This is a genomic window from Roseobacter sp. HKCCA0882 (assembly GCF_037805225.1).
GTDB lineage: Bacteria > Pseudomonadota > Alphaproteobacteria > Rhodobacterales > Rhodobacteraceae > M30B80.
In genome coordinates this window covers 228,171-283,874 of the sequence record NZ_JBBLYI010000002.1, presented here as the reverse complement: position 1 = coordinate 283,874, position 55,704 = coordinate 228,171, and the positions used below count along the sequence as shown (strand labels likewise).

The following is a 55,704-nucleotide window of genomic DNA, read 5'->3' as shown; positions in this document are numbered from 1 at the left end:
AAACCATTGGATTTGGCCCTGTTGGCGCGCGGCTGCCGATTGTCCAAGGAACGAGCTTTGCCTTTATTCCGATCATGATCCCCTTGGTCGCCGGCAAGGGCGTTGACGCGATTGCCGTTTTGATGGGCGGCATTTTGGTCGGCGGTTTGTTCCATGCCTTCTTAGGCCTGTTCATTGGCCGCTTGCGCTTTGCCTTGCCGCCCTTGGTGACGGGCCTTGTTGTCACGATGATTGGTTTGGCACTTGTTAAGGTTGGCATCCAATATGCTGCGGGCGGTGTGCCTGCAATTGGAACCGAGGAATACGGCTCTAGTCTGAACTGGCTCATGGCGGGCACAGTGATCCTTGTGACCTTGGGGCTGAAATTCTTTGCGCGTGGGATGCTGTCTGTCTCGGCCGTTTTGGTTGGCCTTTTGGCGGGCTACGCGGTGGCCTTGGCCTTGGGGCAAGTGAATTTGGGCAATGTTGGCCGTGCAGCAAGCTTTGCGATGCCAAACCCGCTCCACTTTGGGTTAGAGTTTTCGGTCGCCGCAATCATCGGCTTTTGTGCCATGTCCTTTGTTTCCGCCGTGGAAACAGTGGGCGATGTGTCAGGGATCACCAAAGGTGGTGCGAACCGCGAAGCGACCGATAAGGAAATCCAAGGCGCGACTTTTGCCGATGGTCTGGGCACGGCTGTGTCTGGCTTGTTCGGGGCATTGCCGAACACATCCTTCTCACAGAATGTGGGCCTGATTGCGATGACGGGCGTGATGAGCCGCGCGGTTGTCACGATCGGCGCAATATTCCTTATTCTTTGTGGCTTGGTGCCAAAGGTGGGCGCGGTGATTTCCTCTGTGCCGATTGAGGTTTTGGGCGGTGGTGTGATCGTCATGTTCGGCATGGTTGTGGCTGCAGGCATCTCGATGCTGTCTGATGTGAATTGGAACCGCCGCAATATGGTGATTTTTGCGATTGCCTTGTCCTTGGGGCTTGGTTTGCAGCTTGAACCTGACGCACTGCAATATCTGCCAAGCACGATGAAAATCTTGGCCACCTCGGGCATTTTGCCTGCGGCCCTCATCGCGATTATCTTAAACCTCGTGCTGCCCGCAGAACTCAGTGCGGAATCCACGGAAGAGGTTTCTGGCGGCATGTCGGGAAAGAGCTCAAAATAAGCTCACAGGTGAGCATGACTTAAAACCCGAAGCGGCAGGGGAAACCTTGCCGCTTTTGCTTTATCTGGCTTGTGCCTTTGCGGGGCTGGTGTAAATTTTCCTCGATGGCGCGACAGTCAGTCTCAAGCGAGGTGCGATCGGGTGGCAGGCACAGGAAAATACCTTTGGATCATGGTTGTGCTGCAGGCGGCGATTTCTGCATCCAGCCTTGTGGTGGAAATTGTCGCAGGCCGCATGATTGCGCCTTATGTCGGGATGAGCCTTTATACATGGACAGCCATTATTGCGGTTGTTCTTGCGGGCTTTTCCGTGGGTCATTGGTGGGGCGGTCGCATCGCTGCGCATGACAGTCAAAATGCATTGCGCCAAACCGCATGGACAATGGTTGCCGCCGCTTTGACCACCGCTGCGGCAAGTCTGATGTTGCGCGGATTTGCAGGGCCGCTGATTGAGGCCTTCAGCCATCCCCTCGCCGCCATCACCGCCCTAAGCATGGTCGCGTTTTTCTTGCCGTCGATATTTGCGGGCATCCCTGCGCCTGTTTTGACAGTTGTTGCAATGCGCGGTCACAGCCAGTCTGAACGCGTCTTGGGGGTTATGTTTGCAACTGGGGCCATTGGGGCGATTTTCGGCACTTTGCTTGCGGGGTTTTTCTTTGTTCCGCGCTTAGGTTCGATGACCACCTTGATGGTCATTGCTGTGATTTATGCGCTTGGGGCGGTTGTCTGCTTTGCGTTGGCAAGGGTTGCAGGGCGGGATCTGGGTATAGGCATCGCTGCATGTCTTGCGCTTGTGGGGCTCGGCTATCAGACCCTCAGCCTGCCAGCGATTTGTGACGAGGAAAGCAAGTATTTCTGTATTCGCACAGTCACTCTATCTGATGCCGAGGGCGCACGCATTCATCTGATGGTTTTGGATCACCTTGCCCATGGCATCAGCGGCGAGGCGGAACCGCGCTTGATGCAAACCGATCATACTGCGATGTTGGACGCGCTGCCCCGTATGCGGATGGGGGCAAAGGATTTCTCATCCTTCCATATCGGCGGCGGATCATTTTCTGTCCCGCGAGGATGGGCCGCGCATGGTTTAGGGCAAATCACAGTTGCTGAGATAGACCCCGCGGTCACGCAGGTGGCGATTGATGATTTCTGGCTTCCTGCAGATCAGGTCACAGTGCTGCACGAGGACGCGCGTATGGCGCTGCGCAACACCCCCACGCGCTTTGATGTGATCATTGGGGATGCCTTTACCGATATTGCTGTGCCAGAACATTTGATCACAAAGGAATTTTTTGAATTGGTTGCAAGCCGCCTTACAGATGGCGGGGTTTTCGCGATGAACCTAATCGACAGTGTTGACCGCATGGATGCCTTGGCGGCGATGATCGTGACCTTGCAGGCTGTGTTTCCAAAAGTCGAAGTCTGGACAGAGGCGCGCGGGCCAAGCCAAGGTGAGCGGCGGGTTTTTGTTCTTCTGTGTGGAGAAAGAACAAGCCCTGTCTCTCACTTCGCGGCCTGGGGGCCTGATCCAATGATCTTTCAACCCTTAGCTGATGCCTTTGTGGCGCAGATTGTGGCTGATAAGCAGCCGCGCGTCCTGACAGATGACTATGCGCCTATTAGCGCGCTGATCGGGTTTGAGCCAATCTTGAATTAGGCTTGCAACAGCGCTGTGCGCAACGCGGCTTCATCCACGCTGCCGCCAGAAAAATGCGCCCATGCGTGCACGCCTTGATAAAAGAACAGTTCCCACCCAGAAATGATTTCCAGACCAAGAGCCGCTGCATCTTTGAGGAATGGGGTTTCAAGTGGGGTATAAACCGCATCAAACACCCATTTTGCCTCTCGCATAAGCGCTTCAGGCATCGGGGTGCCGCCATAGCCAACCATGCCAATGGGCGTTGCATTTGCAAGGCCTGTGACCTCATGCGGCAGCTTGGATATCTCGCGCATCGTTGTGACCCGTAATGCGGGAAATCCACGCGCCAGATCACGCTTTAGGCCATCGGCCTTGGCCAAATCTGTATCAACCAGATGCAACGCACTCGCTCCTAGATCGGCAAGGCCAAAAGCAATCGCACGCCCCACCCCACCTGATCCGATAATCAGAACCTCGCTTGGTGCGTCAGCGCCCCGGGTGGCCTGATAGGCGGCCTTAAAGCCCGTGTAATCCGTGTTATAGCCAACGGGCCCATGGGCAGTGAAAAGAACGGTGTTCACTGCTCCGACAGCTTCCAACACGGGATCGGCCAGTTTCAAAAGCGGAACCACTTTTTCCTTGTAGGGATATGTGATGTTCAGGCCCGAATAGCCTCCGATTTGCGCGGCATCGAAGACCTCAAGAAAGGTTTCCTCGCGTTCAGGGGGAATCAAGAGATCATAGCTGACCGCGCGGGCGTTCAGTCGGCCTGCAATTTTGTGCAAACGTGGGGCACTGGATTGTTTGATATTGTCACCGATCAGCCCCAATTTTAGTGGGGCTTGGCTCTGGGTGGGGCTTAAAGACATATCGCTTGGTCTTTCTGTTCGCGCTTAATTTTTGCCATCTCGCCACGAATGACGGGCAGATGCAACTTTTGTTGGCGCTATTTTTGGAATGGCGATAGCGTGAGATTTGCTCGAATTGAACAGGTCTGATCCATGCAAAGCACTATTCATGACGGCGCCTATTCTTGGGGTAGGCTTGCCATCACTTTAGCGATTGCGATGATTGCCAATGTGGGCATGTGGGCCATCATCGTGATCATGCCCGCTGTTGAGGCAGAATTTGGGTCGCTGCGTGCGGCCTCGTCATTGCCCTATACGATGACGATGGTGGGATTTGGCGCGGGCAATCTTTTGGTGGGGCGCTTGGTGGATCGTTTTGGTGTGACGATTGCCCTCTCTTTGGCAGCCGTCATGATCGCGGCAGGGTTTGCTTTCTCCACTCTTGCAAGCAGCATTTACACGCTGTCCCTGATCCATCTGATTTTGGGCCTCGGAACGGCTGCGGGCTTTGGCCCTTTATTGGCGGATATATCACATTGGTTTTTACGCCGCCGCGGGATTGCCGTGGCCTTGGTGGCCAGTGGCAATTACCTCTCTGGCGCGATTTGGCCGATGGTTCTTTCCGGGATCTTGGCCGAGGATGGATGGCGGGCTGTCTACCTCACCCTTGCAGTGATTGCGCTTGTTGGGATCATACCGCTTTCATTTGCGTTGCGGCGTAAACTGCCGGAAACTGCCCATGCCCAGTCCGAGGCAATGTCTCGCGCCAAGGCAAATTCAGTTGGACTGTCCTCGCTCCAGTTGCAATATCTGCTGGGCTTTGCAGGCGTGGCCTGCTGTGTCGCCATGTCGATGCCACAAGTGCATATCGTATCTTATTGTGTGGGCCTTGGGTACGGCCCTGCGGTGGGAGCCGAGATGCTGTCGCTGATGCTTCTGGGTGGCGTAGTCAGCCGGATCATTTCGGGCTTGGTCGCCGATCGTTTGGGTGGTGTGCGCACCCTATTGATCGGGTCGGTTCTGCAAATGACGGCGCTGTTTTTTTACCTGCCTTATAATGGGATTGTGTCGCTTTATCTTGTCAGCTTGATTTTTGGTTTGGCACAGGGCGGGATTGTTCCGTCCTACGCCTTGATTGTGCGCGAATACATGCCCGCCCGCGAAGCAGGTCAGCGGGTTGGATTTGTGATCATGATGACGATTGTGGGCATGGCGCTTGGCGGTTGGATGTCAGGGTGGATTTTCGATGTGACAGGCAGTTATCAGATGGCGTTCATCAATGGTATTTTGTGGAACGGGTTTAATGTTGCTATTGTTGCGTGGCTTTTGATGCGCAGTCGCCGCCCGCAAGCCCCCGTTTTAGCTGCAGGCTAGTGGAGCAGGAGAAGTCATGTTCAATGATGATGTTGCCGCCATTTGTCCTGAATGTGGGGCAAGTGATGTCGCGATGGACGCGACAAAGATCACCTGCCAATCTTGTGGTCATTTCGATGCTTTGGGCCTAGAGGCCGAGGGATCAAGTGCAGCACTCACAAACCTCTCTCATGCCTATGCGATTTCTGTTTTGCGAAGGTGGAGTTTTGCAGGCTAGCGCTATTGTTGCACAATCGCGTTTTCCCATTCGGCCAAGAAATTGCGCCGATTGAGCGGGTCAAGATAGACCATTAGGGCGGGCCCGATCCTAATAGGCCCAAATCCAGCACTAGACGCAGCAGGCGATGTGTCGTTGAGCGGCGGCAGGGGCCAACCATCGGCTCCATCGCGCAGGGCGATACTGAGCAGCGAGTCAATAAACGCACCTGCATCGTTTAGGTTTTGCGCCATGCTTGGGATCAAGGCGGTGCGCAAAATCACGTTGGAAAAATCGGTCATCCGCAGAATTTGGACACGACCTTCGGATTGATCGGCCAATCGTTCGGCTACGTAACTGCCTAAAACATTATAGGCGAGAGCCAGTTTACCGCTCATTACATCCTCAATCATTTGGCTTGAACAGCAATAGAGCGTGGGGTTGAGGCGACCCATCACCTCGGAGAGCCGCCAATAGGCATCGGTGGCACGCGCTTCCTGCGTGGCAAACAGATAGCCAAGCCCGCTGTCCCGCACATCATAGGTGCCGATAGCCCCTGCGAAACGTGTAGGGTTGTCGCGTAAAACTTCGATCAAATCCTGCCGCGACTGCGGAATGGACAGCCCTTCAAAATATTCAGTCGAAACCAATACCACTGCGGGCTCGGTCGTAAATGCGAAAATGACATCACGCCATGTGGCCCAGTCTGGCAGGCTTTGTGTCATGGGCGAGCGATAGCGTTGCGTCAGCCCATCATTGGCCAGTTGGAATTGCAAATCCATCGCCGATGAAATGGCCACATCATAGACCGCGCCTGAACCGATCTCGCGATGCAAATCCGTGGAGGAGGCAACCGTATATTCCAAATCTAGGCTTGGATTGGTGCGATGAAATGCTTCGAGATACGGTGTGAAGACGTCCAAATCAGCGGTAGAGATTATCCGCAAAACCGTGTCGCCTGTGCCTTCGATGCGCAGGAAATCCTCTGGCTCAAAGGCGGCTGCAGGACTAATCCACAGACTTAAAGCAAGGGTAAGACAAGCGAGGCGCATGTGCCCTCTCCTTCCTTATTATTTGATAATTCTAAGCGCCCCCCATGGGCGGCTAAAACATCAGCGGCAATGGTAAGGCCCAATCCTGATCCCACAATGTTTTCGGTGTTGCGTCCCCGTTTGAAACGCTGCGTGAGAACCTCAGCAGGATCATCGCCAAGCCCTGTGCCCTCATCGCGCACAGTGATATAGCCATACCCCCCTTTGGTCTCCACGCAGATTGATATGGTGGTGTCTTCTGGAGAATATTTAATGGCGTTGTCGAGAATATTGCGCAGCGCGCTGTCTAGAAGCACTGCGTCACCAGCCACGATGATGTCCTCGGCTTTTAGGTCAATGTCGATATCCTTCATGCTTGCCGTGGGCGTCATCGCGGTCGCCGTTTGGGCAGCCAAATTTTTTAGCGAGAGATGATCGCGTAGCAAATCATCCGCGCGGAAGGCCACAGTCGCGTGATCCAAAAGTTGTCCCGCCGAACGGGAGCTTTCGTCAATTGCGCGGATCATCTGGCGCAGGCGGTTGCGTTCGGCCTCGCCTGAGGCGTTGCGCAAGGCAAGATCCGCTTGCACCCGAACAGTTGCCAAAGGCGTGCGAACGCGATGGGCGGCCTCCAGAATAAACTCTTCCGAGCGGCGAATGGAATGCCCCAATCGATCCATGAAACGATTGAGCGCGGCAATCAATGGCGCCAACTCATCAGGGGCGGGGCGGCGCAAGGGGCGCAAATCAGATGGCCCGCGCCGCGAGACGGCCCCTGCAATCTCGTTCAAAGGACGCAGAGAAGTGCGAGCTGCAAAAAAGGACAGCAGCACCGCGACCAAGAAAAAGGCAATCGACACGAGCCCTGCTTGACGCGACAAGTCGAGGGCAATGGCGGCAATACCTTCGCGGGTTTGTCCAACTGTGACGATCACCAATGTCGGTTGATTTCCCGCCAAAATGCGGCGCGAGAGCGTGGCCAGCCGCAAATCTTCGCCGCGATAAGATTGCGTTGCAAAACTGACCTCGCCTGCGCGGGTGTTAGGGTCAGTGGCAACGGGAAGATCTGCATAGCCTGTGAGCAATGCGCCATTCGCGGTGACACGATAAAAAACCCGATCCTCGCTAATCGCGCCGAGCATGGAGAAAGCAGAATAGGGCAGTTCAAGGCGCAATTCGCCTTGCTCGCTGCGCAGAGTTTCGGCAATTGCAGTCACGGCGGCGGCCAAGACGTTGTCTTGGGTTTCTTCGGCGGCTTGGCGGGCAAATCCCGCAACCATCCCCCAAGACAGCAATGACAACAGCGCCGCCACAACCGCCAGATAGAGCGTTAATCGCCGACCAATGGAACCTGTGCCCTGTTGTGCCTCGCTCACGGGGTTTTCACCTCTATCCGATACCCAATGCCGCGCACAGTCTCGATGTGAATATCCGTTCCCTCAAGACGGCGGCGCAAGCGGCCCACATAGACCTCAATCGCGTTTTCTGTGATCTCTGCATCATAGGAAAACAGCCTGTCCATCAATTGCGCCTTTGATAAAATCTGTCCTTGATGGCGCACGAACACTTCCAAAAGACGCAATTCGCGGCTGCGCAATTCGATGGTATGCGCGTCATGGCGTAGCGTGCCTGCAAGCGGGTCAAAGATGGTTTGGCCAAGCGCGATATCATTGCGCGCGGCCCCGCCGCGGCGGCGCAAAACGGCGCGGCACCGCGCTTCTAATTCGGAAAAATCGAAGGGTTTCGTGATGTAGTCATCGGCCCCTTGGTCAAGGGCGCCGACCCGATCCGACACTTGGCTGCGGGCGGTTAACATGATCACGGGCGTTTCGATGTGGATGCGGCTTTGCGCCAAAAATGCGCGACCATCGCCATCGGGAAGCATCACATCAAGCAAGATCAGATCGTAGCTGGCATCTGCAAGGCAAGCGCGCGCATGGGCCAAATCTGGGGCGTGATCGACCGCATGGCCGTCCAAGACCAGACGTTTGACCACCGCTTCGGCCAATTCCTCGTTATCCTCTACAAGCAGATAGCGCATTAGGCGCGTGGCCTTTCCTTGACTATTCCCCCAACAGGTGGGCTGATGTTTTAGTCCTGCGTGTCAGGCTCGTGTCAGCTTTCTGTGGTCGGGTGAGACTATGGCGGTGGAGGATCGCCTGTCAAATGGGAGGAATACACTATGAACACCTTTGGGTGGACACGCCGCGCTATGATCGCGGCTGCAACTGCTACGCTTGCATTCTCGGGCATGTCCAATGCGGGCGGGCATAAAATGATGGATCAGGTTCACTTCCTCATCCCCGGCGGTGCTGGCGGTGGTTGGGATGGCACAGCGCGCGGCACAGGCGAGGCGTTGGTCAATTCTGGTCTTGTGGGCAATGCCACATTTGAAAACATGTCAGGCGGTGGCGGCGGCGTCGCCATTGCGCATTTGATCGAAAATGCAGCCTCAAGCGATGGCACATTGATGGTAAACTCAACCCCCATCGTCATCCGCGCTTTGACAGGCGAGATTTCTCAAAGCTTCCGTGACCTGACCTTGATCGCAGGCACAGTGGGTGACTACGCGGCATTGGTTGTAACTGCAGATAGCCCGCTGAAATCGATGGAAGATGCATTGGCTTCATACCGCGAAGCGCCGATGGATTTTGCCATTGGTGGGGGTTCGGTTCCTGGCGGTATGGATCACTTGGTCGCAGCGATTGTAATGCAGGCTGCGGACGAAGATCCCACTGCGTTTAACTATATCGGTTATGACGCCGGTGGTGAGGCGATGGCGGGCTTGCTGTCGGGCGAGATTGATGCGCTGTCCACAGGCTTTTCCGAAGCGGTTGCTTTGGCCGAGCAGGGTGAGGTCCGCATCTTGGGCGTGACCGCCCCTGACCGCGTTCCTGCCTATGCAGACGCGCCAACCTTCGCGGAGCAGGGTATTGACGCGCAATTCGTGAACTGGCGCGGGTTCTTCGCCGCACCTGGCATGGCGCAAGAAAAAGTTGAAGCTTACCAAGCGATGTTGGCGGCGATGATGGAAACCCCTGAGTGGGAAGAAGTGCGCGGCCGTATGGGTCTGGTGAATATTTATCGTCCCGGCACTGAGTTCCAAAGCTTCCTCGAAGCACAAGAGCAGCAGATCGGTGATCTGATGCGCGAGTTGGGCTTCCTCTAAGAGGATAAGCGCGTTTTGCGCGATTGATCTATGGATGGGCTGCCTCATTTCGCGGCGGCCCTCCCGTGCAACAGACCCACAAATTTGGCCAAGAAAAAGGGGGCGTTTATGGCCTTAGAACGTTGGATTGCATTGGCCTTTGTGGCGCTATGCTGCATCTATGGCTATGCTGCGTTTTTCACGATGGATCATCTCTTGCCTGCAATTTTGCAGCGTAATCCGATTTGGCCATCAACATTTCCAAAAATCCTGAGCGTGCTTGGGGTGATTGTGGGCTTGGTTGTGCTGTTTTTTGGCAAGCCCGAAAAGACAGCCGAAGCAGATATAACAAAAGAGCAAAGTGCCGAAGATATCGATCACCGCCGTCTTGGGGATTACAATATCGGCCAAGCCCTGTCGCTTTTGGCGCTGATGGTAGCTTATGCCCTCCTTCTGCGCCCAGCGGGATTTGTGGGCGCGACTATTCTTTTCCTTGCGATTGGTGGGTTCATCTTAGGCGAACGGAAATTTTACATTCTTATACCCGTAGCCGCGATTGCCGCAGGCACGATCTGGTATCTTGTGCAGGAGGTGCTTGGTATTTTCCTGCGCCCTTGGCCTGCGTTTTTGGTGTGAGGGGGACGCTTCATGCTTGAAGGTTTGCTTCTTGGCCTTGCGGCTGCAATAACGCCCTTTCACCTTGCGATGGTCGTGTTTGGTTGCGTGATTGGCACCGTTATTGGTATGTTGCCTGGTCTCGGGCCAATGTCGATAATTGCGATTATGATCCCTGTCGCGATTGGATTGGGCGATCCAACAGGCGCGTTGATCTTGTTATCTGGCGTCTACTATGGCGCGATTTTTGGCGGGTCGACCTCATCAATTTTGCTCAATGCGCCGGGGGTCGCAGGGACAGTTGCCACCGCCTTTGATGGCTACCCGATGGCGCAAAAGGGTCAAGCGGGTAAGGCGCTGACGATTGCAGCGATTGCGTCCTTTGCAGGGGGCACAATCGGCGCGATCTTGTTGATGATCTTTGCACCTGCGCTATCCTCGGTCGCGCTTTTGTTTCATTCGGCGGAATATTTCGCGCTTATGGTGGTCGGGCTTTCGGCCATTGCCGCCTTTGCGGGCACGGGGCAAGTCGCCAAGGCGCTGATGATGACCATTCTTGGCCTGATCATGGGCACTGTCGGTGAAGGGGCCTTGTCCAATATGCCGCGCTTCACTTTTGGTATCATGGAACTGCAATCGGGGTTTTCTTTCATCACCCTCGCGATGGCCATGTTCGCCCTGCCTGAGGCGCTGTTCTTAGTCTTGAACCCTGCGCGTGGTGCGCAGAGTGGTTCGGGCAGCGAGATCAAAGATTTGCGCATCACCAAAGACGAGGCGCGTAAAATTGCGCCCGTCATCGGGCGGCAATCGGTGCAAGGGTTCTTCATTGGTGTTCTGCCGGGTGCAGGCGCCACGATTGCATCCTTTTTGGGATATGCGGTTGAGCGCAACATCGCTAAAGGTGAAGAGCAGGCAGAATTTGGCAAAGGCTCAATCAAGGGTTTGGCCGCGCCCGAGACGGCGAATAACGCGGCTTGCACTGGCTCTTTCGTGCCACTGCTGACTTTGGGTATTCCTGGCTCTGGGACAACGGCGATTTTGCTTGGTGCGTTGATCGCACTCAATGTCACCCCTGGCCCAAGATTGATGACCGACGAACCTGATGTGTTCTGGGCGGTGATCATCTCGATGTATATCGGAAATCTGGTTCTTTTGGTTCTGAACCTGCCGCTGATCCCCTATATCGCCAAACTCTTGACCATCCCGCGGGCCTATCTGATCCCGTTTATTTTGTTTTTCACGTTGATGGGCAGTTATATCGGCCAAAACAATGCGACTGAATTGTTGATCTTGGTGGGTTTTGGGGTGGTCGCCACGATCTTGCGTTTTGCGGATTATCCCCTTGCCCCGCTTCTGATTGGGTTCATCCTTGGCACGATGATGGAGGATAATTTTGCCCGCGCCATGCAGCTTTACCGTGGGTTTGGCTTTATCCTTGAGCGTCCAATGACCTTGGGGTTGTTGATCCTTGCGGTGGGTCTGGTTTTTGTGCCTGCCTATCGCGCCCGCCGTGCGCGCTTGCGTCAGGCGGGTGTTGCAGATGGCGATTGATCAGCGCAAAATATAAATAATTGGGCGCGGAGATTATTCCGCCCTCGTTGGTTAAAAATTGCAAAGGCCCATCGGGTGCGTCCGACCGTTCAGCGCATTATAAATGAAACCCTTCCCACGCTCGCGCTCGGCGCGGCAGGGGCAGGGCTGTTTTGGCTGATTGGGTTCCCTGCCTATATGTTGACTGGGCCTGCTGCGGCCGTCTCGGTTGCCACAATGTTGGGGCTGAAAAGTTTAATTCCCGTGCCAATGCGCGATGTAGTGTTCGTGCTGATTGGCGTCTCGATTGGTAGCACGGTCACACCTGAGGTGATCGATACAGCGCTGAAATGGCCAATATCCTTGGCCATTTTGGCGGTCACGTTGATTGTGCTGATTTTTGCGCTGCGGGCCATATTGATGCGCGGTTTTGACTATGATGTGGTGACGGCGACCCTAGCCGCTACGCCGGGGCACTTAAGTTATGTTCTTGGGTTGTCGACCTCAACTGGCGTGGATGTGGCGCGGGTGGCTTTGGTGCAGACCACGCGGGTTTTGTTGCTGACCTTATGTGTGCCCTTGCTCATCTCCTTTTGGGGTATGACAGGTACGGCTTATGTCATCGACCACGGGGCCATCAGTCTTTTTGCAGCTGCGGTTGTTTTCACAGCGGCCTTAGCACTCGGTCTCATCTTCAAGCGGATCTCCATACCTGCGCCGCTTTTGTTGGGCGCGATGGCCGCATCGGCCATTGGCCATGGGGCCAACCTAACCCCAGGCAATCTGCCGATCTGGCTCAACTCACTAGCCTTTATGGTGATGGGCTGCTTGATTGGAACGAGATTTCGGGGGCTGAATCGCAAAGGCCTGTTGGGGGCCTTGGCGGCGGGGGCGGTGGGAACACTCGTATCTTGCTTGGTGGCGGCAATTGGCGCCGTCATTGCGGCCAGACTGATCGGGTTACCCCCTTCGGTGCTGCTTCTGGCATTCGCACCGGGGGGCGTGGAAATCATGGCGGCTTTGGCAGTCAGCACAGGCCTTGAGCCTGCTTTGGTTGCAGCGCATCACGTGGTACGCCTGCTGATTTTGAGCGTGGCTGTGCCACTGCTGATTGTTCGTATTAAGGCCTAAGCTTACGCAAACTACTAAGCCCCCGCTGCGATGGTCGCAGCAACCGCCCTTTGCCAGCGCGCATAATCTGAATTGCGCGTATCCGCATTCATCTTGGGCGCGAATTGACGATCTATGGCCCAAGTTTTTCTGAAGCCTGCTTGGTCTGGGTAAAGGCCTGCCTTGTAGCCTGCCAACCACGCAACGCCGCGGGCGGTCGTCTCGAGGTGCGTGGGTCGATCGACTGGCGCATTCAGAATATCGGCCACATATTGCAGGGTATAGTCTGACGCGCTCATGCCGCCATCCACCCGCAGAACCGTTTGGCCCGTTTGCAAAGCCGCCATATCGGCGGCCATAGCCTCCATCAGATCACGGGTTTGCAAGCCCACGGATTGAAGTGCGGCGCGCGCCAATTCATTCGGCCCTGTGTTGCGCGACAGACCAAACACGGCCCCACGGCATTCAGAATTCCAATAGGGTGCGCCCAAACCCGTAAAGGCGGGCACAAGCGTGATGGCTTGGCCTTGATCGGCGGCTTTGGCCATTTCTTGTGTCTCTGTTGCCGAGGCGATGATGCCCAGCCCATCGCGCAACCACTGCACCACCGCGCCCGCAATATAGATGGAGCCCTCTAGCGCATAAGCCGTTTGTCCATCCATGCGATAAGCGATGGTGGTCAAAAGTTTATTCTTCGAGGGGATGGCAGTTGCGCCTGTGTTCATCAGCGCAAAGCACCCAGTGCCATAAGTGACTTTGGCCATGCCTTTGTCAAAACAAGCTTGCCCAATTGTTGCGGCCTGTTGGTCACCTGCAACGGCGCGGATTGGGATTTCTGCACCGATGACATCCTTTGCGGTTGTCCCGAAATGTGCGTCACAATCGAGAACATTGGGCAGAACCGCACTGGGGATGTTAAAGAGCGAAAGGATATCTTCGCACCACTCAAGGCTGTGGATGTCGAACAGCATTGTGCGCGCGGCATTGGTCATATCGGTCACATGGGCCGCGCCTCCCGTCAGATGCCAAATCAGCCAAGTGTCCACTGTGCCAAAGGCCAATTCGCCCGCCCCGGCGCGTTTGCGGGCATCTGGGATTTCATCTAACATCCATGCCAATTTGCTGGCTGAGAAATATGGATCAAGCACAAGCCCTGTTTTGGCGGTGATCATCTCTTCATGCCCTGCCGCACGCAAAGTTGCGCAGCGATCCGCTGTGCGGCGGTCTTGCCAAACGATGGCATTGTGCAAGGGCGCGCCCGTTTTGCGATCCCACAGAAGCACGGTTTCACGTTGATTGGTGATGCCGATGGCCGCAATCGCCGTTGCGGGTGTCGCGGCATCGCGCAAGGCGGATGTGATGCACTTTTGCGTAGTCTGCCACAAATCCATGGGGTCATGCTCGACCCAGCCCGAGCGTGGATAGTGTTGGGTAAACTCCTGTTGCGCCTGTGCAAGGGCATCAAGCCCTGCATCGTAAACAATCGCGCGGGTCGAGGTGGTGCCTTGGTCAATTGCAAGAATATGGGTCATGGTTTAGGCCCCTGTCGAACTGTGTGGGATTATATGTGTTGCAAGCCCCCAATCACGGCAACGTGCGGCCAATGGGGCGTCAAGCGGATGATCTGTAAACAGCGCATCAATTTGCGAAAGTGTAGCGATTTTTGCAGGCGCGCTGCGCGTAAATTTTGAGCGGTCGGCCACCAAAAACACGCGCCGCGATTGTGAGATGATTGTCTGGCTGACCCCCACCTCTTGGATGTCGAAATCCAACATATCCCCTTCCGCATCAATGGCTGAGCACCCTATGACCGCAAGGTCAAATTTGAACTGCGCCACCGCATCCGAGGTCAGCTTGCCGATCAGTCCCCCATCGGAGCGGCGCAATTGCCCGCCCGCAAGGATGATGTCGCAATTGGGATTGGCGGCAAGGATAGTCGCGACATTGATGTTATTTGTGACCACCAATAGGTTCTTGTGATGCAGCAAATTTTGCGCAACGGCCTCCGTCGTGGTGCCGATATTGAGAAAGAGCGAAATGTCATCGGGTATTTGGGCCGCACAGGCTGCGGCTATGCGTGCCTTTTCTTCAGCGTATAACCCGCGCCGCATTTCATAGCCGATATTTGATACGCTCGATGGCAGGATCGCGCCGCCATGGACGCGCTCTAATTTTCCCGCATCGGCAAGATCGCTGAGGTCGCGGCGGATCGTTTGGGTGGTCACGCCAAAATGCGCGGCCAGCCCTTCGACACTCACTTTCCCCTCGCGCCGCGCGATGTCGAGAATCTCTGGCCAGCGAAAGCTTTGCGACATGCGCGTTCCTTTTCCTTTTCGCGCATTTGCGCGGTTAACAGACCTTAGATGGCTTAAAATCGGGGGTCAATTCTTCGAATGAGGTCAAAAATGAATAATTTTGAAGATTATTATTTTCGTTTGTATTCATTTATGCCATAGCGGCGGCAGGTTTCGGTGGAATGAGCCCCGCAACAAAGGCGCAATGGATATGACGAGCGAGATTGACGATCTTTTCATCATCGGCGGCGGCATCAATGGCTGCGGCATTGCCCGCGATGCGGCGGGACGCGGCTTGACGGTGCGTTTGGCGGAAATGAACGATTTGGCCTCAGCTACGTCTTCGGCATCGACTAAGCTGTTTCATGGTGGGTTGCGCTACCTAGAATATTTTGAGTTTCGCTTGGTGCGCGAGGCGCTGATTGAGCGTGAAATTTTGCTCAAAGCTATGCCTCATATTTCTTGGCCGATGCGGTTTGTGCTGCCCTATCACAAACATATGCGCTTTGAGAGCCAAACCCCGACATCGCGACTTTTGGCGCGGCTTATGCCGTGGATGGCGGGGCGGCGTCCGCAATGGTTGATCCGATTGGGCCTGTTTCTTTATGACCACTTGGGTGGGCGGGACATATTGCCTGGAACCTCGGTAGTGGATTTGCGCAAAGGCCCTGAGGGGGTGGCGCTGCACCGTAAATTTTCCAAGGCCTATGAATATTCAGATTGTTGGGTGGAAGACAGCCGTCTTGTGGCGCTGAATGCCCGCGATGCGGCCGAGCGTGGCGCGGTGATCTTGCCGCGTCACAAGGTGGTGACCGCCAAGCGGGAGAATGGCATTTGGAAGATCAGCACCCAGACCCGCGATGGTCAAACCCATCACCATCAGGCACGGATTTTGATCAATGCCGCAGGGCCATGGGTCAGCGATGTGATCGGCCAGAAGATCGGCCATAACAGCAAAGGCGGCGTGCGTCTCGTGCGGGGCAGCCATATTGTGACCAAGCGTCTTTATGACCATGAGAAATGCTACTTCTTTCAGGGTGAGGACGGGCGCATATGTTTTGCCATTCCTTATGAGCAGGATTTCACCTTAATCGGGACGACCGACAAAGATCACCGCGACCCCGATACACGTCCCGAATGCAGCACCGAGGAGCGGGATTATATGCTGTCCTTTGTGAATAACTATTTCAGCACGGCTGTTACTGCCGAAGATATCGTGTGGTCTTATTCTGGTTTGCGGCCGCTCTATGATGACGGGGCGCAATCGGCATCTGCCGCCACGCGGGATTACACGCTGATCCTTGAAGGGGATGGGGAGGCGCCCTTGCTGAATATTTTTGGCGGCAAGATCACCACCTATCGCCGCTTGGCGGAATCCGCGCTTGAGAAAATCGCAGAGTTCACGAAATCCGCGCGCGGGCCGTGGACGGCGGGGGTGGCCTTGCCAGGTGGCGATTTCGAGGTGGGGGATGTGGATCGGTTGATTGAGAGCCTTGCGGCGGATTATCCGTTTCTTACGCCCAAATGGGCCACGCGTCTCATTCGCGCCTATGGGTGGGATGCTTGGGCGATACTGGCGGGGGCTCAAACATCAGAGGATCTCGGTCACGATTTTGGCGCGACTTTGACTGAGCCAGAGGTGTGTTGGCTTATGAAACACGAATTCGCGCAAACAGCCGAAGATGTGGTTTGGCGGCGCAGCAAGTTGGGGCTGCGGCTAGACCCATCACAAATAGCGGCCCTTGATGCATGGATGCAAAGCGCCGCAACGCAGATGGCGGCAGAATAGGCTAATCAAACAGGGACAATTGTGCCGTGGGGTGTTTGGCGGCACGTTTTGTCTTGCGGGGGGATTTGCGGCTGCCATGGCGGGTGAGAACTGCAACCGCGCCCGCCTTGTGATCGGGCGCACGGCGCTTGGCCCAAATCTGATCTTTGGCCCATTTGGCGCGCGCCGCAGGATCAAAGATGGGGTTGGGGTAGGTTCGTCCCAAAATGCCATGCGCGTCAGGATGCAACCACGGGCGGTGCAGGGCATCCCCCGAAAGCTGTGCAAGTTCAGGCACCCAACGGCGGATGAACACCCCATCGGGGTCTTGATCCAACCCTTGCTTTATGGGGTTGTAGACGCGGATCGAGTTGATGCCCGTTGTGCCAGATTGCATTTGCACCTGTGACCAATGAATTCCGGGCTCATAATCGGTGAACATCCGCGCCAGATGCAGGCCCGTTTCGCGCCAATGGAACCACATGTGATAACTGGCAACGGCCATCACCATCGCGCGCATGCGAAAATTCAGCCATCCCGTGTGGTGCAGGGATCGCATACAGGCGTCCAGAAAGGGCAGCCCCGTTTGCCCCGCTTTCCACGCTTCGAACCATGGATGCCCCTGTGGATCATCGCGCAGACCATCATAGGCGGGGTGCATATTCTCCCATTCGATCCGTGGTTCGTCTTCAAGTTTTTGGATGAAATGGCAGTGCCAATAAAGGCGGGATTGAAAGGCGCGCAGGGATCCGCGCCAGTCTTTGTGGCTCGGCCCTTTGGGTAGGGTGCCTGCGCGCTGTGCGGCGGCTTGTGCCACCTCGCGGAGCGAAATTGTGCCGAATGTCAGATGCGGCGATAGGCGCGAGCAGGCATCAGCACCCAAAAGCGGGCTAGACATTGCCGCGCGATAGGGCGCGCCGCGTTCAGTAAGAAAACTATGCAGCAGCGCGCGTGCTGCCATTGATCCGCCGTCTTGCAGATCATCCCCGCCATCAGGCGCAAGGCCGAGATCCGCGGGCTTTGGTAAATCCAAACTGGGGGCCTCGTAAATTTGTTCAAGATGCGGGGTTGCATGGCAGGGATGCGACATCTGCCTGTCCCATTCCCCCGCCCATCCGTTGCGCGAGGGTAAATTTCGGATGACACCGAATTGACGCGGTTCATGCCATGGGATGGATTTCGATTTGCACCATGCTGCCACCCTTTTGTCACGCGCATATGTCCAATCATTGCCCGTTTCTTGATGCGACCACAGCGCGGCAATTGTGTGCGCAGTTGCGATTTCTTCTAGCACCGCAACGGCATCCCCGCGAAGGATCACAAGCGGCTGACCCAAGCGCGCCAATGCCTCCCGCAACTCTCCCAAGGATTGCCGCAGAAACGTCCAATGTCGTGCGCTTGCATCAGGCTCAGCCCAGAAATCAGGTTCAATAATATACACAGGCAAGACGGGCCCTCGGGCTGCAGCTGAGGCAAGGCATGCTTGGTCTGTGACACGTAAATCACGTTTGAACCAGACAAGGTGTACGGGCCATTGTTTCATGTTGAGTTAAAGTAGTCTTAGTTTCGGCCGTGTCAGTAATTTGAATGGTCGACAGTATTAAATTTACAGCCTAACAGTAACTGATAACGCAAAATTGGATTGACGATGCCAACTGTTCCAGACCTCCCGCAGAACATTGTAGTCGCTAAAAATTTGCCTAGAGCTCCCGATAATATTAAGGGCCTGATGTTGATGGGCTTAGGCTTTTTTGTATTCGCCGCTGTTGACACAATGGCAAAGTTTTTGACAGACGGATTCCATCCAATCCAGATTGTTTGGACCCGCCAGCTAGGTCTTGTTTTTGGTGTAATTGTAATATTGCTCTGGCGCGGAACTAAAATCTTAAAAACTGCGAAGCCCAAATTACAATTTTTGCGGGGTGCACTGGCTGTAGGTTCGGCAACCTGCTTTATAACAGGAGTTAGCTTTGTCCCTTTGGCCGATGCAATCTCGGTGACCTTTATAGCTCCACTGATTGTCACCGTACTTGGCGCATTGCTTCTACGTGAAAAGGTGGGCCTACACCGATGGTCAGCTATTTTTGTTGGATTTTTAGGAACACTGATTGTAATTAGGCCAGGCTTAGGGATCGTCCATCCGGCAGTATTTTTGATAGTATTGGCTGCGAGTATGTTTGCGGTTCGCCAAGTCCTGTCCCGTATGATTGCACCCTATGACAATACATACACAACTGTTGCTTACACTGCTCTTGTTGGGGTGGCGGTTATCAGCATACCTCTTCCATTTTTCTGGGCATGGCCAAGCGATAAGAATTCCTTAATCATAATGTTCTTCATGGCAGCGTTTGCGGGCTTGGGCGAGCTTTTGGTGATCCGTGCGCTTGAGATTGCGGAAGCTGTAGTTTTGGCCCCCGTGCATTACTCAATGATATTATGGTCAGTGATGTATGGGTATTTGGTTTTCGCGCAATTACCAGATGGATGGACCCTAATTGGAACCACTTTGATCGTTGCAACTGGTCTTTATACTATGCATCGTGAACGCCTTGCAGCGCGCTCACGCCGTGCTGCGGTTTAGGCGATTTGCGGCGACAGCCGATAAGGCCAAAAATCCGCTTGCTACCATCAAGCAGGCCTCAACCCCGCCCCATTGATAGGCAAGGCCCGATAGGCCCGTGCCCAACAATCGGCCTGCCGCATTCGCCATGTAGTAGAAACCAACATCTTGGCTGACCCGCTCGGACTTCGAAAACGCGAGAATGAGGTAAGAGTGCAGGGCTGAGTTCACGGCAAATATCGCGCCAAAGACCAACAGACCCAAGACCAGCGTCACAGTCAGCCAAGGGGCGGGCGCGCCTGCGGTTGAGGCAGTAATTGCCAAAAGCGCAGGGATTGGCACAAGCGCCAAGGCCCAATGGCGCGCACTTGCAGACAGTTGCCCCAAATCATTGGCCCCTTTGCGCAGGATACGCGGGGCCATGGCCTGAACAGTGCCATAAAGGATGATCCAGACTGCCATGAAGGTGCCAATCGTGAAAAAGGCTGCGCGCCTGCTTTCATCGCTGCCATCGGAAAGAACGGCGTAGAAATAAACGGGGATGCCCACCACAAACCACACATCCCGCGCGCCGAATAAAAAGACGCGGGCCGCAGATAGAAGATTGATATTTTTGTCCCGCGAGATGACGGTGGAAAACTTGGTCGCTTTGTTGCCTTTGGGCAGGCCGTCAGGCATGAAGAAAAGCAGCACCACAAGGATCAGTGCCAAAATAGCTGCCATACCCAACAATGCGGTGTTGTAGCCGTAAAGCGCCAAAAGGCCTGCGCCCAAAAGGAACCCCAATCCCTTTACCGCGTTTTTTGATCCTGTGAGCCAAGATACCCATTTCAGCAATCCAGCCCCTTCGGGTGCCAAAAGTTTGACAGCCGATTTTGAGGACATTTTCGCCAGATCCTTGGCCACGCCTGAGGCCCCTTGCACGGCCATCACATAGGCCACAGATGCGCTGATCGACCACGCAGGATCCAGTGCGGTAAGGGCCAAAAGCGCACCAACCTGTAGGATCAGCCCCGCATATAAGGTGCGGGTCAGGCCAAACCGCGCGGCCAGCCAGCCCGCAGAAAGATTGGTTATGACGCCTGCAATCTCATAGAGCAAAAACAGATAGGCCAGTTGAACGGGACTAAAGCCGCGCTCGTGAAAGGCCAAGAGAACCAACATCCGAAGCGCGCCATCCGACAGCATAAACGCCCAATAAGCCGCTGTTACGGCGATATAGGCGGGCAGGGCGGATGGCTTTGGCGCGGTCATAGACTTGCGCCAACCATGCGCGCGACATCAATCAGGCGATGGGCATAGCCCATTTCATTGTCATACCACGCATAAATCTTGGCCTGCGTGCCATTAATGACCATCGTGGATGGCCCATCCACAATCGAGGATCGCGTGTCATTAGTGTAATCCGCACTCACCAAAGGGCGCGCTTCAAAGCCGAGGATGCCGTTCAGCGCCCCTTCTGCCGCACGCGCGAAGGCTGCGTTGATTTCCGCCGCCGTGGCCTCGCGGTCTAGCTCAAAGACACAATCGGTCAGGGACGCGTTCAACAGAGGAACGCGCACAGCGTGCCCATTCAGCTTGCCCTTCAATTCGGGATAGATCAGCGTGATCGCCGTGGCACTGCCCGTTGTGGTCGGAATCAGTGAGTTCAGCGCAGACCGCGCGCGGCGTAAATCTTTGGCTGGCCGATCTACGATGGTTTGGGTGTTTGTGACATCATGGATTGTGGTGATTGAGCCGTGCTTGATGCCAAATTCTTCCATCATCACTTTGACCACAGGGGCAAGACAATTTGTGGTGCAGCTTGCCGCTGTCACGATGTCATGTGCGGAAGGGTCATAAATCTCGTGGTTCACGCCATAGACGATATTCGCGGTGGGGCCATCTTTGACGGGGGCGGAGACAATGACCTTTTTCACGCCTGCGGCGCAATAGGGCGCAAGGGCCGCAGCTGTTTTAAATTTCCCCGTGCAGTCAATGACCACATCCACCCCCTTAAGGGGCAGGTCATCGATGTCTTTGGTGCCAATAAAAGGAATGCTTTGGTCATTGATGATGACAGCATTCTCTGTTGCTGAGAAAGACGCGGGCCAGCGACCATGCACTGTGTCAAACTCCAACAGATGGGCGTGCATGGCGGCATCACCGACCGCATCATTGATCCAAGCGATCTCTGCGCCCGCCTCAAGCAAGGGTCGCAGCGCAAGCTTGCCGATGCGGCCCAATCCGTTCAGCGCGTAGACAGTCATATTTCAATCCTCTTTAGAAGTCTCTGCGATGTGATCCACCGCATTTTGCAGCGCCGCGCGTTCTAGGCTTTCAAGGGGCAGGGCGGTGAAGGCGGCAATACGATTGCGCAACGCGCCATAGGTTGCCTGAAAAGCCAGCCCCCGCTCAGCAACGCTGCCTTGGGCCTTTACAGGGTCAGGCAGGCCCCAGTGCCCGCTGACAGGCTGTCCCGCCCAAGCGGGGCGATCCTCATTGGCGGCCACATCGCAGACTGTAAAAACAAAATCCATCTGCGGGGCTTCGGGCGCTTGGAAAACGCTAAGATGCTTAGAACTGAGAGCAGAGGTATCATGCCCTTTTTGGCGCAGCACCTTGAGCGCGAGCGGGTTGAGCGTGCTTCGCGGTTGGACACCGGCGGAGTATACGCGAAACCGATCCCCGCCTATATCGCGTAGCAAAGTTTCAGCCATGATGGAGCGTGCCGAGTTTCCCACACAGAGGAACAGCACATTAAATGGCCTGCTGTCATTCTGCGGGTCAGGCGCACAGTCAAACTGAAGGTTTACCCGTCCACGGCAGCACTCTGAAAATAGAGCAGCCATCATATCATGGGTGGTGTCCATCGCTACGCGATAGCGCAGCGAAGTGCCTTCGCGTTCTTGCACGATCAACCCCGCCTGATGGAGTGCGCCAAGATAGGCCGACAAGGTCGAGGGTTTAACCCCCAAAGCAGCACCAATTTCCCCCGCCGCGACCGCATCAGGATAACGGCGCATTAGCAGGCGAAAAATATCAAGGCGCGGGCCATGGCCCAAAGTTGACAGCTGTGTGACGAGTATATTTTCCATATTTCGTGAATAATCGAAATAATGAATCAAGCAAAGCCTCCAATGGCGCTGTCATTAAAAATTCACGGAGAGCCTAAACTAGCCTGCCAAATGGCTTTCACCGCGGGCTTTGGCCAAGGCAATCTGGTGCTGACGTTCGCGGAAACGCGCGCGATCTTCATCGCTGTGCTCGCCCATACATTGATGACAGGAGACGCCTTCTTCGAAATGAGGATGTCTGCGATCTTCGTCAGAAATCGGGCGGCGACAGGCACGGCACAGACCATAAGGCCCCTGTTTAAGGCCGTGACCGACAGAGACGCGTTCGTCAAAGACGAAACATTCGCCCTCCCAAAGGCTGCTTTCTTGTGGCATTTCTTCAAGATATTTTAGGATGCCGCCTTTGAGGTGATACACCTCCTCCACGCCTTGATCCTTGAGGAACGCGGTGGATTTCTCGCAACGGATGCCACCGGTGCAGAACATTGCAATCCGCTTGTTGTGAAAGCGATGTTTGTTTTCCTCCCACCATTGTGGGAATTGGCGGAAACTTTCGGTCTGTGGATCAACCGCGCCTCTGAAAGTGCCAATGGCCACTTCGTAATCATTGCGCGTGTCGATCACAGCGACATCAGGGGCCGAGATCAATTCGTTCCATTCTTCAGGCGCAACATAAGTGCCCACGATTTTGCGCGGATCAGTTTCTGGCACACCCATCGTGACGATCTCGCGCTTCAGGCGCACCTTGAGGCGGCCAAAGGGCATTTCGGTGGCTGTGCTTTCTTTCCATACAAACGCCGCACAACCAGGCAGGTTGCGGATATGGGATAGCACCGCGTCAATACCCGTGCGGCTGCCTGCGATAGTGCCGTTGATCCCTTCGCGCGCCAAAAGAAGCGATCCCTTGATCTCCTGCGCCTCGCAAAGCCCAAGCAGGGGCGCGCGCAACTCTTCGGGCGCGTCAAATCGGGTAAAGTGATAGAGAGCGGCGACAATATACATAGCTGCGCATTTACGCCCTTGCATTGTGCAACTCAACCCTTAGGTGATGCGGCACGCTGCCCTATACGGAGACCATGGTATGAAACCCGCTACTCACGCGCTTTTGGTGATTGATGTGCAAAATGACTTTTGCGAAGGCGGTGCCTTGGCTGTGCCTGAGGGCAGCGCGATTGTGGCGGGGATCAACGCCTTGATGGATGACTATGCCGCCGTGATCCTGACCCAAGATTGGCATCCCGCGGATCATTCCAGTTTTGCAAGTCAGCATGAGGGGCGCGCGCCCCTAGAGATGATTGAGATGCCCTATGGCCCACAGGTTTTATGGCCTGATCATTGCGTGCAAGGCAGCGCAGGGGCGGAATTTCATCCAGAACTTCGCACAAACCGTGCGGATCTGATTATTCGCAAAGGGTTTCGCCCTGCCATCGACAGCTATTCTGCGTTTTTCGAAAATGATCACCAGACCCCCACGGGGCTTAAGGGATATTTGCGCAATCGTGGGATCACGCATCTGACCATGGTCGGATTGGCGACAGATTTCTGTGTCAATTATTCCGCGCAAGATGCCGCAAAACTAGGGTTTGCAGTCGACCTGCGCCGCGATTTGTGTCGCGCGATTGATCTGGGCGGATCATTGGCGACAGCTTTGGATGACATGGCCGCTTTGGGTGTGATGATGTCAAAGTGCTGATTGATAGAGTTTGACCGTTAACCCACCGAAGGCCACGGGGCGGCTCACCTCTGACCATGTCAAACCTGTGGCCTTGGCTAACCCTTCGTCCGATGTGACCATGCCAAATTGCCATCCTGTGAACCGTTCGCGCATGACCGCACCAATGGCGCCGTAAAGCCCAAACAACAATTTGCGATTGCCAATCCGCGCGCCATAGGGCGGGTTCAGAATGACCAACCCTTTTTGCTTTTTCGGTGGTTCAAGCGCGCTGAGGGGCTGACAGGCAAAGCTGGTCCATTCCGCAACACCTGCACGCTCGGCATTGGCGCGCGCGCCTGTGATGGCCCCTTGGTCGCGGTCGAACCCGTAAAATTGCACGGCCTCAGCCTCGCGTGAGGAAAAATTGCGGCGCATTGCAGACCAATCAGCAATCTCAAATCCGGCAAGATCTTCAAACGCAAAGCGGCGCGCACGCCCTGCGGGCAACCGCGCGGCAATCTCGGCGGCCTCAAGCAAAAACGTGCCAGAGCCACACATCGGATCAACCACAGGCATCCCGCCATGATAGCCGCAGGCCCGCAAAAACGCGGCTGCAAGGGTTTCTTTCATGGGCGCTTTGCCGATGAATTCCTTGGCGCCCCGTTTGTGCAAGCTCTCACCGGATGTATCGAGGCTGAGTGTGCAAAGATCATCTTCGATGCGCAGTTTGACAACAATCAGCGCCTCAGGATTCGGTGTGTTGCCAAGCGCCGCGCTGATTGCCCCCTCAATTCGTTCCGCAGCTGCGCGTTGGTGGTAAATCTTTGATTTGCGGCAGGTGGCCTCAACGCGCCAAGCTCGATCAGGACGCAAAATGCTGGCCCAATCCAATTTGCGTGCGCGCTTGTCCAATTGTGCCAGATGCATCGCGCGGAATTCCGCGATACGGATCAATACGCGTCCCGCGCAGCGCAGCCAGAGATTGGCACGCATTGCCTCAGCGAGATCACCCTGACAGATCACACCCCCTGCCACAGATTGCACGCCCGAGAAGGATAAGCTGCGCGCCTCCTCGGCGAGGATATCCTCCAATCCTGGGGTGCCTTGCAGGAAAATTTCCATCGCTCTTGCCTTTATGGCCTATGATTTGCTCTAAACGGCGCGAAACACGCCTGCTTGGAGCCTAGCCATGGTCGATATCGCCACCCGTGTCCATAACCATCGCTGGAGGATTGACCCGATCGTGCGCTCGCTGATCGACACGGATTTCTATAAATTGCTGATGTGTCAGTCGGTCTTTCGCAATAGGCCCAAAACCCAAGTCGCATTTTCACTGATCAATCGCACAACGCGCATCCCGCTTGCGCATCTGATTGATGAGGGTGAATTGCGTGAGCAATTGGATCATATCCGCACCCTGCGCCTGACGCGGGGCGAAAGCACGTGGCTGCGCGGGAATACATTTTATGGCAAGCGCCAGATGTTCCGCCCCGATTTCATGGAATGGTTCGAGGCGCTGCAACTGCCCCCCTACCATCTGGAACGGGTGGGGGATCAATATGAGCTGACCTTTGAAGGCGCATGGCCCGAGGTGATGCTTTGGGAAATCCCCGCGCTAGCAGTTTTGATGGAACTGCGCGGGCGCGCTGTCTTGAAAGACATGGGTAAGTTCGAGTTGCAGGTGCTGTATGCCCGCGCGATGACGAAGCTTTGGGAAAAAATCGAAAGAGTGCGCGCGATTGAGGGCCTGCGCATTGCCGATTTCGGCACCCGCCGTCGCCATTCCTATCTGTGGCAGGATTGGTGTGTGCAGGCGATGATTGAAGGTTTGGGGGGTAAATTCGCGGGGACCTCAAATTGCCATATCGCGATGAAGCGCGACATTGAGGCAATTGGGACGAATGCGCATGAATTGCCGATGGTCTATGCCGCCTTGGCCCGCGATGATACGGAACTGGCCCGCGCGCCCTATGATGTTCTTGCGGACTGGCATGAGGAACATGATGGCAATCTGCGCATCATCCTGCCTGACACCTATGGCACGGTGGGGTTCCTCAGGAACGCGCCCGATTGGTTGGCGGGTTGGACGGGTATTCGTATCGACTCAGGCCAACCCGAGGCGGGGGCCGAGGCCGCGATTGACTGGTGGAAATCGCGCGGCGAAGACCCTAAGCAGAAATTGGTGATCTTTTCAGACGGGTTGGATGTCGACCGCATCGCCGAGCTGCACGCCAAATTTTCAGGCCGCGTGCGCGTATCCTTTGGTTGGGGCACGCTGTTGACGAATGATTTCCGCGGGCTGGTCGAGGGCGATGCGCTTGCCCCCTTCTCGCTGGTCTGCAAAGCCATCCGCGCTGACGGCCGCCCCACAGTTAAACTGTCTGACAACCCCGAGAAAGCGATGGGGCCAAAGGATGAAATCGCACGCTATAAGCGCGTGTTCGGGGTGGGGGAACAGGAACGGGTTGAGGTGGTGGTTTAGGGGATTATCAGTCTGAGATACTTAAATCTCGTTTGTTCCTTAAGATGGTCAATATCGCTTGTGTCCATTTGCTTGTGGATCATACGATGGCAGGTCGGACAAAGCACAAGGAAATCATCTGGAACTATATACCTTTTTGTCTGTCCTTCAGATAGGGTTTGCAAAGGGGCGCAGTGGTGAACATCCAATGGTATGTTGATAGCTGGCCCCCGATAATTCCAGTCGATGCGCGGATCCAAGCCACAACATTCACAGACCGCTTTTCGAACTGAGAGGACTTCGCGGCGTACCTTACCCGAACGCTCAATTTTGCGAGACAATGCGTAGCGCCTAGTTTCATCAATGTTGCTCGAGTTTGCTTCAGCATACATCATGTCACTTGGGGTCGATCCGCCTCTCTCGATAAGTGTTTGGTAGGCGGCCAGCATCTTTTCGAGATCGTCGCACACCACCTTTTCATTCAAATCCGAAAGGCTATATGTCCGACCAAAGGAATGTCCGGCAATATAGCCCGATGGCAAGTCTTCGTCGGAACCCAAATCGATCGTTCCGGTATCAAATAGTCCTGCATACTCGGGCACTCTCTGCGCCATATCCAGAGCCCGGCGCTGCAGCACTTGTCGTCCGTTAAGCCTGCCAAATTCTTTGTACACTGCGGTAGTGCCTTGGTTCATTGACAGAGTAACAGTACGTGTTTGTGGGTTGATTAAGTAGACAACATAAAACCCCTTAGTCGCGGATTCTGTTTCCAGAGGATCAAAAAAGGCTAACCATGGAACAGCGGCCCAATTACCTGCACCGAAACTAGCCTTCAATTTAAGTTCATAAGGCTTTCCAAATAGTTGCTTCTTCGCTTCTGCTGCGACGTCACGGCGAACGAAATTCCCAAAGTCGCTATTGGAAAAGGGCTTCATGCGCTCATGGGCGTAGTCTCTTGCAATCTTGCCGAGCATTTCAGCGAGCATATGTCCTTCATTTTTGTGTTTAATTTATCACATAATGTTGCTTAGGAATAATGCATTTTTAAAAATGGGGGGATCACCTCTCATCCCTCCACCTTCCCCCGTCCTGCCTTCACCTCGGCGCGCAGTTTTTTGCCCTTGATCCGCCGTTCCACCGATCCCTTCGTGGGGCGGGTGGGGCGGCGGGGTTTGGGCGCGACCAAGGCCGCGCGGATCATCTCGGCCAGTCTTTCGCGTGCGATCTCGCGGTTGCGGGCTTGGCTTCTGGTGTCTTGCACAAAGATCACCACCGCGCCGTCTTTTGTCCATTTCTGGCCCGCGATGCGTTCCAAACGGCGTTTGACGGACGCGGTCAGATGGGGGGAGCGGGCAGCCTCAAACCGCAGCTCGACCGCCGTTGAGACCTTGTTCACATTCTGACCGCCTGGCCCTTGGGCGCGGGTGAAGCTTTCGGTCAATTCCCAATCGGCAATGGTGATCTGGTCGATGATGGTCAGCATCTGGGTCCGCCTTGCGGGTTTGTGCGAGCATCATAGCGGGCAAAGGCGGATAATCCCAGTCGCGATCCGTTGCCCCAAGCCCGTAAGATTTCGCAGATGACGCCCCTTGTTTGAAGGGGGGGGCATCGTTACATGGGGGGCTATGATGAAAAGACCACTCCGCCCTCATCTTGCACAAGCCCCTTGGCCCCCTGTTTTTGGGCGGATTGATTTGTGATGCTAAAGATCATCAGCCTTTTTCTAATTTTTATGGCCGTGCTTGCCATGTTTGGAAAGCTGCGCCTGCCCAAGTTCAAATCGCGCAAGCCGCGCTTTCCCCCAGATCCCCTAAAGCGTGATCCGCTAAAACGTGATCCGAGAGACGAGGACAAACCTCAATGACCGCGCATATTGCCTTGGCTGTTTTGGGCTTGGTGATCCTTGTTCTTGCGGGGGATGCGTTGGTGCGGGGGGCTGTCAACCTTGCGTTGCGGTTGGGCATTTCGGCCCTGGTCGTCAGCCTGACCGTGGTGGCTTTTGGGACATCTGCGCCAGAATTGTTGGTGTCGATCCAAGCAGTGCTTGGTGATGCACCAGGCTTGGCATTGGGCAATGTTGTGGGGTCGAACATCGCCAATGTTCTTTTGGTCTTGGGGCTGCCCGCAATTATTTCCTGCCTTGATCCCAGTGTCTCGGACACGCGCAAGAATTACGTTTTCATGCTCTGCGCCAGTTTGGTCTTTGTCGTGCTTGCGTTTCTGGGGCCCTTTATCTGGTGGCATGGTCTGATCCTTCTGGCGGTTTTTGCGCTGATATTGGGGGATCAAATTCGTCATGCCTTTGCAGGTGATGCGCCCGAGGAATTACCCGAAGAATTGGAAGAAGCTGATCCGTCCATGCCCTATTGGAAGATTGGCATGTATCTCGGGCTTGGCTTGATTGGTCTGCCTTTGGGGGCGGATCTCTTGATTGATAGCGCCACAGAAATCGCGCGCGCCTTTGGCGTGTCGGAGGTGGTCATTGGTTTGACCCTGGTGGCCCTTGGCACCAGTTTGCCCGAATTGGCGACATCTGTTATGGCCGCATTGCGCAAACATGCAGATGTGGCCTTGGGCAATGTAATTGGCTCGAACATCTTTAATTTGGTTTTCATTTTTGGGTTCGCCCCTTGGTTTGGCGCCATTCCCGTGGATAGCGAATTCCTGCGCTTTGATCTTTGGGTGATGTTGGGCACTTCGCTGATCTTGCTGCCTTTCGTGTTTTTCCGGTGGCGCATGGGGCGCGCGGTGGGACTTCTCTTTGTGGCGCTCTATATCGGCTATGTAAGTTTCTTATTGCACTAGTCGGAGGTTTACAGATGCCCGCAGCTTTGGTGACAGGCGCAGGTCAGCGCTTGGGTCAGGCAATGGCGATTGCATTGGCACAGGCGGGTTACGATGTGGCGATCCATTATGCCTCATCCCGCGAAGGGGCTGAGGCGACCGCGGCAGCCGTTCGGGCCGCAGGGCGTCAGGCGGTTCTGGTGCAGGCCGATCTTTTGGATGAGGCGGCGACACAGGCCCTTTTGCCCGAGGCCCGTGCGTCAATCGGGGCGGCTTTTTCGGTTCTGGTCAACAACGCCTCCATATTCGAGCATGATACATTCGGGGGCCTCACCCGCGAGAGTTGGGATCGACATATGAATTCCAACTTGCGCGCGAGCGTGGTCTTGTCGGAGGCTTTTGCCGCGCAGGCCCCCAAAGCCGTGCAAGATAGCGGCGGTGAGCCGCGCGCAACCTCAGTCATCATCAACATGATCGACCAAAGGGTGCATAAGTTGACCCCCGATTTTGTCAGCTACACATTGGCAAAATCCGCATTGTGGACATTTACCAAAACTGCCGCGCAGAATTTAGCGCCCGATATTCGCGTAAATGCCATTGGGCCCGGCCCAACATTGCGCGGGGGAAGGCAGGATGCAGCGGCCTTTGCCCGCCAGAGACAAGCCACAATTTTGCACCGTGGCGCCGATTTGGACGATATCACCGATGCGCTCATCTATTTGGTGAAAGCTAAGGCTGTGACAGGCCAAATGATCGCCGTGGATGGGGGGCAGCATCTGGCTTGGGCGACCCCTGATGTTATAGGGGCAGAATAGGTATAATTTTTTATTATGATTAGAGTTTTCCACTGCGGTTCCTTAGGTAACGTTTAGGTAAAGTTTAAGTAACGATTTAATCACAAAGCCCCGCTGGAAAAGAAAATAATTAACAAATTCAAATAGTTAAAAAGACGCCTAAAAATTGTGCAATTCACAGAACCCTCCGAAAAACAAAGAAAAATTTCGATGCTTCAAGGGTTTTCCGCAGGTTTATCCACAGGTTTAGTGGACATATTTTCTCTTGAACTTGGCTGCTCTTCGTTGCAGCGCGAATTGGAATCAGGGCAGGCTTTGCGTCATGGATGACATGTTAGAAAACAGCGTGGAAATTAGCCCCTCAGGAGATGCGCCGCGGCAGGGGCATGAGGTCATTCGCGACTACCTTAAGACGCTAGATCAAAGCCCTGGTGTTTATCGCATGCTCGATGCGCAGAGCCGCGTTTTGTATGTTGGCAAGGCGCGTGCCCTCAAGCGGCGGGTGTCGAATTATGCGAAACCCTCGGGGCATAGTCCGCGTATCGCGCGGATGATTTCGGAAACTGCTTCGATGATGTTTCTGACCACGCGCACCGAAACCGAGGCGCTGCTGTTAGAGCAAAATCTCATTAAGCAGCTCAAGCCGCGATACAATGTTTTGCTTCGTGACGATAAAAGCTTCCCGAATATCGTAATCGGGGCAGCGCATGATTTTCCGCAAATCCGCAAACATCGAGGCGCCAAGACGGAGAAAGGTCAGTATTTTGGCCCCTTTGCTTCGGCGGGGGCGGTTAATCGCACGTTGAACCAATTGCAAAAAGTGTTCTTGCTGCGCAATTGCAGCGACACGACTTTTGACAGCCGCACGCGGCCCTGTTTGCTCTACCAGATTAAGCGGTGTTCTGCGCCATGTGTTGGCTATATTAGCGCATCAGAATACGCCGCGAGCGTGGCTGATGCCGCGCGGTTTTTGCGCGGGAATTCCACCGAAATTCAAGAGCAGCTTGGCGTGCAAATGGCCGAGGCTGCCGAAGCGATGGAATATGAGCGCGCTGCAGCCCTGCGCGACCGCATCCGCGCGCTGACGCAAGTGCAGGGCACCCAAGGGATCAACCCACAAACTGTGCGTGAGGCCGATATCATCGCCTTACATATGGAGGGCGGTCAGGCCTGTGTTCAGGTCTTTTTCATCCGCGCCAACCAAAACTGGGGCAACCATGACTATTACCCGCGCTTGGGTGGTTCTGAATCCCCCGATGAGGTCATGGAGGCCTTTTTGGGCCAGTTCTATGATAACAAGGAACCCCCACGCCAAGTGATCCTGTCGCATGGGCTGGAGGAGGCCGAGCTGATGGAGGCCGCTTTGGGCCAAAAGCGCGGTGGCAAGGTTGAGATCCTCGTGCCACAGCGTGGCGAAAAGGCGGAATTGGTTGAGGGGGCATTGCGCAATGCCCGCGAAAGCCTTGCACGGCGTATGGCCGAAAGCGCCACCCAAGCAAAATTGTTGCGCGGTTTGACCGATGCGTTTGGCCTAGATGGCGCGCCCGCGCGTATAGAGGTTTATGACAACTCGCATATCCAAGGCGCACATGCCGTTGGGGCCATGATTGTTGCGGGGCCAGAGGGCTTTCTCAAAAGCCAATATCGCAAATTCAACATCCGCGGGGATGATCTTACCCCCGGGGATGATTTTGGCATGATGAAAGAGGTTCTAACGCGCCGCTTTCAGCGCCTCCTTAAGGAAGACCCTGACCGCAAATCCGATGCTTGGCCTGACTTATTGCTTATCGATGGTGGGGCGGGGCAGATCAGTGCTGTTGCTGAGATCATGGGGGATCTGGGTGTTGACGATGTCCCCTTTATCGGTGTCGCCAAAGGTGTAGATCGTGATGCGGGCAAGGAAGAGTTCCACCGCTATGGGGCGCGTCCCTTTGCGCTTAAGCGCAATGACCCTGTGCTCTATTTTATCCAACGCCTGCGCGATGAGGCGCATCGCTTTGCGATTGGGGCGCATCGCGACAAACGATCAAAGGCGATTGGCGCGACCCCGTTGGATGAGGTTCCCGGCATTGGCGCCACCCGCAAGCGGGCGCTTTTGGCCCATTTTGGAAGTGGTAAGGCCGTGTCGCGCGCAGATTTGGCAGATCTAAAGGCGGTAGAAGGAATCTCAGATCGGATGGCAGAAACCATCTATGCCTTCTTCCATGACGGGGCGTGAGCGGATAAGATCGAACCTATGACATGGACACTTCCAAATATTCTGACGGTGCTTCGCCTGTTAGCCGCGATTGCGGTCGGTGTGGTGTTTGCAATCTTTCCGCGTCCGATTGCCGATTGGGTGGCATTGATCCTGTTTATCGGCGCAGCCACCACCGATTATCTGGATGGATATTTGGCTCGCAAATGGGCGCAAGTTTCCCGTTTCGGTGCCATGCTTGATCCGATTGCGGATAAGGCCATGGTGGTGATCGCCTTGGCAATCTTGGTCGGGCTGTTTGATCTATCCGTGGCCCTGATCACACCTGTTGTTCTTATCCTATTTCGCGAGGTCTTCGTCTCTGGCCTGCGTGAATTCTTGGGCGCGGATGCAGGGCGACTTAAGGTTACAAAACTCGCCAAATGGAAAACCATGGTACAGATGGTTGCGATTGTCTTGATGTTCTTATGGGCGATTGCAGAGCATAATATGCACAATGACCATTCATTTGGCACCTTTGGCTTGCACGTGCTGCGCGATGCTTTGGCGTGGGGTGGCATGGGGATGTTGTGGCTTGCAGCCGTTTTGACCTTTGTCACAGGGTTTGATTACTTCCTCAAAGCCTTGCCATTCCTCAGTGACCAGAAAGGCTGACGGGATGATTGAACTGAGATATTTCGCATGGTTGCGCGAACGCATTGGCGCGGATCGCGAGATGATCAGCACCCATGCGGCAACAATCGCCGAGTTGATTGCTGAGCTGCGCGGTAAATCTGACGCGCATGACTTGGTGTTTTCGGATCTATCCGCTGTGCGCGCGGCGGTTGATCAGGAATTGGTCGATTTGGATCATCCCGTTCAGGGCGCGCGCGAGATTGCCTTTTTCCCACCAATGACGGGGGGCTAGGGCCATGGCGGTAGATGTCCGCGTCCAATCTGCGCCGTTTGATTTGGGCGCTGAGATTTCGGATTTCGCCGCGGCTGCAACGGGTGCGGGCGCTGTCGTCAGTTTCACAGGTCTGGTACGCGATTTGCCCGATCAAAGCCTCGCTCATATGGAAATAGAGCATTATGCAGGCATGACTGAAAAAGCGCTTGGTGCAATCGCCGCCGAAGCGCAGGCGCGCTGGCCGTTGATCCGCGTCTTGATCATCCACCGCTATGGCAAACTTGTGCCGTCAGACCAGATCATGATGGTAGCGACCGCTTCGCCCCATCGCAAAGCAGCATTTGAAAGCGCCGATTTCCTCATGGATTATCTAAAGTCCCGTGCGCCATTCTGGAAAAAAGAAGCGCGCCACGATGGGCGCGCGGATTGGGTAGAGGCCAAAGACGAAGATGAGGCCGCGCTTGCCCAATGGGTAAAACCTTAGCTTAAGATTTCTCCAACTTACTGCGCAGATGGTCGTTTTCGCTGCGGGCTTCACGCAAACCTTCCATCGCGGCACGCAACTCGGCCTCGGTTTGGGAAAGCTGCGTGGTCAATTCGCTTTCGCGCTGTTCGATATAAGTGATGGCTTGGTCGCGCAATTCTTCGGCTTCGTGCAGCGAAGCGGCGAGGCTTTCCAACTCATTCACATCTGCATCGGATACGCGCGTCAGACGATGCACAAGCCAATTTGCAAACCACCCAAGGGCAAAGGCGATGATCAAAATGATCGTAATGGCGATAATGAATTCAGTGCGGTTCATTGTTGGGCCTCCTCGCCTGCAGGGGCTTCGGCATCTGCCGCCTCCCCGGGCGTGTCATTTTCGGCTGCGGTTCGATCAATCAGTTTAAACTCGATACGACGGTTTTGCTCGCGGCCCTCTTCGGTGTCATTATCCGCGATTGGGTTGGCCTCTCCATAACCGCGCGCCGATAGGTTCGACACCAGAACCCGCCGCGCCAGAAGGCCGTTGAAGACCGCATCAGCGCGGGCTTGGCTCAATGTGAGGTTCATTTCCTCGCGCCCTTGACTGTCGGTATGACCGCCGATTTCCATATCGACATGGCGGCAATCTGGCAGGATCTCAGCCAAGCGATCTAGGATTGCGCCTGTGCTTTCGTTGATTTCAATCGACCCAGGATCAAAGGTGATTTTCGTCTCTGCCAACAGATCTTTGATCCGCGAAAGGCAGGTTTCAGGTGACAGCAATTCGGGTTCAGGCGCAAGGCTTGCATCCACGGTCACGTTGATCTCGAAATCTGCACCGTCAAGTTTATCCGATAGGAGGCGCGAGGCCAGTTCGATATGATCTCGATCTGCAACACGGCCAGACAATGTCAGTTTTGCGGGGGTGATGAGCAAATCGCCGTCATGCAAAAAGGACAGCGCCTCTAAGCCTGCAAGACTGCGGACTGACCATCCTTCGGGCAAGGCTTCGTCTAAATTCGTGGCGAAATAGACATTTTCGCTGCCGAAAAGCGCCTGCGCGAAAGCTTGGTTCGCGGCTTGCAGGTTTTCATCGGGTAAGCGACCGCGCACCTGAACGGCCCCTGTCTCAGAAAGGCTTGCGGTGAATTCTGGCGCTTCTAACGCGCCGCTATCTTGGGGCGGGGGCGGTAGGATGGCCTGCAATGAAAACAGATTGGGAAGGTTGCGGTCTAATTCACCCACCACCTGATCAAAAAGACGCTGCGATGTGCCTTCTTTCGCCACAAGGCTGACATCGGCGTCTGAGAAGGTGAGCGTCCCCTCCCCGAGTTCTGCAAGAGCGGCGACCGCCACCCCTATGGCCAGCGCCCATTCTGTGGAAGGCACGCCAAGGCCCACATCACAGCTTTCACCTGTGGCAAGGCCTGCGGCCTCTGCTGCGGTGATAATCCGCGCCGCATTCGCCTCCGTATCTGCGGAGCAAACCTCAAGACTGGCCACATCGCCCTCGCGGATCATACGAAAGGCAAAGGGTGTAATAACGGGACGGGGGGCGGAGATGTCGATAACCACATCCAACCCTGCCTGAGGGTAACTGTTTAAGCGGGATATTGCGCTGTCACGCTCCGCCACGCTATCGGCAACCGCCGTGACAGTCACCTTGCCCTGCATCACCGAGATTTTTGAACGTGGAAGCAAGCGCAAGGCGCGCAGCCCGTATTCAAGTGCGGCATCCCAACCTTGCGGAATAGGATAGTCAACGCTTTCCACCAGATTGGCGACTTCGACCCCATTGGTGATATCGGCGATGCGTGCGGCAATGGTTTCGCCATCGGCATCGGTTGGGATCAGTCCAATCATCGAAATGCCGTCACTGTTGCGCAACATCTCGAGCAGGAAATCTGGGGTTGAAATGCCCGCGGGGTCGGCAACGGTGATTTCATCAATCAGCCGGTCATCATCCACGACTGCCGCGGCAAGTGTCAGCGCGCGAAACCGTGCAGCCTCATTGGGGGCCTCGCCTGAAATGTGAACTTGCAGCCCGTCCCCGCGCAACTCGACCCAACTCACGCCAGATTGCTCCAGCCGTTCCTCAACCGCCGCAACAGAACGGTTTTCGATGGAGATCGCCGCGGCTATTGCCACGAGGTAAGACAACAGGCCTGCGACCAAAAAAGTTAAAACTGCTGCAAGAGAGAGCGAAATTTTCATATTGGAAATGTGATCCGAATTTATCCCCTGGGGATGGCTTAGAGATTAATCGCCCGAGGATCAATCACAGCAATGCTGCAGCGGCAAGAAATAGCCCAAAGATCAGCCCAGCATCGCGATTGCTGCGAAACAGCGACAGGCAGCGGTCGACATTGTTGATGTCCAACTGCCGCATCTGCCAGATCATATGGGCGGCAAAACCCACAACGCCGCAAAGACCCAATATTAGCGCCGCCCCTGATAGGACAACCATCACAGCCGCCGCCGCGAGGCCCGCGCTGAGGATCAAGAAGCCCCAAAGCCACTGCGCCGAATTCTCCCCAAAAAGGCGTGCGGTCGATTTCACGCCCATCAGCGCGTCATCTTCTTTGTCTTGATGGGCATAAATCGTGTCATAAAACAGGGTCCATGCAATTCCTGCGAGATAAAGAAGGATAGGGGCAAGCGATAGATTGCCTTGATGCGCCGCCCAAGCCAAAAGCGCGCCCCAGTTAAAGGCAATGCCCAAAAACACCTGCGGCCACCATGTGAAACGCTTGGCAAAAGGATAAATCGCCACAGGCAAGAGAGCCAGAATGCCCAACCAAATTGCGGCTGCTTGAAAGGTGAGCAGAATACCAAAAGAGATGAGTGCCTGCACAACCGCCCAAATCAGTGCGCCGCGCACTGTCACCTGACCTGATGGCAAAGGGCGCGATTGGGTGCGGGCAACGCCCGCATCAATATGGCGGTCGGTGATGTCATTCCATGTGCAGCCTGCACCGCGCATGAGAAACGCGCCAATAGCGCAGCCAAGTGCAATCCAGAGATTATAGACTGTTCCGCCCGCAGGGTCAGCCGCAACAGAAAGCGCCAAGCCCCACCAGCACGGCAAAAGCAATAACCATGTGCCAATTGGGCGATCGGCCCGAGATAATCGCAGATAGGGCCGTGTTGTGGCAGGGGCGAGATGATCGACCCAATTGCCCTGATAGGCATCGCGCACGCGACCCTCTGGCATTTGGTTATCTGCGCTCATATGATCCCCTTATGTCTCAAGCCGCCAAGATACGCCTTTACCTAGACCAGCTGCTTGCCAAAGCGCAAACACTCTCTCTCGAGCGTGATCAGGCCAATTATCTTTTTGCTGTGATGCGGCTTTCCGTTGGGGCCGAGATTTTGGTGTTTAATGGCCGTGACGGTGAGTTTCTTGCCGAAGTTGTCGAAGCAAATAAGCGCGCAGGACGGCTTTTGTGCCGCGAGCAAACCCGCGTGGTTCAGCTGCCGCCTGATCTATGGCTGATTTTCGCGCCAATCAAAAAAGCGCGCACAGATTTTATCGTGGAAAAAGCGACCGAGATGGGGGCCGCGCGGATCATCCCCGTTCAGACCGAGTTCACCAATTCCGAGCGGATCAGGCAGGATCGCTTGCAAGCCCACGCCATAGAGGCGGCAGAGCAATGTGGCGGCACATTCGTGCCTGAGGTCAGTGATCTGATGCGCCTTGATCGCCTTTTGGCGCAATGGCCTGAGGATCGTCAGATTATTTGGGCGGATGAGGCGCGGGTTGGTGTCGCGGCGGCTTTTGCGGGGCCGCAGCCTAGTCAGAAATGGGCGCTTTTGATTGGCCCTGAGGGCGGGTTTTCCCCGCAAGAGCGCGCAAGCCTGTCGCGCCTGCCTTTTGTGACCCCAGTCAGCCTTGGCCCACGCATTTTGCGTGCGGATACCGCCGCCGTGGCCCTGCTGACGCTGTTTCAATCTCATTTGGGGGATTGGCATGATCCGACCTGAATTGCGCCACGCCTTTGTGCGATACGCAGAGGTGATCGCAGCCTTCTGCGCGGTTGGCTTTGGCCTGTGGTTGATCACGCGCCCGAGCCCAATTTTAGGCATGGTTGGGTGGATGGTGGTTGCCGTGGCAGCAACAACGGGCTTTGTCGCATGGCGCCGCGCGCGGTTTGCATCGTCTGGGCAAGGCGTGGGGGTGGTCAGCCTTGTTGAAGGGCGCATCGCCTATATGGGCCCAATTTGGGGCGGTGCCGTGGATTTGGATGATCTAGAAAGCCTTGGCTTACGGGTGGATAAGGACAATGATCCTGCATGGGTTTTGAAAACCCGCGACAGTGTTTTGACCATCCCCCTTGAGGCAAGCGGCGCAGAGGTTTTGTTTGATGGGTTTTCTGCTCTGCCCAAAATTTCAATGGCAGCGCTGATTGCCGCGCGCGATAGGAAACGCCTTGGTACGCAAATTCTGTGGACGCGTGGCCTTGACACGGATGGTCAGGCGGGCCAGTTCCGCATTGGTGTGCAATCATAATTCAGGCGGGAGCAGCGCCCATGTCGATACCTCAGCAAGGCGGTGGCCCTATTGAACGCGAAAGCCAGTTGGCAGAGTATTTGGCCGCAGGGTGCAAGCCGCGGGATCAATGGCGCATTGGCACAGAGCATGAAAAATTCGGCTATTGCCGCGACACGCTAAACCCGCTGCCCTATGATGGCCCTCGCTCAATCAAAGCGGTGCTTGAGGAGTTGCGCGATAAATTCGGATGGGCGCCCGTGATGGAGGGCGCGCACATCATCGGCCTGACCAAGGATGGCGCGAATGTCAGCCTTGAGCCGGGCGGGCAGCTTGAACTTTCAGGCGCGCCTCTCGAGACAATCCACCAGACCTGTGACGAGGTGAACCAACACCTCCGCGAGGTGCGTGATGTGGCCGATAAGATCGGGGTTGAATTCATCGGCCTAGGTGCGGCCCCGATTTGGCGGCATGAGGATATGCCGATGATGCCAAAAGGGCGCTATCGCCTGATGACAGGCTATATGGATCGCGTGGGCAGCATGGGCAAAACCATGATGTATCGAACCAGCACGGTTCAGGTGAACCTCGATTTCTCCTGTGAGGCGGATATGGTGCAAAAGCTGCGCGTGGCTTTGGCGTTGCAACCTGTCGCGACTGCGCTGTTTGCAAATTCGCCCTTTATTGATGGCAAACCCAATGGGCATAAATCATGGCGCGCCCGTGTTTGGCGTGACCTCGATGCCGCGCGAACGGGGATGCTGCCGTTCGTCTTTGAGCAGGGTTTTGGCTTTGAGGCATGGGTGCAATATGCGCTCGATGTGCCGATGTATTTTGTATATCGCGATGGGGTTTACATTGACGCGCTCGGTCAATCCTTCCGCGATTTTCTCAAAGGTCAATTGCCCGCCCTTCCAGGTGAGGTGCCGACCCTGTCTGATTGGGCGGATCATTTGACCACAATTTTCCCAGAGGCACGGGTCAAGAAATTCATCGAAATGCGCGGTGCCGATGGCGGCCCATGGCGCAGGCTATGTGCTTTGCCCGCGTTTTGGGTGGGTTTGATGTATGATCAGACCGCATTGGACGCCGCATGGGATTTGGTGAAGGGATGGGACGCTGAGACCCGCGATACGCTGCGCGCTGCGGCATCTGTTGAAGGGCTTCAGGCCGACACTCACGGGATAAAGATGCATGAGCTGGCGCGTGAAGTTGTGGCGCTCTCTGAGGCGGGGTTGAAAACCCGCGCGCGCGCGGGCGCGGGTGGGCTTGTGCCTGATGAGACACATTTTCTGAATGCGTTGAAAGAAAGCCTAGACAGCGGCAAAACCCCCGCCGATGAATTGTTAGAACGCTATCACGGCGAATGGGGCGGTGATTTAACGCGGATCTACGAAGAGTATAAATACTGATTAGGATTTCTGGCCAATTTTCGGCTCGGTGCCAGAGAGCAGTCTTTTGATATTCGCGTGGTGTCTGTTGAAAATCAGCGCAGCCAAGATGACCGTGACGACTGCGGTCTGCGGATAACCCAAGATTGCCACGAATACGGGTGACAATACTGCCGCGATCAGCGCGGATAGGGACGAAATGCGAAACAGCGCGGCCACAATCGTCCATGTGGCGCAAGCCGCAATACCTGCAGGCCAAGCAAGTGCGAGGAGCGTGCCGAGAAAGGTTGCCACCCCCTTGCCGCCCTTGAAACCGATAAACACAGGGTAGCAATGCCCGAGAAATGCCGCGCCCCCCGCAACTTGTGCAGCTAAATCGCCAAACAAAGCGCGTGCCACCAAAACGGCAATCGCACCTTTTCCTGCATCAAGAACCAAGGTCAGGAAAGCCGCCAGTTTATGGCCTGTGCGCAGGACATTGGTTGCGCCAATATTGCCCGACCCAATGCTGCGCAAATCGCCCAAATTGAACAGGCGCGCCATGACCAGTCCAAAGGGAACCGAGCCCAAGAGATAGGCCCCGATCCCAACGAGGCCCAATTGGATCAAGTTAAATTCGATCACGATGCGTTCCGTTCATAAATGCATTGGCCGTTGACGAAACTTGCCAAAACCATCCCTTGCAGCCGTGCGCCATCAAAGGGCGTGTTCTTGGATTTTGAGTGCAAAGCGAAGCGATCCAGAACAAAGGGTCGATTTGGATCAAACAGAATGACATCAGCCGCAGCACCTTCGGCTAAGCTGCCACCTGGGACATTAAAGCGGCGGGCGGGGTTCAAAGACAACGCTTTGAAGAGATCAGGCAGGCTCAGACCCGCCCCGTGATGCAGCCGCAACGAGGCGGGCAACAGGGTTTCAAGCCCTACTGCGCCACTGGCCGCCGCTTCATAAGGCAGCCGTTTGCTTTCTTCATCCTGGGGTGTGTGCATGGAGCAAATAATATCAATAAGCCCTTCCCGCAGCGCCTCAACCATCGCAACGCGATCTTCCTCGGCGCGCAAGGGTGGCTTGACCTTAAAGAAGGTGCGGTAATCGCCTACGTCAAATTCGTTCAGCGTCAAATGGTGGATTGAAATAGCGGCCGTAACATTCAGCCCTGCCTCTTTCGCGCGGCGCAGCGCGGGTAACGATTTCGCGGTGGAGATCTGATCTGCGTGATAGGCCACGCCGGTCATTTCAACCAATGCAAGATCGCGCTCCAACCCCATACGTTCTGCCATAGGCGACACTGCGGGCAAGCCTTTAAGAGAGGCGAATTTGCCAGAGGTTACAGCCGCCCCTTCTGACAAAATAGGGTCTTGTGGATGGCCCACAATGAGCGCGCCAAGACTGCGGGCGTACACCATGCAGCGGCTGAGAACCTTGCTGTCGCGCAGAACTAGGTCGCCATCGCTGAAGGCCACAGCCCCTGCATCCAAGAGAAAGCCCAATTCCGTCATCTCGCGCCCCTCACGGCCCTTGGTCAGGGCAGCCATTGGGAGGATACGCACGGGGCTTGCATCCTGCGCGCGGCGGCGCACGAATTCCAATGTTTCAGGCGTATCAATCGAGGGGGTGGTGTCAGCACGCGTGACGATGGTGGTCACGCCACCTGCGGCGGCAGCCGCGCCTGCGCTGCGGAAACTTTCCTTATGACGTTCACCAGGCTCGCCGATTTTGACGCCAATATCGACCAGACCGGGGGCAAGGCAGGATTCGGCGCAGTCAATGACGCGCTCTGCGTTTCGGGTCGTGTCACCCGTTCCGCGCGCCGCAATCATCCCATCTTTGACGAGAAGCCAGCCCAAATCCTCAGTGCCTGCCTCTGGGTCTATGAGGCGCGCATTTTTGAATAGTATATTCATGCTTGCGCCCCCTTTTCGGCTCGTCTGGCACGCAAATTCTGCGCCAGCAAATCCATTGCTGCCATACGCACAGCAACGCCCATTTCAACCTGCTCTTGGATTACTGATCGGTTGATGTCATCGGCAATGGTTCCGTCAATCTCGACCCCGCGATTCATTGGGCCGGGGTGCATGACAATCGCATCATCCTTGGCGGCGCTCAGCTTTTCTGCGTCCAGCCCGAAGCGGTGATAATATTCCCGTTCCGATGGGATGAAGGCGCCGTCCATGCGTTCTTTTTGAAGGCGCAGCATCATCACCACATCACAGCCTGCAAGCCCTGCTTGCATATCGTCATACATTTCCACGCCCCATTCGCTGACCCCTGCGGGCATCAAGGTGGGGGGGCCAATTAGACGAATTCGGTTCTCCATTTTGCCAAGCAGCAGAATGTTTGAGCGCGCCACGCGGCTATGTGCAATGTCGCCGCATATCGCAATGTTCAGGCGGTGCAAGCGCCCTTTTGCGCGGCGAATGGTCAGCGCATCCAACAGGGCTTGGGTTGGGTGTTCATGCTTGCCATCGCCCGCATTCAGAACCGCGCAATTTACCTTTTCCGCCAAGAGGTTCACGGCGCCCGAATGGGGGTGCCGCACAACCAAAAGATCAGGATGCATCGCGTTGAGCGTCAGCGCCGTATCAATGAGCGTTTCACCCTTTTTCAGGCTAGACGCCGCCATCGCCATGTTCATCACATCCGCGCCAAGACGTTTGCCTGCCAATTCAAAACTGGCTTGGGTGCGGGTGGAGGCCTCGAAAAACATATTGATCTGGGTCAGCCCCTTTAAGGCGTCACCGTGTTTATTATCACCGCGCTCAAGTTCGGCGTAGCGATCGGCAAGATCAAGAATTGTAACGATTTCATCGGGGGCAAGTGTTTCGATACCTAAGAGGTGGTTTTGGCGAAACGACATCGGGCTCCCCCTGATCTGTCTTCCTATTTGACTGCGCCGCTTATAGGCCGTCTTTGGGGGCGGACACAACCCATCCGATAGAGGCTGTTATGGCCCATTTACCTCGCGGCGCACTGGCAGTAGCATTGTGACCATGAGCCATGACCTTGATCAGAAGACCTATACCGATGCGCTTGCCGCGCTCAGTTGGCAGGTGGATTTGGGTGTGAGCGATGCGATTGAAGAAGCGCCGATCAACCGATTTGACCTTGAGCCCGAGGTGAAGCCTGCGCCCGTTTCACCAAAGGTCGCGCAGTCTAAGCCTGCACCAACACCCGCACCGAAAGCGGCCACTGTTTCAGATTTGGCCAAAGCCGCCGATGCCCTAGCACAGGCGGCACCTTCCTTAGATGCATTGCGGGCTGCAATGGCGGATTTCCATGGGCTTGATCTGCGCAAAGGCGCGCGGAATATGGTTTTCTCGCAGGGCAACCCTCAGGCCGATGTGATGGTCATTGCCGAAGCCCCAAGCCGTGCCGATGATGAGGCGGGGCAGGGTTTTAGCGATGAGGCGGGCAAACTCTTTGATGCGATGTTTGGCGCGATCGGTCTTTCGCGGTCGGCAGAGGGTCAGAGTGAGGCGCTCTATTTCACGTACGTTTCCCCGTGGCGGATGCCGCAAGATCGCCCAATCACAGAGGCCGAGCATCAGGTGCTGCGTCCTTTCTTGCTGCGCCATATCGCATTATGTGCGCCGAAGGCGGTGGTGCTGCTTGGAAATGCATCTTGCGTTTCAGCCCTGTCACCAACGGGTGTCCAGCGTCTGCGTGAATCGGATCATATGCTTGTCGCAGGCGCGCATCGCTGCCCTGCTTTCCCAATTTATTCGCCCGCTCGATTGATGAACGTGCCTTTGCTCAAGCGCGAGGCTTGGGCGGATTTGTTGAAACTGAAAGCGAGCCTTGGGGGCGCGAGATGAGCCGCATTGATGAGACGCGCGACTTTATCCCAATCGGCATTGCGGTTCTGGCCGTTTCTGACACGCGGGATTTGACGCAAGATAAATCTGGCGACCTTTTGGAAGGGCGGATCAAAGCGGCGGGCCATTATTTGATCCACCGCGAGATTTTACGCGATGAGCGCACTGAGATCGCAGAAAAACTGCGCGCGTGGTGCGCGGATCCTGCGGTGGACGTGATCCTGACCACGGGTGGCACGGGTCTTACAGGGCGCGATGTCACGGTGGAGGCGCATCGCGATGTTTACGAAAAAGAAATCGAGGCCTTTGGCACCGTTTTCACCATGGTATCGATGCACAAAATTGGCACATCAGCAGTTCAATCTCGGGCAACGGGCGGGGTCTGCCAAGGCACATACCTTTTTGCCTTACCGGGCAGTTTGGGGGCCTGTGCCGATGCGTGGGATGAAATTCTAAATTGGCAGCTCGATTATCGCCATCGCCCCTGCAATTTTGTTGAAATCTTGCCCCGCCTTGAGGAACATCGGCGGCGGAAATAGCCATGCCGAACATATCCCCCATGTGGGGTCACTATGCCGCGCTATTTCCATCGTGCTTTCTTGGTCTATTCTTAGGGTAATCCTTCCCTGCTGAGGCGATACATTTATGAGATTTTTCAACCGTGCATTGACGGGGTTATTCCTAAGCGCTGTGACCTTCGGACTGTTGTCCTTGGCGGTCGGGCTGATCTGGTCATCTTTGCAGGAACGCATGGGCGATCAGGGCAGTCGCCCGCCTGCCCGAGAGCGGGTTTTTGCCGCCGAAGTTCTGACGCTGACCCCGCAAAGCTTGCGTCCTGAACTGACCGCGTTTGGCGAGATTTTGCCGCGGCGCAGTCTAGAATTGCGGGCGGCCATCGGGGGACGTGTGGTTGAGCTTGCGCCCAATTTCCGCGAGGGGGGACGTGTTGAGGAAGGCGCGCTTTTGGTGCGGATTGATCCTGCCGAGGCAGAATGGGCGCGCGACACCGCCGCGGCAGATCTACAGGATGCAGAAGCGCAGGAAGATTTGCGCCGCCGCGCGCTAGCGCGGGCGCGTGATCTTGCGGATCGCGGTGTCGGCAGTTTGGCCGCGGTTGAGGCGGCGGAATTGGCCGTGGCTTCCGCCAGCCAAGCCACATTGGCCCGCAGGCAGGCGCTTGCGGATGCAGAGCGGCGTTTGGCTGATACTGAAATTCGCGCTGGATTTTCGGGGGTTTTGTCCGAGGTTGATTTGGCCGAAGGGCGGCTGTTGAGCGCGAATGAGCAATTTGGCCGCCTGCTTGATCCTGATCAGCTTGAAGTCGCCTTTCGTCTATCGACCGCGCAATATGCGCGCCTGGTGGGCGAAGATGGCCGCCTGCCGCAAGTTGATGTGGAGTTGCGCATTGATCTGGGTGAGCAAGTTCTGACCCTACCTGCACGCCTGACGCGGGAGAGCGGGGCGGTGGGTGAGGGGCAAACGGGGCGGTTGCTCTTTGCCGATGTGCTGCGCCCTGCGGGCTTGCAAGCGGGGGATTTTGTCAGTGTCCATGTGACCGAGCCCGCGCTTGAGGGCGTCATGATTGCGCCTGCCACGGCCTTGGCCGATGGCGCGCATGTGCTTGTTTTAGGGGATGAAGATCGCCTTGAGGACGCCGAAGTTACGCTCCTGCGCCGGCAAGGGGATGATGTGATTTTCCGCGCGGATCACTTGGCAGGCCGTGAGATTGTGGCCGCCCGAACCCCCGTCTTGGGGGCGGGGATCAAGGTTGACCCTCTGCGCCCTACAGCCGATGGCAGCCTACCTGAGGTGGTGCAAGACGAGGAGCTAGAGCTTGACCCTGAACGCCGTGCGCGGCTGATCGCCTATGTTGAAGGCAACAGTTTTATCCCTGATGATGTGAAATCGCGGCTCTTGGATCAATTAAACCAACCCCGTGTGCCAAGCGGGGTGGTGGCGCGGCTTGAAGAACGAATGGGGGGCTAACCATGCGTAGCCTTCCGCCACAGGCCTCGGGCATATTGTCTTACTTCACGCGTCACCGCACGGCGGCCAATTTGGTTTTGGTTGCATTGATCGTGGCAGGCTTGTTTGCCCTGCCCAATATGCGTGCGCAGTTTTTTCCCGATGTTGTGGTGGATGATATCGACATCTCGACCCGATGGGATGGGGCAGGGGCTGAGGATGTAGATGCCGCTATTGTGGGCGTCGTGGAACCTGTTCTTTTGGCGGTTGATGGTGTTGTCGCATCCGAGGCCACCGCGCGTGAAGGGGTGGCCAATATTCGTTTGGAATTTGAGCCCAGCTGGGACATGGCCCGCGCAGCAGATGATGTGCAGCAGGCAGTCGATAGTGTCACCGACCTGCCCCAAGATGCCGATACGCCAGAGGTGCGGCGCGGCACATGGCGTGATCGCGTGACCGATGTGGTGATTACGGGGCCCGTGGCACCCGCCCAACTGGGTCGGTTCGCAGATGAATTCGTGGCGCGCCTCTTTGATCAGGGGGTGACACGCACAACCATTCGCGGGGTCGCTGCCCCGCAGATTTTGATCGAAGTGCCAACGGTGCGGTTGATTCAATATGATCTCACGATGGCTGATATTGCAGCTGCCATTGCGGCCGAAGTCGATACCGCGCCCGCAGGGGCGGTTGATGGGGCCAATGCACGGGTGCGGGCAGGATCAGCCAAGCGTAGCGCGGAGGAGATCGCGGCAATTGCCCTTATTCGTGACCCGAACGGGCGCACAGTCTCGATTGGAGATGTGGCGCGGGTGATGGAATTGGCGGTTGACCGCGAAAGTGCGTACTTCGTGGGTGGCAACCCAGCAATGACGGTGCGGGTGGATCGCTCTGATAAGGGTGATGCGATTTCCATACAGGCAACAGTCGAAGACATCGCCACGCAAATGGAGGCGACCCTGCCGCAAGATGTGCAGATTGATCTGATCCGCACGCGCGCAGAGTTTATTTCGGGGCGTTTAGAAATTCTGTTGTCCAATGGCGCGACAGGTTTGGCGTTGGTTCTTGGCTTGTTGTTTTTGTTTCTCAATGCCCGCACCGCTTTTTGGGTGGCAGCGGGCATCCCCGTGGCGATGTTGGCCGCAATTGCGCTGATGTATGCCGTTGGGATCACCCTGAATATGATTTCGCTTTTTGCTTTGATCATCACTTTGGGGATTGTTGTGGATGATGCGATTGTGGTGGGCGAACATGCCGACTACCGCCATCGCGCCCTTGGGGAAGACCCTATCACTGCCGCCGAAACTGCCGCGCGGCGCATGGCAGCGCCTGTTTTTGCCGCGACCCTCACCACTGTTCTGGCATTTGCGGGACTTGCGGCCATTGGCGGCAGGTTTGGGGATTTGATCGCTGATATTCCCTTTACTGTCATCGTGGTGCTGACGGCCAGTTTGGTGGAATGTTTCCTAATCCTTCCCAACCATATGGCGCATGCTTTGGCGGCGAATGCGAAGGATGCTTGGTATGATCGCCCCTCACGTTTTGTGAACCGCTGGTTCGAGAGGCTGCGCGGGCGCTATTTCCGCCCCTTCATCGATTTTGCCGTTAAAGCGCGCTATCCTGTTGTGGCCGTGATGTTGCTGCTTTTGGCCACCCAAGCCGCCAGTTTCTTGCGCGGTGATGTCACGTGGCGCTTTTTCAATGCGCCTGAGCTGAGCTCCGTTTCGGGGAATTTTGCCATGCTTGACGGGGCAGGGCGTGACGATAGCCTTGCCATGTTGGCTGAAATGCAACGCGCGGTTGAGGCCGTTGCAAGCCGGTATGAGGCTGAGCATGGCCGCAACCCAACCTCGTATATCTTAGCTGAAATTGGCGGGAATACGGGCGGCAGTCTTGCATCTGCCAATGGGAAAGACAGCGATCTTTTAGGGTCAATTTCTATCGAGTTGATTGACCCTGACCTGCGCCCTTATTCCTCCTTTGCTTTTGTCGCGGATTTACAAAATGAAGTGCAGCAAAATCCGATGGTGGAAGAGATCAGCTTTCGCGGATGGCGCGGCGGGCCAGGTGGCGATGCGATTGATGTTCAAATCACAGGCGCGGAAACCGAGATTCTCAAGGCTGCAGCAGAGGCCGTCAAAACCGCGCTTTTGCCCTTTGGCGAGGTGTCAGGTTTGGCCGATGATCTGCCCTATGATCGGCAAGAGTTAAGTCTATCTCTAACCCCGCGCGGAGAGGCCTTGGGATTTGAAATTGAGGCTTTGGGGCGGATATTGCGCAATCGCTTGGGTGGGGTTGAAGCGGCAAGCTTTCCCGATGGGTTGCGCACGGCCACGGTGCGGGTGGAATTGCCGCAAGGCGAGTTAACCGCCGATTTTCTGGATCGCATGTTGTTGCGGGCGGATGGCGGCAGCTATGTGCCCTTGGCCGATATTGTTTCGGTTGAGACGCGAACGGGCTTTTCCACAATCCGCCGCGAAAACGGACAGCGCGTGGTGTCAGTGACGGGGGACTTATCCGAAGATGACCCTGCCCGCGCTGAGGAAATCATGGCGCAATTGCGTGATCAAATCTTGCCAAATATTGAGGCGCAATTTGGGGTGACCACGACCCTTTCGGGCTTGGCCGAGCAGGAACGCGCTTTCTTGGACGATGCCCTTGCGGGGTTCTTGGCCTGTATGGTTGGCATTTACATCGTTTTGGCCTGGATTTTTGCAAGCTGGCTGCGCCCGCTTGTCGTGCTGTGCGTGATCCCGTTTGGCCTGACGGGGACGATATTTGGCCATTGGCATTGGGATGTGCCTTTGTCGATGTTTACGGTTGTGGGTCTGATCGGGATGACGGGTATCATCATCAATGACTCGATTGTTTTGGTTTCAACTGTGGATGAATATGCAAAAGATCGTGGGCTGATCCCTGCCGTGGTTGATGCTGCCTGTGATCGTTTGCGACCCATTCTTTTGACCACCCTGACCACGGTTCTGGGTCTTGCGCCCTTGTTGTTTGAAACATCGTCACAGGCGCAGTTCCTCAAACCCACTGTGATTACGTTGGTTTATGGTTTGGGCTTTGGGATGTTTGTCGTCTTGCTCTTGGTGCCAGCGGTTTTGGCAATACAAGCTGATATTGGAAAGCATGTGCGCAGCTTGCGCCGCGGCTTGGGCCATCGCGAGCGGATTGGTCAAGCAGGCGCCACGCTTTGGCTTGCCTCTTTGGGGGTGGTTCTCTGGTGGGGTTTGGTCATGGGCGGCCCAATCTTGACGGGCGGGGCTTGGGGATGGGGGGCCGCACTCCTACCCGCGAGTGCCCTGACTGCGTTCCTTGTCTTTAGCCTTGGCGTGCTGATCTTGGTTTTGGGGCTTGCCGCAGGGGTCGCCTATCAAAATCGCAAGACCTAACGCGCCACGCAGCCCTCAATCTCGATCGCGCGATGAGAGCCGACAAGTGTGATGCGCAGGTCTGAGCGCTCCATTGAAAAGGGCAGGCCTTGCGGGGGCACCAAATCCGCAGTTGCGGTGATCTGCCCCCCATTGCGCTGAAAGGTGGGCGGCGACATCCAGACATCTGGGAGGGGCAGTTCTAACATCATCGTTTCAGGCGACCCTAAATCGGGGGCGGTGACCTCTACCGACACTTGCAACCCATCTGAAATTGGCCTGATTGCACATCGGGCAGGGCCAACGCCAGCTTCTGCGGCGGGGGTGGGTTGATCTGCCAACGCCTGCAGGATCATCGGATCACGGGCCCCGCTATCTGGTAAAATACCCTCAAGCTCAAGGCTGATTGGCATGCAAATTTCGTCACAAACGCCAATGCTCAACTCTGCCGATAGGGGCATGGGGCCAAGGCCGCGGGGCATTGCAAGCTCAATCGGAAAGACCACGTGATCATGATACCCAATATTGGGCGTGCCCGCCGTGAAGATAACTTCGGGGCGGGGGAAATGCATCCAAGCCGCTGCAATCTGAGCGTTTCTTTCGATCCGAAATTCAGGTGCGAGGCCCCCATCCCCAGGGCTGCGCCAATAGGTTTTCCACCCTTGGGCTAGGCTGATTTCTACGGCGGCCATGTGATGGCCATTTTCCATACGCCATCCAGACAGAAACCGTGCCGTGACGACATCATCACCGTTCAAGGCAACAGTTTGGCCTGACGCGGCGCCCGTGATCCCGCAGGCCATGCAAAACGCAAAAGCGCCCAAAGTGAGGGCGCGCGCGGCGGCATTGGATGGGATGGTTTCATTCATCATAGCCTAAGTGGTTAGCGGCAGACGCCATGAATGAAAAGTCACGTTTCGGCGAAGATGCGGCAAATTCCGCGCGGTCGCCCCTTGCCCTTGCGACAGGCTCCGCGCATTTTGGACATATGAATGAAATTGAAAATATCGACAGCGCGATCGAGACTTTAACAGGCAAACTCTTGGTCGCTATGCCTGGAATGGGGGATCCGCTTTTTGCGCATGCGGTGGTGTTCCTCTGCGCGCATGATGACGAGCAGGCCATGGGGTTGATCATTAACAAACCTTTGGCCGAATTAACCTTGTCTGAGATGTTTGAGCAATTGGGCATTGCCAATGGCTCAGGATCTTTGCCTGATTTACCAATCTGCTTTGGTGGCCCCGTTGAACAGGGGCGTGGATTTGTTCTGCATGAAACCTCTTATGCGCAAGGTGACGCAGGTCATGCGGGACGCCTAGAGGTGGATGACACATTTGCCATGACCGCCACCCTTGATATCCTAGACGATATTGCGCAAGGCGAAGGCCCAGATCAGGCCATTGTCGCCTTGGGCTATGCGGGCTGGGGTCGGGGCCAGTTGGAAAGTGAGATTGCGCAGAATGCGTGGCTGATTTGCGAGGCCGCGCCAGATCTGGTTTTCAACGTGGATATGCCGCGCAAATGGGAAGCTGCGCTTGCAAAATTGGGCATTGATCCGATTTTGTTGTCTGCGCAGGCAGGGCGCGCTTAATCGCGCGGGGCGGCAGCCCGCATCAGCCGATCATTTATTGCAAGGCCCAATCCCTTTTGTGGGACAGGCGCGACATCAATCCCAGTTTTGCCGCGCAAAGCCAGTTCCGCATCGGCGTGGTGCAGGATTGAAAACAGTGCCGCAGCCGCCTCCCGCAAGTCGCCCTTTTCCGAGAGGGTGAAATCTGCATCCCCCATCGGGCCAAAGGCAATGCGTAATCGTGTTGGGTCGCTGAGATCCTGATTGATGCGCAGCGGTGCATTGGGGGCGTAATGGCTGCTCATCTGACCAGGTGCAGCTACGCGTCCAGGTGTGAGGTCAGACACAAGCGCCCCAGTCAGCGCGCTGATCTCTTCGCGCGCAATGCCACCCTCGCGCAGGAGTTTTGCGGGCTTCTGACTTGCGTCCACGATGCTTGACTCAAGGCCTACGGGGCAGGGCCCACCATCTACGATCGCCGCGATGCGATTGCCCAACGATCGCGCCACATGTTCGGCCGATGTGGGGGACAAACGCCCTGATCTATTGGCAGAGGGTGCAGCAATTGGGCCACCAAAGCGGCGCAAGATATTTTGGGCCACAGGGTGGTTTGGAATGCGAATTGCCACAGTCGGCAGACCTGCACTGACCAAGGGGGATAGCCCGTGATCAGGGCGCAGGCGCAAGACCAAGGTCAAAGGGCCGGGCCAAAACCGATCTGCCAAGATCCGTGCGGTATCGGTCACGTCTGCAATTTGCGCGACCTGTGCGAGGTCAGCCACATGCACGATCAGCGGGTTGAATGTAGGCCGCCCTTTTGCCTCAAAGATTTTGGCACAGGCTTGGTCATTGCGTGCATCTGCGCCAAGCCCGTAGACAGTTTCCGTGGGCAGCGCGACCAATTCCCCTTGTTCTAGCAAGCCACAAGCACGCGCGATCCCCTGCTCATCAGGGGACAAACATGCGGGGCGGTCTTGGGTGGGTGGCACTTGTGACATTGGGGTTCATCGCCTAGGACGGCTGTGGTGTTTGCGCGGCCCGATATAGCTTGGGCGTGCTGTGAAGCCAAGCCGCGCTGCAAAAAGGTGTAACATGATCCACTATCCACACGAGACCCCACCTGCAAAAGGCACTGCGCGGGAAATAGCGGATGGCATCCTGTGGATTCGGTTATCCATGCCCTTGGGCTTGGATCATGTGAATGTCTATGCCTTGCGCGAACCAAATGGCTGGACGGTGATCGACACAGGGCTTGATACAAAACTCAATCGCCGTGAATGGGCCGCGATTATAAAAGATGATCTGCGCGGTGATCCTATCTTGCGGGTGGTTGTCACCCATCACCACCCCGATCATGTCGGGCTTGCTGGTTGGTTTATAGCACAAGGCGCGGAATTATTGATGACCCGCACCGCATGGCTGACGGCAAGGATGCTGACCTTGGGCGAGGAGCCAACACCGAGCCCAGAAGCGGTGTCTTTTTGGCGTGGGGCGGGCATGGATGAAGCGCTTTTGAGCAAGCGCCTTGATAACCGCCCCTTTAATTTCTGTGACACAGTTTATCCTTTACCCTTGGGCTTTACGCGTTTGGAGGAAGGGGCGGTGCATCGTCTTGGCGGGCGTGACTGGGTCGTGCATTTGGGCCAAGGTCACGCACCAGATCATGCCACCTTATGGTGCCAAGATGCGCCGCTTGTTTTGGCGGGGGATCAGCTTTTGCCATCGATATCGCCCAATCTTGGGGTTTATCCTACAGAACCGATGGCAGATCCTGTGGCCGAATGGCTAGAAAGCTGCGCAAGGTTTGAAACCATGGCGCACGAAGATCATCTTGTTTTGCCAGGTCACAAGCTGCCCTATCATGGATTGCCTGCACGATTGGCGCAATTATCGGACAATCATCACGGTGCGCTTGCCCGGCTGCGTGAACATTTGCGCGCGGAACCCCGCACAGCGGTTGACTGCTTTGCCCCCTTGTTCAAACGCCAGATTGATGAGGCGACTTATGGGCTAGCGATGGTCGAGGCCGTGGCCCATCTCAACCATCTCTATCATCTGGGCGAAGTTGTCCGTGAAATGGACACGCGCGGTGCATGGGTTTGGGAGTTGCGCAGTTGAGGGTGCCGCCCATCTCCCTTGTCACCTTGTGAGATTTTTACAAAGATCGTGTCACAGTGTCGCGTGACAGGGCGCATGAAATTCGGTATGCGCGTCGTAAAAGCGACCAGATCAATGGAGACGACCATGGCAAAGAACGAACATAAGCACGGCTCGATGGATATCAGCGAGCAGGAGAAAACCTTTGATGGTTTCATGACGTGGAGCATGCGCGTTGGTGCTGTTTCGATCGCTGTTGTGATCTTCTTGGCCCTTTTCGCCCGCTAAGTTTGAAGTCGAACACCGATGGGGTGGCGTTCGTCTCTTACAGTTTTGTGTCTCGCGCTGGCCCTTACGGGCTGCGCGAATCCATCGATTTGGGCCAGTGATCAAGACATTGCGACAGCAAGCTATCGCGAGCCAGGGCCAACGCGCATCACGCTTTTGACAATGCTGCGCAGTGAAACAGGCACGGGTGCGCATAGTGCCCTTGTTGTCGATGACGGAACGCAGCGATTGTTGTTTGATCCTGCCGGCGGTTGGTTCCACCCTGCCGCACCCGAACGTAATGATGTGCTCTTTGGAATGAATCCCACGCTCTATGGCTTTTATTTGCAATGGCATGCGCGCGAGACTCATCATGTCGTGGCGCAAGAGGTTCTTTTGCCGCCAGAACAGGCGCGATTCGTGGCGCAGCGCATTCAGAAAATTGGCCTTGTGCCCAAGGCAAATTGTTCGCGCTCAATCTCGGAATTGCTTGGCGAATTGCCGCAATTTTCCGATTTGCCAGTTACGTGGTTTCCCGAAAAGACCATAGAAAATTTGGCCCGCTATGACGGCATCCGAACCTATGAAATCTGGGATGATGATGACGAAGGGTGACCCCTTCACCCTCTGAGCATAGCGCAAAAGAAAACCCCCGTGCCAAAAGGACGGGGGATATCTTTTTTGAAGAAAACTTCGCGTTTGCAAAGGTTCTGCTTAGAGCAGACCCTCACGCTGCGCTTTTTTCCGCGCCAGTTTGCGCGCGCGGCGGATTGCTTCCGCTTTCTCGCGTGCTTTCTTGACGGAAGGCTTTTCGAAATGTTGCTTAAGCTTCATTTCACGGAAAACGCCCTCGCGCTGAAGTTTCTTCTTCAGAGCGCGCAATGCTTGATCAACATTGTTGTCGCGAACACTCACCTGCATGTGGTGTCACCACCTTTCTAAGTTAGAGTTTCAAAGTTGCAGGAAGTGGCCATCTAGCAAGAATCTGCTAAGTTGTAAAGCAACGCAGAAAAATGGAGTGATGCGATGGAAAGCCAAGCCACGACCGAGCTGAAAGCGCACATTGTCACCGCAGCATTGGATCATGTGCCGTTTGATGGGTGGTCTGATGGGGCCCTTTGCGCTGCGTTGAGCGATTGCGATGTAGACACCGAAACGGGTCGCGCGCTTTTCCCTCGGGGAGCGGTTGATTTGGCCTTGGCCTTTCATCGGCAGGGGGATGCAGATTTGCTGCGCGCCTTGCGCAATGCTGACTTGTCTGAAATGCGCTATCGTGATCGCGTGGCTTATGGGGTGCGCCTGCGCCTTGAGGCGGTCGCCGCCCACAAAGAGGCCGTGCGCCGCGGCACCACCTTGTTTGCCCTGCCCATCCATGCCGCAGATGGCGCAAAAGCCATCTGGGAAACCGCTGACAGCATTTGGGAGGGGCTTGGGGACCGCGCCAATGATTTCAATTGGTATTCCAAGCGTGCGACATTGGCGGGGGTGTATTCGGCTACTGTGCTTTACTGGTTGGGGGATCAATCGCCAGATCACGCTGCGACATGGGCGTTTTTGGATCGCCGCATCGATGATGTGATGCAAATCGAAAAGCTAAAGAAATCTGTCAATGAGAACCCTGCGCTTAAGCCCCTTATGGCGGGGCCAAATTGGCTACTTGGAAAGATTCGCCCCCCTGCGCGGGTCGCACGAATTGACCTTCCAGGATATATTCGTCCAAAAGACCAACAGTGAAATCTGTTCTGGAGAGCTACATGACCCTGCCTGAAACCATGCGCGCGGTTGAAATCAGCGAGGCGGGCGGGCCAGACGTATTGACGCTGTGCAGTCGCCCTTGCCCCCGTCCTGAGGCTGAACAGATTTTGATCAAAATTGCCTATGCAGGGGTAAACAGACCTGATGCGCTGCAACGGGCGGGGCTCTATGATCCGCCCAAAGGGGCCTCTGACCTCCCCGGTCTTGAGGCCTCTGGCACAGTTGTGGCGGTGGGCGAGGCTGTGTCCGAGTGGAAAATCGGGGATCAGGTTTGCGCGCTTCTGCCGGGCGGGGGGTATGCAGATTATGCGCTGACCCATCAATCCCACGCTTTGCCCGTGCCAACGGGTATGGATCTGCGCGCTGCTGCTGCGCTTTGTGAGACGTTTTTCACCGTGTGGTCAAATCTGTTTCAACGCGCCGCCTTGCGCGCGGGTGAGCGGTTGTTGGTGCATGGCGGCGCATCTGGAATTGGCACAACGGCCATTCAACTGGCGCGTGCTTTTGGGGTGCGGGTTTTTGTGACCGCAGGCCAAGATGAAAAATGCAGAGCCTGCGAAGCCTTGGGGGCGGAGCGGGCGATCAATTACCGCACGGAAGATTTCGTTGAGATCATGCGCGCCGAAGGTGGCGCGAATATCATCCTCGATATGGTGGGCGGGCCATATCTGCCGCGCAATATTCGGGCTTTGGCGGATGATGGGCGACTTGTGCAAATCGCCTTTTTGCAGGGCGCGAAGGTTGAGCTGAACTTTACACAGATGATGACGCGGCGCTTGACGTTGACAGGGTCGACCTTACGGCCCCAATCAGATGCCGCCAAAGCCGCGATTGCGTCTGAGTTGCGCACCCATGTTTGGTCCCTGCTCGAAACTGGCCAAATTGCGCCCGTGATGGATAGCAGCTTTGATCTGACCGAGGCCTCCGCTGCCCATACCCATATGGAGGCGTCTGCCCATATCGGAAAAATCGTTCTCGAAGTTGCGCCTTAAGCCTGTTCCAAGATTTTGACCAACGCAGGCAGACCACCCAAATCGGGTAGGCTGTGATAGCGTGCATGGGATTGAGGCGCGTCTGCCTCCTCCAACGCCCAGATATAGGTTGACGGCACATAGACCCCAAAGGCCCCTGCCTCAAGGGCGGGGATGACGTCTGATTTCATGGAATTACCCGCCATCAATGCCACATCGGCACTTGCGCCATGCCGCGCGAAAGCGCGGGTGTAAATTTCAGGTTTCTTGTCGCTGACAATTTCAACGCCGTGAAAATATTCGCCCAAACCCGATTGCGCCAACTTGCGTTCTTGGTCGAGAAGATCACCCTTGGTGATTAGCACCAATTTGTGGCTTTGCGACAGATCGCGCACCACCCTGTCGGCATGGGGCAGCAGGGTGATGGGATGTTGGAGCAT

56 protein-coding genes (2 of these 56 running past the window's edge) are annotated in these 55,704 nt (G+C 55.8%); 32 read left to right on the top strand and 24 right to left on the bottom strand.

What is annotated here, in order from left to right:
- A protein-coding gene (locus AAC622_RS09620) for a uracil-xanthine permease family protein (RefSeq protein ID WP_340262009.1) crosses the window boundary here: on the top strand, positions 1–1,157 show its 3' portion. It extends 244 nt beyond the left edge of the window; 1,157 of the gene's 1,401 nt are visible here — the last part of the coding sequence; its start codon lies off the left edge, out of view; its stop codon occupies positions 1,155–1,157.
- A 141-nt stretch (positions 1,158–1,298) separates the two neighbouring features.
- Positions 1,299–2,813: a fused MFS/spermidine synthase gene (locus AAC622_RS09615; RefSeq protein WP_340262006.1), complete on the top strand. Its 1,515-nt coding sequence runs from the start codon at positions 1,299–1,301 to the stop codon at positions 2,811–2,813.
- On the opposite strand, the gene AAC622_RS09610 is transcribed toward AAC622_RS09615, so the two are convergent.
- Positions 2,810–3,664, bottom strand: a complete 855-nt coding sequence (locus AAC622_RS09610) for a shikimate dehydrogenase family protein (protein WP_340262004.1) — start codon at positions 3,662–3,664, stop codon at positions 2,810–2,812. The two genes, AAC622_RS09615 and AAC622_RS09610, sit on opposite strands and share 4 nt — an antisense overlap.
- Before the next feature lie 132 nt (positions 3,665–3,796).
- Between AAC622_RS09610 and AAC622_RS09605 the strand changes: the two genes are divergently transcribed.
- Entirely contained in the window at positions 3,797–5,017 is a 1,221-nt protein-coding gene (locus tag AAC622_RS09605) for an MFS transporter (protein WP_340262002.1), read from the top strand.
- Positions 5,018–5,033: 16 nt separating this feature from the next.
- Positions 5,034–5,234 carry a hypothetical protein gene (locus AAC622_RS09600; protein WP_340262000.1) on the top strand — a complete coding sequence of 67 codons (201 nt, stop codon included), beginning with the start codon at positions 5,034–5,036 and terminating at the stop codon, positions 5,232–5,234.
- Positions 5,235–5,236: 2 nt separating this feature from the next.
- Here the strand turns inward: AAC622_RS09600 and AAC622_RS09595 are convergent, their stop codons facing one another.
- Genes AAC622_RS09595 through AAC622_RS09585 form a run of 3 tightly spaced genes read right to left on the bottom strand, consistent with a single transcriptional unit; the run spans position 5,237 to position 8,285 of the window.
- The gene (locus AAC622_RS09595) at positions 5,237–6,265 is read right to left on the bottom strand and encodes an ABC transporter substrate-binding protein (RefSeq protein ID WP_340261998.1); all 1,029 of its coding nucleotides are present in this window, start codon (positions 6,263–6,265) and stop codon (positions 5,237–5,239) included.
- Positions 6,235–7,620 (bottom strand): sensor histidine kinase, encoded by a 1,386-nt coding sequence (locus AAC622_RS09590; RefSeq protein ID WP_340261996.1) that lies wholly within the window; start codon positions 7,618–7,620, stop codon positions 6,235–6,237. Before AAC622_RS09590 ends, AAC622_RS09595 begins: the two co-directional genes overlap by 31 nt.
- Positions 7,617–8,285, bottom strand: coding sequence for a response regulator transcription factor (locus tag AAC622_RS09585; RefSeq protein WP_340261994.1), 669 nt, complete (start codon positions 8,283–8,285; stop codon positions 7,617–7,619). The genes AAC622_RS09590 and AAC622_RS09585 overlap by 4 nt, the downstream gene beginning before the upstream one ends.
- 141 nt (positions 8,286–8,426) lie before the next feature.
- Here AAC622_RS09585 and AAC622_RS09580 point away from each other — a divergent pair, with 141 nt between their 5' ends.
- The 4 genes from AAC622_RS09580 (at position 8,427) to AAC622_RS09565 (ending at position 12,668) form a co-directional block, all read left to right on the top strand.
- Positions 8,427–9,413 (top strand): tripartite tricarboxylate transporter substrate binding protein, encoded by a 987-nt coding sequence (locus AAC622_RS09580; RefSeq protein WP_340261992.1) that lies wholly within the window; start codon positions 8,427–8,429, stop codon positions 9,411–9,413.
- A 108-nt stretch (positions 9,414–9,521) separates the two neighbouring features.
- Positions 9,522–10,028: a tripartite tricarboxylate transporter TctB family protein gene (locus tag AAC622_RS09575; protein WP_340261990.1), complete on the top strand. Its 507-nt coding sequence runs from the start codon at positions 9,522–9,524 to the stop codon at positions 10,026–10,028.
- 12 nt (positions 10,029–10,040) lie between these two features.
- Positions 10,041–11,558 (top strand): tripartite tricarboxylate transporter permease, encoded by a 1,518-nt coding sequence (locus tag AAC622_RS09570; RefSeq protein WP_340261988.1) that lies wholly within the window; start codon positions 10,041–10,043, stop codon positions 11,556–11,558.
- Positions 11,559–11,633: 75 nt separating this feature from the next.
- Positions 11,634–12,668 (top strand): AbrB family transcriptional regulator, encoded by a 1,035-nt coding sequence (locus AAC622_RS09565; protein ID WP_340261986.1) that lies wholly within the window; start codon positions 11,634–11,636, stop codon positions 12,666–12,668.
- Positions 12,669–12,682: 14 nt separating this feature from the next.
- On the opposite strand, the gene glpK is transcribed toward AAC622_RS09565, so the two are convergent.
- The gene (glpK, locus tag AAC622_RS09560) at positions 12,683–14,179 is read right to left on the bottom strand and encodes a glycerol kinase GlpK (RefSeq protein WP_340261984.1); all 1,497 of its coding nucleotides are present in this window, start codon (positions 14,177–14,179) and stop codon (positions 12,683–12,685) included.
- Between the two features lie 3 nt (positions 14,180–14,182).
- The gene (locus AAC622_RS09555; RefSeq protein ID WP_340261982.1) at positions 14,183–14,962 is read right to left on the bottom strand and encodes a DeoR/GlpR family DNA-binding transcription regulator; all 780 of its coding nucleotides are present in this window, start codon (positions 14,960–14,962) and stop codon (positions 14,183–14,185) included.
- 190 nt (positions 14,963–15,152) lie between these two features.
- Here AAC622_RS09555 and glpD point away from each other — a divergent pair, with 190 nt between their 5' ends.
- Positions 15,153–16,730 (top strand): glycerol-3-phosphate dehydrogenase, encoded by a 1,578-nt coding sequence (gene glpD / locus AAC622_RS09550; RefSeq protein ID WP_340261980.1) that lies wholly within the window; start codon positions 15,153–15,155, stop codon positions 16,728–16,730.
- Between the two features lies 1 nt (position 16,731).
- Here the strand turns inward: glpD and AAC622_RS09545 are convergent, their stop codons facing one another.
- Positions 16,732–18,252, bottom strand: coding sequence for a deoxyribodipyrimidine photo-lyase (locus AAC622_RS09545; protein ID WP_340261978.1), 1,521 nt, complete (start codon positions 18,250–18,252; stop codon positions 16,732–16,734).
- Between the two features lie 105 nt (positions 18,253–18,357).
- On the opposite strand from AAC622_RS09545, the gene AAC622_RS09540 reads away from it, so the two are divergent.
- Positions 18,358–19,290, top strand: coding sequence for a DMT family transporter (locus tag AAC622_RS09540; RefSeq protein ID WP_340261976.1), 933 nt, complete (start codon positions 18,358–18,360; stop codon positions 19,288–19,290).
- On the opposite strand, the gene arsJ is transcribed toward AAC622_RS09540, so the two are convergent.
- The 4 genes from arsJ to trhO all read right to left on the bottom strand — a co-directional run bounded on the left by arsJ (position 19,270) and on the right by trhO (position 23,327).
- Complete coding sequence (gene arsJ / locus AAC622_RS09535; protein WP_340261974.1) at positions 19,270–20,523, bottom strand: organoarsenical effux MFS transporter ArsJ; 1,254 nt, start codon at positions 20,521–20,523, stop codon at positions 19,270–19,272. The genes AAC622_RS09540 and arsJ overlap by 21 nt on opposite strands.
- Positions 20,520–21,518: an ArsJ-associated glyceraldehyde-3-phosphate dehydrogenase gene (locus AAC622_RS09530; protein WP_340261972.1), complete on the bottom strand. Its 999-nt coding sequence runs from the start codon at positions 21,516–21,518 to the stop codon at positions 20,520–20,522. Before AAC622_RS09530 ends, arsJ begins: the two co-directional genes overlap by 4 nt.
- A gap of 3 nt (positions 21,519–21,521) precedes the next feature.
- Entirely contained in the window at positions 21,522–22,346 is an 825-nt protein-coding gene (locus tag AAC622_RS09525) for an arsenate reductase/protein-tyrosine-phosphatase family protein (RefSeq protein WP_340261969.1), read from the bottom strand.
- 78 nt (positions 22,347–22,424) lie between these two features.
- Entirely contained in the window at positions 22,425–23,327 is a 903-nt protein-coding gene (gene trhO, locus AAC622_RS09520) for an oxygen-dependent tRNA uridine(34) hydroxylase TrhO (protein ID WP_340261966.1), read from the bottom strand.
- Between the two features lie 79 nt (positions 23,328–23,406).
- Between trhO and pncA the strand changes: the two genes are divergently transcribed.
- Positions 23,407–24,018 (top strand): bifunctional nicotinamidase/pyrazinamidase, encoded by a 612-nt coding sequence (gene pncA, locus AAC622_RS09515; protein WP_340261965.1) that lies wholly within the window; start codon positions 23,407–23,409, stop codon positions 24,016–24,018.
- On the opposite strand, the gene AAC622_RS09510 is transcribed toward pncA, so the two are convergent.
- Positions 24,007–25,101: a THUMP domain-containing class I SAM-dependent RNA methyltransferase gene (locus AAC622_RS09510; RefSeq protein ID WP_340261964.1), complete on the bottom strand. Its 1,095-nt coding sequence runs from the start codon at positions 25,099–25,101 to the stop codon at positions 24,007–24,009. The two genes, pncA and AAC622_RS09510, sit on opposite strands and share 12 nt — an antisense overlap.
- Before the next feature lie 67 nt (positions 25,102–25,168).
- On the opposite strand from AAC622_RS09510, the gene pncB reads away from it, so the two are divergent.
- Entirely contained in the window at positions 25,169–26,461 is a 1,293-nt protein-coding gene (gene pncB, locus AAC622_RS09505; protein WP_340261963.1) for a nicotinate phosphoribosyltransferase, read from the top strand.
- Here pncB and AAC622_RS09500 read toward each other — a convergent pair.
- Positions 26,458–27,426 carry an MrcB family domain-containing protein gene (locus tag AAC622_RS09500; RefSeq protein WP_340261961.1) on the bottom strand — a complete coding sequence of 323 codons (969 nt, stop codon included), beginning with the start codon at positions 27,424–27,426 and terminating at the stop codon, positions 26,458–26,460. The two genes, pncB and AAC622_RS09500, sit on opposite strands and share 4 nt — an antisense overlap.
- Before the next feature lie 80 nt (positions 27,427–27,506).
- Positions 27,507–27,923: an alternative ribosome rescue aminoacyl-tRNA hydrolase ArfB gene (gene arfB, locus AAC622_RS09495; RefSeq protein WP_340261959.1), complete on the bottom strand. Its 417-nt coding sequence runs from the start codon at positions 27,921–27,923 to the stop codon at positions 27,507–27,509.
- 216 nt (positions 27,924–28,139) lie between these two features.
- Between arfB and AAC622_RS09490 the strand changes: the two genes are divergently transcribed.
- The 7 genes from AAC622_RS09490 (at position 28,140) to AAC622_RS09460 (ending at position 33,588) form a co-directional block, all read left to right on the top strand.
- Entirely contained in the window at positions 28,140–28,304 is a 165-nt protein-coding gene (locus AAC622_RS09490; RefSeq protein WP_340261957.1) for a hypothetical protein, read from the top strand.
- Positions 28,301–29,245: a calcium/sodium antiporter gene (locus AAC622_RS09485; RefSeq protein ID WP_340261955.1), complete on the top strand. Its 945-nt coding sequence runs from the start codon at positions 28,301–28,303 to the stop codon at positions 29,243–29,245. Before AAC622_RS09490 ends, AAC622_RS09485 begins: the two co-directional genes overlap by 4 nt.
- A 14-nt stretch (positions 29,246–29,259) precedes the next feature.
- Positions 29,260–30,039 (top strand): SDR family oxidoreductase, encoded by a 780-nt coding sequence (locus AAC622_RS09480; protein ID WP_340261952.1) that lies wholly within the window; start codon positions 29,260–29,262, stop codon positions 30,037–30,039.
- A 310-nt stretch (positions 30,040–30,349) separates the two neighbouring features.
- Positions 30,350–32,236: an excinuclease ABC subunit UvrC gene (uvrC, locus tag AAC622_RS09475; protein WP_445322631.1), complete on the top strand. Its 1,887-nt coding sequence runs from the start codon at positions 30,350–30,352 to the stop codon at positions 32,234–32,236.
- 18 nt (positions 32,237–32,254) lie between these two features.
- A complete protein-coding gene (pgsA, locus tag AAC622_RS09470; protein WP_317656587.1) occupies positions 32,255–32,869 on the top strand; it encodes a CDP-diacylglycerol--glycerol-3-phosphate 3-phosphatidyltransferase in 615 nt (204 codons plus the stop codon).
- A gap of 4 nt (positions 32,870–32,873) precedes the next feature.
- The gene (moaD, locus tag AAC622_RS09465) at positions 32,874–33,122 is read left to right on the top strand and encodes a molybdopterin converting factor subunit 1 (protein WP_340261947.1); all 249 of its coding nucleotides are present in this window, start codon (positions 32,874–32,876) and stop codon (positions 33,120–33,122) included.
- Positions 33,123–33,126: 4 nt separating this feature from the next.
- Entirely contained in the window at positions 33,127–33,588 is a 462-nt protein-coding gene (locus AAC622_RS09460) for a molybdenum cofactor biosynthesis protein MoaE (protein ID WP_340261945.1), read from the top strand.
- Between the two features lies 1 nt (position 33,589).
- Here AAC622_RS09460 and AAC622_RS09455 read toward each other — a convergent pair whose 3' ends face one another.
- The 3 genes from AAC622_RS09455 to ubiA all read right to left on the bottom strand — a co-directional run bounded on the left by AAC622_RS09455 (position 33,590) and on the right by ubiA (position 36,802).
- Positions 33,590–33,907: a hypothetical protein gene (locus AAC622_RS09455; protein ID WP_317656582.1), complete on the bottom strand. Its 318-nt coding sequence runs from the start codon at positions 33,905–33,907 to the stop codon at positions 33,590–33,592.
- Complete coding sequence (locus AAC622_RS09450) at positions 33,904–35,784, bottom strand: OmpA family protein (protein ID WP_340261943.1); 1,881 nt, start codon at positions 35,782–35,784, stop codon at positions 33,904–33,906. Before AAC622_RS09450 ends, AAC622_RS09455 begins: the two co-directional genes overlap by 4 nt.
- Positions 35,785–35,848: 64 nt before the next feature.
- A complete protein-coding gene (gene ubiA / locus AAC622_RS09445) occupies positions 35,849–36,802 on the bottom strand; it encodes a 4-hydroxybenzoate octaprenyltransferase (protein ID WP_340261941.1) in 954 nt (317 codons plus the stop codon).
- Between the two features lie 11 nt (positions 36,803–36,813).
- Here ubiA and AAC622_RS09440 point away from each other — a divergent pair, with 11 nt between their 5' ends.
- The 3 genes from AAC622_RS09440 to AAC622_RS09430 are packed head-to-tail and all read left to right on the top strand — an operon-like array spanning position 36,814 to position 39,471.
- The gene (locus AAC622_RS09440) at positions 36,814–37,554 is read left to right on the top strand and encodes a 16S rRNA (uracil(1498)-N(3))-methyltransferase (protein WP_340261939.1); all 741 of its coding nucleotides are present in this window, start codon (positions 36,814–36,816) and stop codon (positions 37,552–37,554) included.
- A complete protein-coding gene (locus AAC622_RS09435; RefSeq protein WP_340261938.1) occupies positions 37,541–38,080 on the top strand; it encodes a hypothetical protein in 540 nt (179 codons plus the stop codon). Before AAC622_RS09440 ends, AAC622_RS09435 begins: the two co-directional genes overlap by 14 nt.
- 20 nt (positions 38,081–38,100) lie before the next feature.
- A complete protein-coding gene (locus AAC622_RS09430) occupies positions 38,101–39,471 on the top strand; it encodes a glutamate--cysteine ligase (protein ID WP_340261936.1) in 1,371 nt (456 codons plus the stop codon).
- Here AAC622_RS09430 and plsY read toward each other — a convergent pair whose 3' ends face one another.
- Genes plsY through AAC622_RS09415 form a run of 3 tightly spaced genes read right to left on the bottom strand, consistent with a single transcriptional unit; the run spans position 39,472 to position 42,307 of the window.
- Positions 39,472–40,077 (bottom strand): glycerol-3-phosphate 1-O-acyltransferase PlsY, encoded by a 606-nt coding sequence (gene plsY, locus AAC622_RS09425; protein ID WP_340263023.1) that lies wholly within the window; start codon positions 40,075–40,077, stop codon positions 39,472–39,474.
- Positions 40,071–41,354 (bottom strand): dihydroorotase, encoded by a 1,284-nt coding sequence (pyrC, locus tag AAC622_RS09420; RefSeq protein WP_340261934.1) that lies wholly within the window; start codon positions 41,352–41,354, stop codon positions 40,071–40,073. Before pyrC ends, plsY begins: the two co-directional genes overlap by 7 nt.
- Positions 41,351–42,307 (bottom strand): aspartate carbamoyltransferase catalytic subunit, encoded by a 957-nt coding sequence (locus AAC622_RS09415; protein WP_340252745.1) that lies wholly within the window; start codon positions 42,305–42,307, stop codon positions 41,351–41,353. The genes pyrC and AAC622_RS09415 overlap by 4 nt, the downstream gene beginning before the upstream one ends.
- A 133-nt stretch (positions 42,308–42,440) precedes the next feature.
- Here AAC622_RS09415 and AAC622_RS09410 point away from each other — a divergent pair, with 133 nt between their 5' ends.
- The 4 genes from AAC622_RS09410 (at position 42,441) to AAC622_RS09395 (ending at position 48,625) form a co-directional block, all read left to right on the top strand.
- Entirely contained in the window at positions 42,441–43,265 is an 825-nt protein-coding gene (locus AAC622_RS09410; RefSeq protein ID WP_340261932.1) for a uracil-DNA glycosylase, read from the top strand.
- Entirely contained in the window at positions 43,262–43,804 is a 543-nt protein-coding gene (locus AAC622_RS09405; protein ID WP_340261930.1) for a molybdenum cofactor synthesis domain-containing protein, read from the top strand. The genes AAC622_RS09410 and AAC622_RS09405 overlap by 4 nt, the downstream gene beginning before the upstream one ends.
- Before the next feature lie 106 nt (positions 43,805–43,910).
- Entirely contained in the window at positions 43,911–45,251 is a 1,341-nt protein-coding gene (locus AAC622_RS09400) for an efflux RND transporter periplasmic adaptor subunit (RefSeq protein ID WP_340261928.1), read from the top strand.
- Between the two features lie 2 nt (positions 45,252–45,253).
- Positions 45,254–48,625: an efflux RND transporter permease subunit gene (locus tag AAC622_RS09395; RefSeq protein ID WP_340261926.1), complete on the top strand. Its 3,372-nt coding sequence runs from the start codon at positions 45,254–45,256 to the stop codon at positions 48,623–48,625.
- On the opposite strand, the gene AAC622_RS09390 is transcribed toward AAC622_RS09395, so the two are convergent.
- Positions 48,622–49,476: a protein-disulfide reductase DsbD domain-containing protein gene (locus tag AAC622_RS09390; protein WP_340261924.1), complete on the bottom strand. Its 855-nt coding sequence runs from the start codon at positions 49,474–49,476 to the stop codon at positions 48,622–48,624. The genes AAC622_RS09395 and AAC622_RS09390 overlap by 4 nt on opposite strands.
- 116 nt (positions 49,477–49,592) lie before the next feature.
- Between AAC622_RS09390 and AAC622_RS09385 the strand changes: the two genes are divergently transcribed.
- Positions 49,593–50,195, top strand: a complete 603-nt coding sequence (locus tag AAC622_RS09385; RefSeq protein WP_340263021.1) for a YqgE/AlgH family protein — start codon at positions 49,593–49,595, stop codon at positions 50,193–50,195.
- Here AAC622_RS09385 and AAC622_RS09380 read toward each other — a convergent pair.
- A complete protein-coding gene (locus tag AAC622_RS09380) occupies positions 50,192–51,172 on the bottom strand; it encodes an L-threonylcarbamoyladenylate synthase (protein WP_340261922.1) in 981 nt (326 codons plus the stop codon). The genes AAC622_RS09385 and AAC622_RS09380 overlap by 4 nt on opposite strands.
- Positions 51,173–51,266: 94 nt before the next feature.
- On the opposite strand from AAC622_RS09380, the gene AAC622_RS09375 reads away from it, so the two are divergent.
- The 3 genes from AAC622_RS09375 to AAC622_RS09365 all read left to right on the top strand — a co-directional run bounded on the left by AAC622_RS09375 (position 51,267) and on the right by AAC622_RS09365 (position 53,153).
- The gene (locus AAC622_RS09375) at positions 51,267–52,292 is read left to right on the top strand and encodes an MBL fold metallo-hydrolase (RefSeq protein ID WP_340261920.1); all 1,026 of its coding nucleotides are present in this window, start codon (positions 51,267–51,269) and stop codon (positions 52,290–52,292) included.
- A gap of 126 nt (positions 52,293–52,418) precedes the next feature.
- Positions 52,419–52,559 (top strand): aa3-type cytochrome c oxidase subunit IV, encoded by a 141-nt coding sequence (locus AAC622_RS09370; RefSeq protein ID WP_340244868.1) that lies wholly within the window; start codon positions 52,419–52,421, stop codon positions 52,557–52,559.
- 18 nt (positions 52,560–52,577) lie between these two features.
- On the top strand, positions 52,578–53,153 hold the full coding sequence (locus AAC622_RS09365) for a hypothetical protein (protein ID WP_340261918.1): 576 nt from the start codon (positions 52,578–52,580) through the stop codon (positions 53,151–53,153).
- A 99-nt stretch (positions 53,154–53,252) separates the two neighbouring features.
- Here the strand turns inward: AAC622_RS09365 and rpsU are convergent, their stop codons facing one another.
- Entirely contained in the window at positions 53,253–53,459 is a 207-nt protein-coding gene (rpsU, locus tag AAC622_RS09360; protein ID WP_009806335.1) for a 30S ribosomal protein S21, read from the bottom strand.
- Between the two features lie 105 nt (positions 53,460–53,564).
- Here rpsU and AAC622_RS09355 point away from each other — a divergent pair, with 105 nt between their 5' ends.
- Together AAC622_RS09355 and AAC622_RS09350 are read left to right on the top strand one after the other, a co-directional pair.
- Positions 53,565–54,272, top strand: a complete 708-nt coding sequence (locus AAC622_RS09355; protein ID WP_340261916.1) for a COQ9 family protein — start codon at positions 53,565–53,567, stop codon at positions 54,270–54,272.
- Between the two features lie 26 nt (positions 54,273–54,298).
- A complete protein-coding gene (locus tag AAC622_RS09350) occupies positions 54,299–55,285 on the top strand; it encodes an NAD(P)H-quinone oxidoreductase (RefSeq protein WP_340263019.1) in 987 nt (328 codons plus the stop codon).
- Here the strand turns inward: AAC622_RS09350 and AAC622_RS09345 are convergent.
- Positions 55,282–55,704, bottom strand: the 3' portion of a protein-coding gene (locus AAC622_RS09345; protein WP_340261913.1) for an HAD family hydrolase. Its footprint extends 285 nt past the window's final position; 423 of the gene's 708 nt are visible here — the last part of the coding sequence; the start codon falls outside the window, past its right edge; it ends in the stop codon at positions 55,282–55,284. The two genes, AAC622_RS09350 and AAC622_RS09345, sit on opposite strands and share 4 nt — an antisense overlap.

Coding starts and splice junctions, on each gene's coding strand:
- pncA (WP_340261965.1), top strand. CDS start 23,407: ATGAAACCCGCTACTCACGCGCTTTTGGTGATTGATGTGCAAAATGAC.
- uvrC (WP_445322631.1), top strand. CDS start 30,350: ATGTTAGAAAACAGCGTGGAAATTAGCCCCTCAGGAGATGCGCCGCGG.
- AAC622_RS09410 (WP_340261932.1), top strand. CDS start 42,441: ATGAGCCATGACCTTGATCAGAAGACCTATACCGATGCGCTTGCCGCG.
- AAC622_RS09455 (WP_317656582.1), bottom strand. CDS start 33,907: ATGAACCGCACTGAATTCATTATCGCCATTACGATCATTTTGATCATC.
- AAC622_RS09400 (WP_340261928.1), top strand. CDS start 43,911: ATGAGATTTTTCAACCGTGCATTGACGGGGTTATTCCTAAGCGCTGTG.
- arsJ (WP_340261974.1), bottom strand. CDS start 20,523: ATGACCGCGCCAAAGCCATCCGCCCTGCCCGCCTATATCGCCGTAACA.
- trhO (WP_340261966.1), bottom strand. CDS start 23,327: ATGTATATTGTCGCCGCTCTCTATCACTTTACCCGATTTGACGCGCCC.
- AAC622_RS09610 (WP_340262004.1), bottom strand. CDS start 3,664: ATGTCTTTAAGCCCCACCCAGAGCCAAGCCCCACTAAAATTGGGGCTG.
- AAC622_RS09555 (WP_340261982.1), bottom strand. CDS start 14,962: ATGTCGCAAAGCTTTCGCTGGCCAGAGATTCTCGACATCGCGCGGCGC.
- AAC622_RS09570 (WP_340261988.1), top strand. CDS start 10,041: ATGCTTGAAGGTTTGCTTCTTGGCCTTGCGGCTGCAATAACGCCCTTT.
- AAC622_RS09390 (WP_340261924.1), bottom strand. CDS start 49,476: ATGATGAATGAAACCATCCCATCCAATGCCGCCGCGCGCGCCCTCACT.
- AAC622_RS09430 (WP_340261936.1), top strand. CDS start 38,101: ATGTCGATACCTCAGCAAGGCGGTGGCCCTATTGAACGCGAAAGCCAG.
- ubiA (WP_340261941.1), bottom strand. CDS start 36,802: ATGAGCGCAGATAACCAAATGCCAGAGGGTCGCGTGCGCGATGCCTAT.
- moaD (WP_340261947.1), top strand. CDS start 32,874: ATGATTGAACTGAGATATTTCGCATGGTTGCGCGAACGCATTGGCGCG.
- pncB (WP_340261963.1), top strand. CDS start 25,169: ATGGTCGATATCGCCACCCGTGTCCATAACCATCGCTGGAGGATTGAC.
- AAC622_RS09585 (WP_340261994.1), bottom strand. CDS start 8,285: ATGCGCTATCTGCTTGTAGAGGATAACGAGGAATTGGCCGAAGCGGTG.
- AAC622_RS09575 (WP_340261990.1), top strand. CDS start 9,522: ATGGCCTTAGAACGTTGGATTGCATTGGCCTTTGTGGCGCTATGCTGC.
- arfB (WP_340261959.1), bottom strand. CDS start 27,923: ATGCTGACCATCATCGACCAGATCACCATTGCCGATTGGGAATTGACC.
- AAC622_RS09405 (WP_340261930.1), top strand. CDS start 43,262: ATGAGCCGCATTGATGAGACGCGCGACTTTATCCCAATCGGCATTGCG.
- AAC622_RS09580 (WP_340261992.1), top strand. CDS start 8,427: ATGAACACCTTTGGGTGGACACGCCGCGCTATGATCGCGGCTGCAACT.
- AAC622_RS09540 (WP_340261976.1), top strand. CDS start 18,358: ATGCCAACTGTTCCAGACCTCCCGCAGAACATTGTAGTCGCTAAAAAT.
- AAC622_RS09450 (WP_340261943.1), bottom strand. CDS start 35,784: ATGAAAATTTCGCTCTCTCTTGCAGCAGTTTTAACTTTTTTGGTCGCA.
- AAC622_RS09525 (WP_340261969.1), bottom strand. CDS start 22,346: ATGGAAAATATACTCGTCACACAGCTGTCAACTTTGGGCCATGGCCCG.
- AAC622_RS09595 (WP_340261998.1), bottom strand. CDS start 6,265: ATGCGCCTCGCTTGTCTTACCCTTGCTTTAAGTCTGTGGATTAGTCCT.
- AAC622_RS09435 (WP_340261938.1), top strand. CDS start 37,541: ATGATCCGACCTGAATTGCGCCACGCCTTTGTGCGATACGCAGAGGTG.
- AAC622_RS09385 (WP_340263021.1), top strand. CDS start 49,593: ATGAATGAAATTGAAAATATCGACAGCGCGATCGAGACTTTAACAGGC.
- glpK (WP_340261984.1), bottom strand. CDS start 14,179: ATGACCCATATTCTTGCAATTGACCAAGGCACCACCTCGACCCGCGCG.
- AAC622_RS09440 (WP_340261939.1), top strand. CDS start 36,814: ATGTCTCAAGCCGCCAAGATACGCCTTTACCTAGACCAGCTGCTTGCC.
- glpD (WP_340261980.1), top strand. CDS start 15,153: ATGACGAGCGAGATTGACGATCTTTTCATCATCGGCGGCGGCATCAAT.
- AAC622_RS09480 (WP_340261952.1), top strand. CDS start 29,260: ATGCCCGCAGCTTTGGTGACAGGCGCAGGTCAGCGCTTGGGTCAGGCA.
- AAC622_RS09530 (WP_340261972.1), bottom strand. CDS start 21,518: ATGACTGTCTACGCGCTGAACGGATTGGGCCGCATCGGCAAGCTTGCG.
- AAC622_RS09605 (WP_340262002.1), top strand. CDS start 3,797: ATGCAAAGCACTATTCATGACGGCGCCTATTCTTGGGGTAGGCTTGCC.
- AAC622_RS09365 (WP_340261918.1), top strand. CDS start 52,578: ATGGGGTGGCGTTCGTCTCTTACAGTTTTGTGTCTCGCGCTGGCCCTT.
- AAC622_RS09460 (WP_340261945.1), top strand. CDS start 33,127: ATGGCGGTAGATGTCCGCGTCCAATCTGCGCCGTTTGATTTGGGCGCT.
- AAC622_RS09370 (WP_340244868.1), top strand. CDS start 52,419: ATGGCAAAGAACGAACATAAGCACGGCTCGATGGATATCAGCGAGCAG.
- rpsU (WP_009806335.1), bottom strand. CDS start 53,459: ATGCAGGTGAGTGTTCGCGACAACAATGTTGATCAAGCATTGCGCGCT.
- AAC622_RS09395 (WP_340261926.1), top strand. CDS start 45,254: ATGCGTAGCCTTCCGCCACAGGCCTCGGGCATATTGTCTTACTTCACG.
- AAC622_RS09490 (WP_340261957.1), top strand. CDS start 28,140: ATGCTAAAGATCATCAGCCTTTTTCTAATTTTTATGGCCGTGCTTGCC.
- AAC622_RS09415 (WP_340252745.1), bottom strand. CDS start 42,307: ATGTCGTTTCGCCAAAACCACCTCTTAGGTATCGAAACACTTGCCCCC.
- AAC622_RS09375 (WP_340261920.1), top strand. CDS start 51,267: ATGATCCACTATCCACACGAGACCCCACCTGCAAAAGGCACTGCGCGG.
- AAC622_RS09355 (WP_340261916.1), top strand. CDS start 53,565: ATGGAAAGCCAAGCCACGACCGAGCTGAAAGCGCACATTGTCACCGCA.
- AAC622_RS09485 (WP_340261955.1), top strand. CDS start 28,301: ATGACCGCGCATATTGCCTTGGCTGTTTTGGGCTTGGTGATCCTTGTT.
- AAC622_RS09545 (WP_340261978.1), bottom strand. CDS start 18,252: ATGAAACAATGGCCCGTACACCTTGTCTGGTTCAAACGTGATTTACGT.
- AAC622_RS09600 (WP_340262000.1), top strand. CDS start 5,034: ATGTTCAATGATGATGTTGCCGCCATTTGTCCTGAATGTGGGGCAAGT.
- AAC622_RS09510 (WP_340261964.1), bottom strand. CDS start 25,101: ATGGAAATTTTCCTGCAAGGCACCCCAGGATTGGAGGATATCCTCGCC.
- AAC622_RS09500 (WP_340261961.1), bottom strand. CDS start 27,426: ATGCTCGCTGAAATGCTCGGCAAGATTGCAAGAGACTACGCCCATGAG.
- pyrC (WP_340261934.1), bottom strand. CDS start 41,354: ATGAATATACTATTCAAAAATGCGCGCCTCATAGACCCAGAGGCAGGC.
- pgsA (WP_317656587.1), top strand. CDS start 32,255: ATGACATGGACACTTCCAAATATTCTGACGGTGCTTCGCCTGTTAGCC.
- AAC622_RS09380 (WP_340261922.1), bottom strand. CDS start 51,172: ATGTCACAAGTGCCACCCACCCAAGACCGCCCCGCATGTTTGTCCCCT.